This is a genomic window from Nocardiopsis tropica, assembly GCF_042660575.1.
Classification (GTDB): Bacteria; Actinomycetota; Actinomycetes; order Streptosporangiales; family Streptosporangiaceae; genus Nocardiopsis; species Nocardiopsis tropica.
This window is the reverse complement of the sequence record NZ_JBHSUF010000008.1, coordinates 56,209-113,879: the sequence shown is the minus strand read 5'-3', so window position 1 is coordinate 113,879 and position 57,671 is coordinate 56,209. Positions and strand designations below refer to the sequence as shown.

At 73.8% G+C, this 57,671-nt stretch carries 41 protein-coding genes and 1 riboswitch (2 of these 42 only partly in view); of the genes, 8 read left to right on the top strand and 33 right to left on the bottom strand.

Annotation, left to right across the window (positions count from 1 at the left end; all coding sequences use genetic code 11):
- The 3 genes in view from ACFQBR_RS14600 to ACFQBR_RS14590 are tightly spaced (each overlapping or abutting the next) and all read right to left on the bottom strand, a layout consistent with a single transcriptional unit that may run on beyond the window.
- Nucleotides 1–898 carry the 5' portion of an ATP-binding protein gene (locus ACFQBR_RS14600; protein WP_267947120.1) on the bottom strand. The gene continues 212 nt to the left of window position 1, outside the view, so only the first 898 of its 1,110 coding nucleotides appear in the window; the start codon lies at nt 896–898; its stop codon lies off the left edge, out of view.
- Nucleotides 899–2,431: a DUF5691 domain-containing protein gene (locus ACFQBR_RS14595; RefSeq protein ID WP_344179551.1), complete on the bottom strand. Its 1,533-nt coding sequence runs from the start codon at nt 2,429–2,431 to the stop codon at nt 899–901.
- Entirely contained in the window at nt 2,428–3,693 is a 1,266-nt protein-coding gene (locus ACFQBR_RS14590; RefSeq protein WP_352982389.1) for an SWIM zinc finger family protein, read from the bottom strand. Before ACFQBR_RS14590 ends, ACFQBR_RS14595 begins: the two co-directional genes overlap by 4 nt.
- Nucleotides 3,694–4,247: 554 nt before the next feature.
- Here ACFQBR_RS14590 and ACFQBR_RS14585 point away from each other — a divergent pair.
- On the top strand, nt 4,248–5,666 hold the full coding sequence (locus tag ACFQBR_RS14585) for a cytochrome P450 family protein (RefSeq protein ID WP_267947122.1): 1,419 nt from the start codon (nt 4,248–4,250) through the stop codon (nt 5,664–5,666).
- Between the two features lie 150 nt (nt 5,667–5,816).
- On the opposite strand, the gene ACFQBR_RS14580 is transcribed toward ACFQBR_RS14585, so the two are convergent.
- Both ACFQBR_RS14580 and ACFQBR_RS14575 read right to left on the bottom strand, forming a co-directional pair.
- On the bottom strand, nt 5,817–6,797 hold the full coding sequence (locus ACFQBR_RS14580; RefSeq protein ID WP_344179549.1) for a TIGR03557 family F420-dependent LLM class oxidoreductase: 981 nt from the start codon (nt 6,795–6,797) through the stop codon (nt 5,817–5,819).
- 22 nt (nt 6,798–6,819) lie between these two features.
- Entirely contained in the window at nt 6,820–8,907 is a 2,088-nt protein-coding gene (locus ACFQBR_RS14575; protein ID WP_344179547.1) for a catalase, read from the bottom strand.
- A gap of 229 nt (nt 8,908–9,136) precedes the next feature.
- Here ACFQBR_RS14575 and ACFQBR_RS14570 point away from each other — a divergent pair, with 229 nt between their 5' ends.
- Complete coding sequence (locus ACFQBR_RS14570) at nt 9,137–9,991, top strand: SDR family oxidoreductase (RefSeq protein WP_267947125.1); 855 nt, start codon at nt 9,137–9,139, stop codon at nt 9,989–9,991.
- A gap of 96 nt (nt 9,992–10,087) precedes the next feature.
- Here ACFQBR_RS14570 and ACFQBR_RS14565 read toward each other — a convergent pair whose 3' ends face one another.
- Both ACFQBR_RS14565 and ACFQBR_RS14560 read right to left on the bottom strand, forming a co-directional pair.
- Complete coding sequence (locus ACFQBR_RS14565; RefSeq protein ID WP_344179545.1) at nt 10,088–11,896, bottom strand: thiamine pyrophosphate-requiring protein; 1,809 nt, start codon at nt 11,894–11,896, stop codon at nt 10,088–10,090.
- Between the two features lie 82 nt (nt 11,897–11,978).
- On the bottom strand, nt 11,979–12,422 hold the full coding sequence (locus ACFQBR_RS14560; RefSeq protein WP_267950563.1) for a ChaB family protein: 444 nt from the start codon (nt 12,420–12,422) through the stop codon (nt 11,979–11,981).
- A gap of 392 nt (nt 12,423–12,814) precedes the next feature.
- Between ACFQBR_RS14560 and ACFQBR_RS14555 the strand changes: the two genes are divergently transcribed.
- Nucleotides 12,815–13,741: an alpha/beta hydrolase family protein gene (locus tag ACFQBR_RS14555; protein WP_344179612.1), complete on the top strand. Its 927-nt coding sequence runs from the start codon at nt 12,815–12,817 to the stop codon at nt 13,739–13,741.
- A gap of 102 nt (nt 13,742–13,843) precedes the next feature.
- On the opposite strand, the gene ACFQBR_RS14550 is transcribed toward ACFQBR_RS14555, so the two are convergent.
- From ACFQBR_RS14550 to ACFQBR_RS14525, 6 genes are all read right to left on the bottom strand, one after another.
- Nucleotides 13,844–15,163 carry an ABC transporter substrate-binding protein gene (locus ACFQBR_RS14550; protein ID WP_267947127.1) on the bottom strand — a complete coding sequence of 440 codons (1,320 nt, stop codon included), beginning with the start codon at nt 15,161–15,163 and terminating at the stop codon, nt 13,844–13,846.
- A 31-nt stretch (nt 15,164–15,194) separates the two neighbouring features.
- Nucleotides 15,195–16,289 (bottom strand): branched-chain amino acid ABC transporter permease, encoded by a 1,095-nt coding sequence (locus tag ACFQBR_RS14545; RefSeq protein WP_267947128.1) that lies wholly within the window; start codon nt 16,287–16,289, stop codon nt 15,195–15,197.
- 2 nt (nt 16,290–16,291) lie between these two features.
- Nucleotides 16,292–17,143 carry a branched-chain amino acid ABC transporter permease gene (locus tag ACFQBR_RS14540; protein ID WP_267947129.1) on the bottom strand — a complete coding sequence of 284 codons (852 nt, stop codon included), beginning with the start codon at nt 17,141–17,143 and terminating at the stop codon, nt 16,292–16,294.
- An 11-nt stretch (nt 17,144–17,154) separates the two neighbouring features.
- Nucleotides 17,155–17,874, bottom strand: a complete 720-nt coding sequence (locus ACFQBR_RS14535; RefSeq protein WP_344179539.1) for an ABC transporter ATP-binding protein — start codon at nt 17,872–17,874, stop codon at nt 17,155–17,157.
- Nucleotides 17,871–18,683, bottom strand: a complete 813-nt coding sequence (locus ACFQBR_RS14530; RefSeq protein WP_267947131.1) for an ABC transporter ATP-binding protein — start codon at nt 18,681–18,683, stop codon at nt 17,871–17,873. The genes ACFQBR_RS14535 and ACFQBR_RS14530 overlap by 4 nt, the downstream gene beginning before the upstream one ends.
- A 94-nt stretch (nt 18,684–18,777) precedes the next feature.
- A complete protein-coding gene (locus ACFQBR_RS14525; protein ID WP_344179536.1) occupies nt 18,778–21,600 on the bottom strand; it encodes an AAA family ATPase in 2,823 nt (940 codons plus the stop codon).
- 418 nt (nt 21,601–22,018) lie between these two features.
- Here ACFQBR_RS14525 and ACFQBR_RS14520 point away from each other — a divergent pair, with 418 nt between their 5' ends.
- Nucleotides 22,019–23,182: a carboxylate-amine ligase gene (locus tag ACFQBR_RS14520; protein WP_344179533.1), complete on the top strand. Its 1,164-nt coding sequence runs from the start codon at nt 22,019–22,021 to the stop codon at nt 23,180–23,182.
- 40 nt (nt 23,183–23,222) lie between these two features.
- On the opposite strand, the gene ACFQBR_RS14515 is transcribed toward ACFQBR_RS14520, so the two are convergent.
- The 8 genes from ACFQBR_RS14515 to ACFQBR_RS14480 form a co-directional block, all read right to left on the bottom strand.
- On the bottom strand, nt 23,223–24,230 hold the full coding sequence (locus ACFQBR_RS14515) for a carbohydrate kinase family protein (RefSeq protein WP_344179530.1): 1,008 nt from the start codon (nt 24,228–24,230) through the stop codon (nt 23,223–23,225).
- Nucleotides 24,227–25,537: an AGE family epimerase/isomerase gene (locus ACFQBR_RS14510; protein ID WP_267947135.1), complete on the bottom strand. Its 1,311-nt coding sequence runs from the start codon at nt 25,535–25,537 to the stop codon at nt 24,227–24,229. Before ACFQBR_RS14510 ends, ACFQBR_RS14515 begins: the two co-directional genes overlap by 4 nt.
- 306 nt (nt 25,538–25,843) lie before the next feature.
- The gene (locus ACFQBR_RS14505) at nt 25,844–26,692 is read right to left on the bottom strand and encodes an alpha/beta fold hydrolase (protein WP_344179528.1); all 849 of its coding nucleotides are present in this window, start codon (nt 26,690–26,692) and stop codon (nt 25,844–25,846) included.
- A gap of 162 nt (nt 26,693–26,854) precedes the next feature.
- The gene (locus ACFQBR_RS14500; protein WP_344179525.1) at nt 26,855–28,195 is read right to left on the bottom strand and encodes an acyltransferase family protein; all 1,341 of its coding nucleotides are present in this window, start codon (nt 28,193–28,195) and stop codon (nt 26,855–26,857) included.
- A 628-nt stretch (nt 28,196–28,823) separates the two neighbouring features.
- Nucleotides 28,824–29,660 (bottom strand): ammonia-dependent NAD(+) synthetase, encoded by an 837-nt coding sequence (gene nadE / locus ACFQBR_RS14495; protein ID WP_344179523.1) that lies wholly within the window; start codon nt 29,658–29,660, stop codon nt 28,824–28,826.
- A 174-nt stretch (nt 29,661–29,834) separates the two neighbouring features.
- A complete protein-coding gene (locus ACFQBR_RS14490; RefSeq protein WP_267947139.1) occupies nt 29,835–30,419 on the bottom strand; it encodes a putative glycolipid-binding domain-containing protein in 585 nt (194 codons plus the stop codon).
- Nucleotides 30,420–30,524: 105 nt separating this feature from the next.
- Complete coding sequence (gene putP / locus ACFQBR_RS14485; RefSeq protein WP_344179610.1) at nt 30,525–32,093, bottom strand: sodium/proline symporter PutP; 1,569 nt, start codon at nt 32,091–32,093, stop codon at nt 30,525–30,527.
- A gap of 348 nt (nt 32,094–32,441) precedes the next feature.
- The gene (locus tag ACFQBR_RS14480; RefSeq protein ID WP_267947141.1) at nt 32,442–33,170 is read right to left on the bottom strand and encodes a FadR/GntR family transcriptional regulator; all 729 of its coding nucleotides are present in this window, start codon (nt 33,168–33,170) and stop codon (nt 32,442–32,444) included.
- Between the two features lie 258 nt (nt 33,171–33,428).
- Between ACFQBR_RS14480 and ACFQBR_RS14475 the strand changes: the two genes are divergently transcribed.
- Nucleotides 33,429–35,381 (top strand): S1 family peptidase, encoded by a 1,953-nt coding sequence (locus ACFQBR_RS14475; RefSeq protein WP_344179520.1) that lies wholly within the window; start codon nt 33,429–33,431, stop codon nt 35,379–35,381.
- Between the two features lie 286 nt (nt 35,382–35,667).
- Nucleotides 35,668–39,549, top strand: a complete 3,882-nt coding sequence (gene fxsT, locus ACFQBR_RS14470) for an FxSxx-COOH system tetratricopeptide repeat protein (RefSeq protein WP_344179518.1) — start codon at nt 35,668–35,670, stop codon at nt 39,547–39,549.
- Between the two features lie 43 nt (nt 39,550–39,592).
- On the opposite strand, the gene ACFQBR_RS14465 is transcribed toward fxsT, so the two are convergent.
- Nucleotides 39,593–39,808: a DUF397 domain-containing protein gene (locus ACFQBR_RS14465; RefSeq protein WP_344179516.1), complete on the bottom strand. Its 216-nt coding sequence runs from the start codon at nt 39,806–39,808 to the stop codon at nt 39,593–39,595.
- A gap of 143 nt (nt 39,809–39,951) precedes the next feature.
- On the opposite strand from ACFQBR_RS14465, the gene ACFQBR_RS14460 reads away from it, so the two are divergent.
- Nucleotides 39,952–40,272: a CU044_2847 family protein gene (locus ACFQBR_RS14460; RefSeq protein ID WP_267947144.1), complete on the top strand. Its 321-nt coding sequence runs from the start codon at nt 39,952–39,954 to the stop codon at nt 40,270–40,272.
- Between the two features lie 162 nt (nt 40,273–40,434).
- On the opposite strand, the gene ACFQBR_RS14455 is transcribed toward ACFQBR_RS14460, so the two are convergent.
- The 5 genes from ACFQBR_RS14455 to ACFQBR_RS14435 all read right to left on the bottom strand — a co-directional run bounded on the left by ACFQBR_RS14455 (nt 40,435) and on the right by ACFQBR_RS14435 (nt 50,240).
- A complete protein-coding gene (locus tag ACFQBR_RS14455; RefSeq protein ID WP_267947145.1) occupies nt 40,435–41,517 on the bottom strand; it encodes a ribonucleotide-diphosphate reductase subunit beta in 1,083 nt (360 codons plus the stop codon).
- 135 nt (nt 41,518–41,652) lie between these two features.
- Nucleotides 41,653–44,190, bottom strand: coding sequence for a ribonucleoside-diphosphate reductase subunit alpha (locus ACFQBR_RS14450; RefSeq protein ID WP_344179511.1), 2,538 nt, complete (start codon nt 44,188–44,190; stop codon nt 41,653–41,655).
- Nucleotides 44,191–44,347: 157 nt separating this feature from the next.
- Nucleotides 44,348–44,538, bottom strand: a riboswitch (cobalamin riboswitch).
- A 425-nt stretch (nt 44,539–44,963) separates the two neighbouring features.
- A complete protein-coding gene (locus ACFQBR_RS14445; RefSeq protein ID WP_267947147.1) occupies nt 44,964–45,536 on the bottom strand; it encodes a hypothetical protein in 573 nt (190 codons plus the stop codon).
- 27 nt (nt 45,537–45,563) lie between these two features.
- Nucleotides 45,564–47,225, bottom strand: coding sequence for an NYN domain-containing protein (locus ACFQBR_RS14440; protein WP_344179508.1), 1,662 nt, complete (start codon nt 47,223–47,225; stop codon nt 45,564–45,566).
- Nucleotides 47,226–47,423: 198 nt separating this feature from the next.
- Entirely contained in the window at nt 47,424–50,240 is a 2,817-nt protein-coding gene (locus ACFQBR_RS14435; protein WP_378553574.1) for a sigma-70 family RNA polymerase sigma factor, read from the bottom strand.
- A 272-nt stretch (nt 50,241–50,512) separates the two neighbouring features.
- On the opposite strand from ACFQBR_RS14435, the gene ACFQBR_RS14430 reads away from it, so the two are divergent.
- On the top strand, nt 50,513–51,256 hold the full coding sequence (locus tag ACFQBR_RS14430; protein ID WP_344185644.1) for a hypothetical protein: 744 nt from the start codon (nt 50,513–50,515) through the stop codon (nt 51,254–51,256).
- Nucleotides 51,257–51,535: 279 nt separating this feature from the next.
- Here ACFQBR_RS14430 and ACFQBR_RS14425 read toward each other — a convergent pair whose 3' ends face one another.
- From ACFQBR_RS14425 to ACFQBR_RS14400, 6 genes are all read right to left on the bottom strand, one after another.
- Complete coding sequence (locus ACFQBR_RS14425) at nt 51,536–52,705, bottom strand: hypothetical protein (protein ID WP_344185645.1); 1,170 nt, start codon at nt 52,703–52,705, stop codon at nt 51,536–51,538.
- Nucleotides 52,706–53,809: 1,104 nt separating this feature from the next.
- Nucleotides 53,810–54,754 carry an ATPase gene (locus ACFQBR_RS14420; protein WP_267947152.1) on the bottom strand — a complete coding sequence of 315 codons (945 nt, stop codon included), beginning with the start codon at nt 54,752–54,754 and terminating at the stop codon, nt 53,810–53,812.
- Between the two features lie 10 nt (nt 54,755–54,764).
- Nucleotides 54,765–56,090: a type VII secretion integral membrane protein EccD gene (gene eccD, locus ACFQBR_RS14415; protein WP_344185647.1), complete on the bottom strand. Its 1,326-nt coding sequence runs from the start codon at nt 56,088–56,090 to the stop codon at nt 54,765–54,767.
- An 87-nt stretch (nt 56,091–56,177) separates the two neighbouring features.
- The gene (locus tag ACFQBR_RS14410; RefSeq protein ID WP_267947154.1) at nt 56,178–57,155 is read right to left on the bottom strand and encodes a TNT domain-containing protein; all 978 of its coding nucleotides are present in this window, start codon (nt 57,153–57,155) and stop codon (nt 56,178–56,180) included.
- A gap of 49 nt (nt 57,156–57,204) precedes the next feature.
- On the bottom strand, nt 57,205–57,501 hold the full coding sequence (locus ACFQBR_RS14405) for a pore-forming ESAT-6 family protein (protein WP_267947155.1): 297 nt from the start codon (nt 57,499–57,501) through the stop codon (nt 57,205–57,207).
- Nucleotides 57,502–57,520: 19 nt separating this feature from the next.
- A protein-coding gene (locus ACFQBR_RS14400; RefSeq protein ID WP_267947156.1) for a hypothetical protein crosses the window boundary here: on the bottom strand, nt 57,521–57,671 show its 3' end. 179 nt of this gene lie beyond the right edge of the window; 151 of the gene's 330 nt are visible here — the last part of the coding sequence; its start codon lies beyond the right edge, outside the window; the stop codon is at nt 57,521–57,523.

Sequence of the window (57,671 nt, the reverse complement as noted above, 5' to 3'; positions counted from 1 at the left end):
CCTCGGCCGTGCTCAGGGTGCCGCTGGGCGACTTGACCTTGGTGCCGTTGTCCTCGGTGACCCCGGAGCGCAGTTCGCGGAAGACCGTGACGACCCGCTGGATCTCGGTGAGGCTGGTGGGGACCTCGGGCAGCTCCAGCGAGCGTCCCAGCTGCTCCACGCGCTGGGTCACGATGCGGATCTCGTCCTCCGCGCTGTCCGGGACGGGCAGCACCACCGTGTTGAACCGGCGGCGCAGCGCGCTCGACAGGTCGTTGACGCCGCGGTCGCGGTCGTTGGCGGTGGCGATGATGTTGAACCCGCGCCGGGCCTGCACCTCGATGCCGAGTTCGGCGACCGGCAGGGCCTTCTCGGACAGCACGGTGATGAGGCCGTCCTGGACGTCGGAGGGCATGCGGGTGAGCTCCTCGATGCGCCCGATGGAGCCGCGCGCCATCGCGGTCATCACGGGACTGGGCACGAGGGCGGCCTCGGAGGGCCCCTCCGCGAGGAGCCGCGCGTAGTTCCAGCCGTAGCGGACGGCCTCCTCGGAGGTCCCGGCGGTGCCCTGGACCAGGAGGGTGGAGTCGCCGGAGACGGCGGCGGCCAGGTGCTCGGACAGCCACGTCTTGGCGGTTCCGGGGACGCCGAGGAGGAGCAGCGCGCGGTCGGTGGCCAGGGTGGCGACGGCGACCTCCACGACCCGGCGGGCGCCGATGTACTTGGGGGTGATCTCGGTACCGTCGTCGAGGGTGGCGCCCAGCAGGTACTGGGTGACCGCCCACGGGGACAGGCGCCAGCCCGGGGGGCGCCGGCGGTCGTCGGCCTTGGCCAGCGCCTCCAGTTCGGCGGCGTAGGTCTGCTCGGCGTGCGGGCGGATGGCCTGGGCCGCGTCGGTGCTGATGGCGGAGGTGGTCAACTAGAGCTCCTTGTGCATGTCGAGCCGGAATCGGAGGGTGTCCCGAAGCCGGAGGTAGGCGTCCGCGGTGTCGTCGAACGGGGGTTCGGTGCTCAGGCCGGCGAGGTGCTCGGGGGGCATGTGCTCGGCCGCGGCCTCGCAGACCTCCCGGTAGCCGAAGGAGTCGCGTCCGCGTCCGGGCCGGTGCAGGCGCCGGACGACCTGCTCGGACAGGGCCGCGGTCCAGGGACCGCGGGTGGCGCGCAGCATCTCGCCCCAGCGCTCCAGCCCCACCCCGGGGTTGAGGACGCCCTGCACGTGCGCGCAGCGCTCCTCGACCGGCAGCAGGTCCAGGAGCTTCTCCAGCTGGAACGCCCCGCGGGTGTGGGCGTGGGAGCGGTGGGAGACGCGGGGGCCGATCGCCTCCAGGACGGCCCTCGCCCACGCGGTGTCCTCCTGGACGACGACCGCGTTGACGAAGGCGTCGCGCAGTTCGGCGTCGCCGGAGTCGGTGGCGGCGTCCAGGACCCCGGAGGGGCCGGTGCCGAGCAGGTCGGGCCACACGTCCAGCGGGGCGTGGGTGACGAGCGCCCAGAGGCGTTCGGACCGCTCGTTCTTGCCCTCGGGCTGCTTCTGGGGCGCCGCGAGCGCGAGGTCGCGGTGGATGTCGTCGCGCCGGGTGTGGACGGTCTCCACCCGCAGCCCGCCGTTGTCGCCCGCCGACGCGTACTCGCGGACGTGGCCGCGCAGGCGGTGCGCGTGGGCGCTGTCGGGCAGCCGGGTGAGGAGTGACAGGGCCAGGCCCCGCACGTTGGCGCCCCGGTCGTCCAGGGCGTGTTCGAGGAACTCCTCGTCGGCGGGGCCCAGCCCGGTCGCGAGTGCCTCCAGGAGCCGGCGGCGGAGCTCGGCCTTGGCCAGGTCGGGCCAGACGCCCCGGAGGAGCTCGCGGGCCGCGTCGGGGTCGGTGGTCCTCAGTGCGGCGAGGGCGCGTCGCCTCCGGGCGGGGCTCCCCTGCTCCCACTCGTGCCGGTCGAACCGGTCGCCCGGGACGGATTCGCCCAGCATGTACTCCCAACCGGGGTTGAACCGGGCCAGCCAGTGGCCGCGTCCGCCGACGGCCGCCGCGAGCGCGGGGCGCAGCCGGCTGTCGCGCGCCCCCTGGTCGAGGAGGGCGGGGACGCTGGAGTGGGCGGCCCGCCTCCCTCCGGCGGCGGCGAGTCCGAGCCACTCGGGCAGGAGGGGGAGGCGTCCGGCGAGGATGCCCTCCAGCCGGCGCGTGGCGGCCTGCCCCACCTCGGGGCGTTCGTCGGGGGCGTCGGGCGCGACGGGCGTCGCCTCGGCGGGTGTGTACCCGGCGGTGCGGCGGACGGCGGCCAGGGCGGCCCTGTCCAGGAGGGTCTCGGCTCCCTCGGCGGCGGGGGTGGAGGGCAGGTCGGGGGTGTCGGGCACGGCCCGGCGGGAGGTGCCCACGAGGGCGGCGGAGACCAGGCGGTCCCAGGAGTCGACGGCGGTGAGGGGGGCCAGGGGGTCGAGGGGTTCGGTCGTGCCGGTCACAGGGAGACCGCCTTTCCGTTCCGGTCCCACACGGTGAGGGGTGTGAGCCCGTGGGAGGGCGACCACTCGGCGGCGACGGTGGCCGGATGGCCGCCGGTGACCGCGAGGAGGCGCCAGGGGTCGGGGGAGGCCAGGGGGAGGGCGGCGCCGGTCGGGTCGGCGAGGTGCCACCGGTCGCCGCCCCCGGCCGGGAGTGCGGGGGCGGCCCGGTCGAGCACGACCGGCCAGGCGTCCTGCCAGGGGTCCTCGGCCAGGACCGCGGCGAAGGCGTCGAGGGCCTCGGCGACGGTGCCGCCCCCGGGCTCCGGCGCCGGGCCGGTGTCACCGTCGCCCAGGGGGACGACGCGGTGGCCGTCGGGGTAGAACGCGAACTCGGCGGCGACCTCGGTGCCGACCCGGAAGGCGGTGGCGGGCGCCTCCCCGGCGCGGCCGAAGGTCAGGGACAGGGCGGTGCGCCCGGTCCCGGCTCCCCGCAGCCACACCCGGCGTGCGCGCATGTCGTTCTCGGGGGTGGCGACGTCGCGCCATCCCAGGACCCGCCACGTGTCGCGGACCCGCTCGCCGCCCGCGAGGACGTCCTCGGCGCGGGTGGTGATCCCGACCCTGGCGCGGACCGCCCCGCGGGTGCGCTCCCCGAGGGCGTCCCCTGCCCGGTGGCCGACGACCAGCAGGTGGAGCAGGCCGAGCTGTTCGAGCACGCGCTCGGGCCAGTGGTCCCCCCTGGCGGCGGAGGGCAGCTGGGAGACGAGGGTGGAGGCTCCGCGCGCCTTGGCGTCCGTGAGGCGCCTGGCCATGCGGTCCCAGTGGTCGTAGCCCTGCTTGGGCACCTCGGCCAGGCCCGCGTCGACCTGGTCGTAGAGCCAGGTCCGGAGTTCCTCCAGTCCGGCGCCGACGGCCTCCTCCCGCTTCTGGAGGGTCTGCGCCGCCTTGGCGGGGTCGGCGGGCGCCGCGGGGGTCCCGTTCTCGGCCCGGGCCCGGCGGGCCGCGCGGCCGTTGAGCCAGGAGCCCACCCATTCGGGTTTCTCGGCCCGGACCGCCACGTCGTCCTGCGCCCACAGCGCGAGCAGGGCCAGGACGTGCTTGCAGGGGATCTTGCGGCTGGGACAGCTGCACTTGAAGGCGGGGCCGCCGTCACCGTCCAGGTGGACGGCGGCGAGGTAGGGCTTGGAACCGCTGCCCTTGCACTCGCCCCACACGGCGGAGGCGCCGCCGGAGGGGGCGGCGACCACTCCGCGCTCCGGCCAGGACCCGCCCTTGGCCACCTTGATCGCGGCCTTCTGGGAGGAGGGGTCCGGAGCCAGAGCCCATACGTCGTCGGTACTCCATCGATCGCTCACATGGAGAACACTACGGAACGACAGTGACAAATCGGGGTGTTCCGACAGCCCCTCGCACGACCTTTCCCGGGGGCGCCGGCCGGACATCCGGAACTGTCCGGGCCCCGTGGAAGGATGGGGCAGCGGACCGGCCCGCCCACGGCCACGAACCCCCCGCGTGCCACCGAAAACGCATTAACGGCATATAAAATACATTTGTTCTCTCTGGCCGTTTTATCCTGGTGCCGAAAGTCCTGATCCGCGCATTTTTCTGAGGGTGTTGAAAACAGATCTATTACCCTCCTAGAATGCCACGACCAGGATCTCAGCCCCCGGTCGCCACGCCTCCGGGGAATGCGGTCCCGGAACCCGGCCACGGCCCGCCCTTCCCGCCTGCGGCCGAGACCGTCCCCGCTCCCCCTCCCCCGACACCAAAGAAACACAACGTCTCCTCGAAGGGAGGGAAGCGGCTCCCGTGACCCCCGGGTACCGCGACCCCGATGACGACCACCCGACCCGGCGACGAAACCGCCCCGCCCGGAGCCCCCGGCTCCATGCCCCCCCGGGGGTGCCCGGCCGATATCACCCGCCTGTACGGGACCACACCCGACACCGGGCGCGACGCGCTCTGGGCCGCGCTGCGCGAACGGCACGGCCCCGTCGCACCCGTCGAACTGGAGACCGGGGTACGGGCCTGGCTGCTCCTCGGCTACCACGAGAACCTCACCGTCCTCCAGAACCCGCACATGTTCTCCCGGGACACCCGCCGGTGGCGCGAGGTGGCCGAGGGCCGCGTCGACCTCGCCTCGGCCCGGCCCGCCCTGTCCTGGCGCCCCAACGTCCTCTACGCCGACGGGGCCGAGCACACGCGGCTCCGCGGAGCCGTCGTGGAAGCCCTGGCCAGGGTGGACATGGCCGCCACCTCGCGCATGGTCCGGCAGCTCTGCGAGGAACTGATCGACGCCTTCGTGGCCGAGGGCAGAGCCGATCTCGTCGCCCAGTACGCCAACCCGCTGCCCGTGCTGGTGATCAACCGGCTGTACGGGCTCTCCGACAGCTACGGGCACATGCTCGGCGACCTCACGGCCCTCATCTTCGACGAGGACGCCAAGCGGGGCGAGGACGCCATCGGCCGCGTCCACCAGTACTTCTCCGGGCTGGTCGACCGCAAGCGCGAGCACCCCGGACCGGACCTGGTGTCGTGGATCCTGGAGCACCCCTCGGGCCTGAGCGGGCACGAGGTCGCCCACCAGGCGGCCCTCATCAACAACGCCAGCCACCAGCCCACGACGCACCTCATCGGCAACACGCTGCGCACACTGCTCACGGAGGACCGCATCCGCGGGGCGTACACCGACGCCCGGCTGCCGGTCCAGGAACTGCTGGACCACGTCATGTGGACGGACACGCCCTTCCAGATCCTCCCCGCCCGCTTCGCCCTCCAGGACATGCGCATCGGCAACGCCGAGGTCCGGGCGGGCGACGCCCTGCTGATCGGGTTCGACGCCGCCCACCGCGACCCCGCGGTGCGGCGGGGCGAGGACGACGGCACGGGGGTGGCGAGCGGCAGCCGCGCGCACCTGATGTTCGGCGCGGGTGCGCACGCCTGCCCGGCGCGCGAGATGGCCAAGATGATCGCGGCGACGGCCGTCACCATCCTGCACGAGAGGCTGACGGGCATGCGCCTGGCGGTCGACCCGGAGGAGTTGCGCTGGACGCCCTCGCCGTTCCTGCGCGGACTGCGCGAGCTGCCTGTCGTCTTCGTCCCGGGCGAGCCCTCCGCCCCGGATCCGGCCGCCGGGGACGAGTCGGCGTCCCGGCACCGGGACGGCCGGCGGTCGTCCGCCGGGGAGGAGGACGGGCAGGAGGGCGACCTGCTCGACCGGCTCCTCCTCTGGTGGCGGGGCCTGCGCGGGTAGGCGCGGCGCCCTCCGGGCCCCTCGTGCGCGGCCGGGCACCTTCCGGGCGCGGGGCGCGTCGGCCCCTCCCCCGGAGCGGGCCGACGCGGGACGCACGGCGGCCCCGGGGAGGCCCGCACCCCCGGGGCCGCCGGAGCCCGGCCGCGCGGCTCACGCCGCCGGGCCGGCCCGACCGCACATCCGCCGGATCGGCCCGGCCAGCTCCTCCTCGAAGAAGGTGAAGAACCCCTCCGTGTCCGGCCCCGCGTTGACCAGGCACAGGTGGTCGAAACCGGCCTCGGCGAACTGGCGCACGGCCTCCAGGTGGCGCTCCGGGTCCGGCCCGTAGCCGAACGCGTCGCGCATCGCCTCCCGGTCGATCAGGGCGGTGGCCGCCTCGAAGTTCACCGGGTTGGGCAGCTCGGCCTGCACCTTCCACCCCAGCAGGCCGAAGCGGAAGACCTCGCGCGCCGAGTCCAGCGCCTCGCCCTCGTCGGCGGCCCAGGACAGCGGCACCTCGCCGTAGCGCGGGCCGACGCCGCCGCTCTCGCCGTACGCCCGGGTGAGCGCCTTGTCGGGCTCGGTGCAGAACAGCCCGTCGCCGAGCTCCGAGGCGAGCAGGGCGGCCTGCTCGCCCCCGGCCGCCACGATGATCGGCGGCGGCTCGTCGGGGAGGTCGAACACACGGGCGTCCTCCAGGACCAGGTGCTTCCCCTCGTAGGAGTGGTAGCCGCCGGACCAGAGCAGCCGGATGATGTCGATCGCCTCGCGCAGCATCCGGTGGCGCGTGGTGACGTTGGGCCAGCCCCGGCCGACGACGTGCTCGTTGAGGCGCTCCCCCGAGCCCAGCCCGAGGCTGAACCGCCCCTCGGACAGGAGGGCGGTGGTGGCGGCGGCCTGCGCGACGATCGCCGGGTGCACCCGCAGGATCGGGCAGGTGACCCCGGTGGCCAGGCCGATGGTCTCGGTCCGCTCCGCGATGGCGGCCAGCATCGACCACACGAAACCCGAGTGGCCGTGGCTGTACAGCCACGGGTGGAAGTGGTCGCTGACCTCGACGAAGTCGAAACCGGCCTGTTCCGCGCGGACCGCCTGCTCCACGATCTCGCGGGGCCCGAAGCCCTCGGCGAACAGCTTGAAGCCCACCTTCATGGTGTCGTCGTCCCTCCCCTCGTCAGGCCGGCACCGCCGCGGTCGGCCGGTCCCAGATCCGGTGTCCCCCGACCAGCCGCGCGAACTCCGCGACGCAGTCGTCGCCCGCCGTCTCCGACACGACGACCCCCAGCTCGGTGCGCGTGCCCCCGGCGGGTGCGAAGGTCCCCTCCGGGACCGGCAGGGACGCGAGGAGACGCGTGCCCTCGCCCACCGCCGCCACCGCCTTGTGGTGCTTGTACGCCTCCAGGACGAAGTGGACGGCCACGCCGTCCTGCGCCAGGGACTCGGCGGAGGAGGGCCCTCCCGGCACCACGACCGCGTCGTACAGGACGGAGGACACGGTCGTGTAGGCGCGGTCCACGGTGACGGGGTCCCCGGCGCCGGCGCGCACCGCGCCGTCCGTCGCGGCGAGGAGCTCCACCACCGCGCCCTCGGAGACGAGGCCGTCCCGGAACGCGTGGACGGCGGCGGCGTCCACGCCGTCGGCGACGAGCACCGCGATCTGGCGGCCCGTCAGCGAGCCGAAGGCGGTGTTGGCCATGCTGACGGCCGGTGAGGAGCGTCCGTGGTTGGGCGTCCCCTCCGTCTCGGGGGGCTCCACCCCGATCCCCTCGGCCACACGGACCGACAGCTCGTGGTCGACGTGGTTGAGGTTGGCGACCACACGCTGGCGCACCGCGAGCTCCTCGCACTTGCCCAGCTCGAAGCGGAACCCCGCGACCAGGTGCTCGCGCTCCCAGTCGGCGAGGCTGTTGTAGAACAGCGTCGCCTGGGAGTAGTGGTCGGCGAAGCTCTCGCTCCGCACCCGGATCTTCCCGCCCTCGACCTTCTCCGCGTAGTGGCGGTAGACGCCCTCGTCGGCCAGCGCGGGGCAGCCGCCCCCCAGCGAGTTCGGGTAGTAGGAGGTCTGCCCCCGGTGCACCCGGTGCTGCGCGAAGCCGTCGCGCTGGTTGTTGCTCACCGGCGCCACCGGCCGGTTGACGGGGATCTGCTGGAAGTTGGAGCCGCCCAGGCGCAGCAGCTGGGTGTCGAGGTAGGAGAAGTTGCGGGCCTGGAGCAGCGGGTCGTTGGTGAAGTCGATCCCCGGCACCACGTTGGCCGTGTGGAAGGCGACCTGCTCGGTCTCGGCGAAGAAGTTGTCCGGGTTGCGGTCCAGGACCATCCTCCCGATGGGCCGGACCGGCACCTCCTCCTCCGGGATGATCTTGGTGGCGTCCAGCAGGTCGAAGTCGAAGGCGTGCTCGTCCTCCTCCGCCACGAGCTGCACGCCCAGCTCCCACTCGGGGTACTGGCCGCGCTCGATGGCCTCCCACAGGTCGCGCCGGTTGAAGTCGGGGTCCTTGCCCTGGATGCGCTGCGCCTCGTCCCAGACGAGGGAGTGCGTGCCGAGCAGCGGCTTCCAGTGGAACTTGACGAAGGTGCCCCTCCCCTCGGCGCTGACGAACCGGAAGGTGTGCACGCCGAACCCCTGCATGGTCCGGTAGCTGCGCGGGATCGCCCGGTCCGACATCAGCCACATCATCATGTGGGTGGTCTCGGGCTGGAGGCCGACGAAGTCCCACAGGGTGTCGTGCGCGGACTGCGCCTGCGGGATCTCGTTGTGGGGTTCGGGCTTGACCGCGTGGACGAAGTCGGGGAACTTGATGCCGTCCTGGATGAAGAAGACCGGCATGTTGTTGCCGACGAGGTCGTAGTTCCCCTGCTCGGTGTAGAACTTCACGGCGAACCCGCGCACGTCCCGCACCGTGTCGGCCGAGCCCCGCGACCCGGCGACCGTGGAGAAGCGCACGAAGACCGGTGTGGTCACGTCCGGACCGCTCAGGAAGTGGGCCGCGGTGAGGTCGGAGAGCCCCTCGTAGGGCTGGAAGCGGCCGTAGGCCCCCGCCCCGCGCGCGTGGACGACGCGTTCGGGGATGCGCTCGTGGTCGAAGTGGGTGATCTTCTCGCGGGCGTGGAAGTCCTCCAGGAGCGTGGGGCCGCGTGCGCCGGCCCTGAGCGAGTTGTCCGTGTCGCCCACCCGCACGCCGGTCTCCGTGGTCAGCGGTTGCGCGGAATCGGTCCTCACCGAATCGAGCTGACGGTCCTTCTCGGTGCGTGCGTCGTCCATGGAAGTCCTCCGTTGGTGAGACCTCAGGTGCTGACATGAGGGGTTTCTCCACTCACGGTGACCGGGCCGCTCCACCCCCAAACATGGTTGTCCCGCTTTTGGAGGGGAGTTCACCGCCCCGCGCGGACGTGTCCGCGGATGCCCGAACCGGGGAACGGGTTCCGCGTTGGAGGGGCGCGGAGCCGGGTAGGGGGAGCCCCACGCGAGGCGCCAGAGAGAGGAGAAGCCCATGTCCGAGACCCCACCTCCCGCGCAGAGCCAGCCGTACCCGGGGCGTACCGAGCCGATGGATCCGCAGCCCAGGGACGAGATGAGGGACTACGAGGGGCGCGGTCTGCTGGAGGGCAAGCGCGCCCTGATCACGGGGGGCGATTCCGGGATCGGCCGTGCCGTGGCCGTGGCGTTCGCCAAGGAGGGGGCCGACGTCGTCTTCGGCTACCTCAGTGAGGACGCCGACGCCCAGCACACCGTGGGCCTGGTCCAGGAGCAGGGCCGCAAGGCCGTGGGGATCCGCGGCGACCTGGCCGACGAGTCGTTCTGCTCCCACCTGGTCGGCCGCGCGGTCGAGGAACTCGGCGGGATCGACGTCCTCGTGGAGCACGCCGCCACCCAGTCGCCGGTCGAGCAGTTCACCGACCTGACCACGGAGCAGCTGCGCCGCACGTTCGACGTCAACGTGATGGGGGTGTTCTGGACCGTCCGCGAGGCGCTGGAGCACATCCCCGACGGCGGCTCGATCATCATCACCGGGTCGATCAACGGTCTGCGCGGCAACGACTCGCTCATCGACTACGCGGCGAGCAAGTCCGCGGTGATGAACCTGTCGCTCTCGCTCTCGCAGGTGCTCCGCGACCGCGGCATCCGGGTGAACTGCGTCGCTCCCGGCCCCGTCTGGACGCCGCTCATCCCGGCCACGCTCGGGGAGAAGGGCGCCGAGGGGTTCGGCGAGCAGGCGCCGATGGGGCGGGCCGCCGAACCCGACGAGATCGCCCCGTCGTACGTGTTCTTCGCCAGCGACCGCCTGTCGTCGTACTACTCGGGCGAGACCCTGGCCCCCACCGGAGGGGAGATCCAGGCCGGCTGAGCCCGGGTCCGACGGACGCGGGGCGGGGACCGTGCGGTCCCCGCCCCCGCCCGTGCGGTCCCGGGCCCCGTCCCGGCCGCGCGCCGCGGCCCCCGTTCAGTCGCGGCCCGGCAGGAACTCCCGTGCCTTGGCGGCGAACCCCCGGCGCACGACGTCCGCCGCGTCCGGGTCGCCCGACACGAGCGCCCTCGCGGTGTCGACGAGCTGGTCCCACTCCACCTCCGGCGGGATGGGCGGGACGTTGCCGTCGCAGCGGACGTCGATCAGCACCGGCCCGTCGGCGGCGAGCGCCCGGCGCCAGGCCGGCGCCACCTGGTCCGGCCGGTCGACGCCGATACCGGTCATCCCGACGGACTCGGCGAAGTCCGCGTAGGACATGTCCGGCAGGTCCTGGGAGAAAGGTGTCCTGGGAGAGCCCCCCATGGCCCGCAGCTCCCAGGTGACCTGGTTGAGGTCGTTGTTGTGGAGCACGCAGACCACCAGGCGGGGGTCCTCCCACAGGTGCTGGTACCGGCGTGCGGTGAGCAGTTCCATGAGCCCGTTCATCTGCATGGCCCCGTCCCCGACCAGGGCGACGGCGGGCCGGTCCGGGGCGGCGAACTTGGCCCCGATCGCGTAGGGCACCGCGCAGCCCATGGTGGCGAGCGTTCCCGAGAGGGAACCGCGCATACCGTGCCGCAGGCGGACGAAGCGCGCGTACCAGTTGGTCGCCGACCCGGAGTCCGCGGTCACCACGGCGTTGTCGGGCAGCAGCGGGGAGAGTTCGTGGAAGACCAGCATCGGGTTGACCGGGTCGGCCTCCAGCCGCGCCTGGCTGTCCAGGACACGCCACCACCGGGCGACGTTGTCCTCCACGGTCTCCCGCCACCGGCGCCGCGCGCGGTCGCGCCCGGCGTCGGGGGAGAGCCGGTCGCTCAGCGCGCGCAGGGTGGCGGCGGCGTCGCCCACCAGGTTGACCTCGGTCGGGTAGCGCATGCCGATGAACTTCGGATCGATGTCGATCTGGACCGCGCGCCGCCCGAAGGGCGGCAGGAACTGGGTGTAGGGCAGGTTGGACCCGATGATGACCAGGGTGTCGCAGTCGCGCATCAGCTCCCACGACGGCCGGGTGCCCAGGAGCCCGATGGACCCCGTGACGAAGGGCAGCGTGTCGTCCAGCACGTCCTTGCCCAGGAGGGCCTTGGCGATCCCCGCCCCGGTGAGGTCCGCCAGGTGCAGGACCTCGTCGACGGCGCCGCGGGCGCCCTGGCCCACCAGGAGGGCCACGCGCTCACCGGCCTCGACGACCTCGGCCGCGCGGTCCATCTCGGACTCGGGCGGCAGCACCGTGCCCCGTCCGGCGTCCGGGTCGGGCCTGCTGGAGGGCACTTCCTTGAACTCGTGCCCGGGCGGGGAGTAGTCCGCCTCCTGCACGTCGGCGGGGACGATGACGGCCGTGGGGGTCCTCTCCGCGAGCGCGGTGCGGATCGCGCGGTCCAGCACGTTGGGCAGCTGCTCGGGCACCGTCACCGTCTGGACGTAGGCCCCGGCGACGTCCTTGAACAGGCTGTGGAGGTCCACCTCCTGCTGGTAGCTGCCGCCCATGGCGCTGCGCGCCGTCTGCCCCACGATCGCCACGACGGGCACGTGGTCGAGCTTGGCGTCGTAGAGCCCGTTGAGCAGGTGGACCGCCCCCGGCCCCCCGGTCGCCAGGCAGACCCCGAACCTGCCGCCGAACTTGGCGTAGCCCACCGCCTCGAAGGCGGACATCTCCTCGTGCCGGCTCTGCACGAACCGCGGCGCGCCCTCCGTGCGCCCCATCTGCGCCACGAGTCCGTTGATGCCGTCACCGGGATAGCCGAAGATCTCGGTGACGCCCCAGTCGGACAGGCGGCGCAGCAGGTGGTCGGCGACGTTCTGGGCCATCTCGCCTCCAGGTGTGGCCCGCGGGCGCGCGGCGCGCACGGCCGCCCGCCCGCGGTGCGGGTGGTACGGGTGGTGCGGTGTGTCAGGAGGAGCGTCGGGACTTCGAGGACCCGCTCTTCCCGGAGCCCGAGGTCCGCCGGTTGCTCTCCTTGCGGAGCGCCTCGACGAGCTGGGGCTTGGTCATGGACGAGCGGCCCTGGATGCCCAGCTCCTTGGCCCGGCCGTAGAGGTGGTCCTTCGTGGCGTTGGCGTCCACCCCGCCGGCGGTGGGCAGGTCCTTGCCGCCCCTGTTGCGCCCGGCCTTCGGGTTGGCGGCCTGTGCGTCGGAGGGTCCCGACCTCTGCTTGGGCACCCAGTGGTCGCCCTGCTTCTCGAACTTGTGCTTGAGCGCCGCGATCGCCACCCGGTGGGCGCGCTCCCCTTCGCCGTACTCCTCCACCGCGGAGTCGTGCGCCTTGATCCAGGTGTCCTGGGCCTTCTTCGGTGACCGCTTCAGGGTCGCCGGGAGTTCCTTCGCACCAGGCACTGTCCTCACTCCCCGATCCTCGTTGGTTCTCGGTGCCCACCGCCCTGCCCGGGACGCGGTCGTGCAAAACACCGGGGACCGCCCCCGGCGGCGGCCGTGCGCGCCCCGGAAACGGGCGCCCCCCGCCCGACCTGCCCCGACCCAGGCACTGGTGATCCAACGGATGCACGTTCACACTGTCGACTTCATAGTGAATTAACGGAGAAACATTTCCCCGGAACCAGGTCCCATTCGATTTCCCGACCCCCTATCGGGTTTCGTAGAGGGCGCGGTAGGAGCTGGCCGGACCCCCCGTCCGAGCACATCTCCTTTCCTGATGGTTCTCCGATCCGCGTCCGCCCCAGGACTCGCGGATTCCCGCTGCACGAGAAAAGGAAAACGACGTGCTGACAATGAATCCCCCCTCCCCCGAACTCCGGGAGGACTCCGGCCGTCCGCGCTCCCGGACGGCCCGGTTCGCCGCCCGGTCGGCGATGGCCCTCGCACTGGTCGCGGGCCTCTCCGGCGGTCTCGCCTCCCCCGCCCAGGCCGCCAGTGAGTACGAGCGCGGCCCGGACCCCACCGAGCGGAGCGTCACCGCCGTCCGGGGCCACTTCGACACCGACACCGACACCGTGTCCTCCCTGGTGAGCGGTTTCGGCGGTGGCACGATCTACTACCCGACCGACACCAGCGAGGGCACGTTCGGCGGCGTGGTCATCGCCCCGGGCTACACCGCCGGGCAGTCCTCGATGTCCTGGTACGGGCACCGGATCGCCTCCCAGGGGTTCGTGGTGTTCACCATCGACACCACGACCCGCTACGACCAGCCCGACAGCCGGGGCCGCCAGCTGGACGCGGCCCTGGACTACCTGGTCGAGGACAGCGACGTGGCCGACCGCGTGGACGGCGACCGCCTGGCGGTGATGGGCCACTCCATGGGCGGCGGCGGCACGCTCGCGGTCGCCGACGACCGACCCGAACTGCGTGCGGCGATCCCGCTGACCCCCTGGCACACCCAGAAGAGCTGGTCCGGCATGGAGGTCCCGACGCTGGTCATCGGCGCCGAGAACGACAGCGTCGCTTCGGTGCGGACCCACTCCATCCCGTTCTACGAGAGCCTGCCCGGCAACCTGGACAGGGCCTACCTGGAGCTGCGGGGCGCCTCCCACTTCGCGCCCAACGTCTCCAACACCGCGATCGCGAAGTACAGCATCTCCTGGCTGAAGCGGTTCGTGGACGAGGACGAGCGGTACGAGCAGTTCCTGTGCCCGGCGCCCGACACCGGGTTCGGCACGGACTTCTCCGACTACCGGGACTCCTGCCCGCACGGGTCCTGACCCGGGCCGGGCCCCGCGGCCCGGACGGCGGAGAGCACGCAGGCGGTGGCCCGGAGGGACTTCCCTCCGGGCCACCGCCCTGTCCTACCGGCCCGACCCCGGTCAGTCGTGGAAGTCCAGCTCCTCCGGGGGCAGCCGCTCGAAGTCGGTCTCCTCGATGCCGCCGCCCTCACGGTCGGTCACGCGGGGGCCCTGGACCATCTCGATGGTGCCGCCGGCCCGGTACTGGACGACGTACACGCCCTGGTGTCCGCCGTGGTCGCCACCGCTGGAGGAGAAGGGCAGGAGGCCCGGCCCCTGCCACTCCTGGGCCTCCATCGCGTCGACGAGCGACTGGCGGGTGAGGTCCTGGCCGGCCGACCTGAGGACCTGGGCCACCATGACGGCCTGGGTCATGCCGAACACGTGGGTGTTGGTGACGGTCTCGCCCTCGCCGTACTCCCCGTAGACCTCCAGGAAGAACTGGGCCCACTCGTCCTCCTGGTCCTCGACACGCGGCATGTAGCTGGTGACGAGGGCGCCGTCCAGGAACGCGTCGGCAGGGACGTCCTCGGCGTCCGTGTCCTGGGTGAACTCGGCGAGCAGGCCCTGGAGGGTCGCGGTGTCCCCGCCGATGCTGGAGATGACCCACTGCGGCTCGTAGCCGATGCTCGCCGCCTCCAGCATGGCGAGGGCGACGAACGCCGGGATGCAGGAGCAGACGACCACCTCGGCCTCGGTGCGCTCGAACTCGGCGACCTGGGCGCTGAGGTCGGACACCTCGGACTCGTAGTGCTCGCGGGCGACGACCTCGTCGGCGAGGTACTGGTCCAGGCCCGCCTGGGAGTCCTCCCCGATGTCGTCGTTCTGGTACAGGTAGCCGACGTTCTGGCCGGAGAAGTTCTCGCTGATGTACTGGCCCTGGATCTTCGCCTCCTTCGTGTAGTCGGTCTGCCAGCCGTACGTGAGCGGGTGCTCCTCGGTGTTGTTCCAGGCCAGGGCTCCGGACGACGGGAAGATGTCGGGGACGCCCTCGTCGTTGAGGTAGTCGATGACGCCGCCGTGCGTGGGCGTGCCCAGCCCGCCCACCATCGCGAAGATCTCGTCCTCCAGGACCAGCTGGCGGGTGACGTCGATGGTCTGCGCCGGGTCGTAGGCGTCGTCCTCCACCCGGTAGTCGATCTGGCGCCCGTGGATGCCGCCCTGGGCGTTGACGTAGTCGAACACGGCCCTCGCCCCCTGGGAGACCGCCAGGTATCCGGGGGCGGCGGGTCCGGTCAGGGGCTGGTGGGAGCCGAGGACGATGCTGTCGTCGGTGACGCCGGTCGACACGTCCAGGTCGACCTCGCCGCCGTCGGCGACCTCGCCCGCGCCCGTGCAGGCGGTCGCCATGACCGTCAGCGCGAGGGCGGCGGCGAGTACGCCCGGTGTTCCTCTTCGCATGGTGGTTCTCCTTCGATGGGGGGTGGAGGGATCAGCGGGTCGTGGGGGGCCGCAGCCGGGCGCCCAGGCGTGTGAGCGCGCCGTGGAGCCCCAGGGGCCAGAAGCGCAGGACGAGGATGAGGACGATCCCGAAGAACACGACCGGGAGGTTGTTCTCGACGTTCCTGCCGAGTTCGAGGGAGCGGGCCAGGTCGGTGGCCCAGATCTGGAGGTAGACGACGGTGACCGCCGCCCAGAGCGCGCCCCACAGGCTGCCGATGCCGCCGAACACCAGGGCGGCGAGCAGGGTCAGGGAGAGCACGAGGGTGAAGCTGCTGGGGGTGGCGGTGCCGAGCACGTAGGCCTGCAGCCCTCCGCCGAGGCCCCCCGCGGCGGAGGCGATGACGAACGCGACCACCTTGGTCTTCCCGACGGGGACGCCCGCCATGGCGGCGGCCGTCTCGTCGTCGCGCAGGGAGCGCATGCGGCGGCCCAGGCGGCCGGAGGAGATGGTGGCGAGCACGGCGAGGCCGATGACGACGGTGGTCCACACGACGAGCGCCTTCCACTCGCTGTCGGTGAAGACCCCCTGGAGGAACGGGGGCGCCCCGGCGGTGCGGATGTTGAGCCCGTTGCTGCCGCCGAGGAACTCGTGGTAGCGGTGGGTCAGCCCGGGCAGCCCGACCGCCAGGATCAGGGTGGCCCCGGCGAGGTAGGGGCCGTGGAGGCGGGCGGTGGCCGCGCCGACCGCGATGCCCGCGACCGCCGACACGGCGACGATGATCAGCAGGTTCGCGGCGATGGGCAGCATCGGCTGGTGGAGGACGAGCAGCGTCATCGTGTAGGCGCCGATCATCATGAACGCCCCGTGGCCGAGCGACACCTGGCCGCTGCCCCCGACGAGCAGCTGCAGGCCCGCGACGGCGAGCATGGTGTAGCCGACGGCGGCCAGGCGCAGCGCGGTGAGGTCCCCGGTGACGAGCAGCAGGCCCGTCACCGCGGCGAGGCCGAGCGCCGCGAACAGGAGGTGGCGCAGCGGCGAGGGCAGTGTCCGCCGACTCCGGCCGCGGGGCGTGTCGGGGCTTCCCGCGGCGTGGGCGCCGGGGCCGGTGGCGCGTTCCGCGCTCTTTCCGGTGGGCGAGGACATGGCTACACCTTCCGCGCGGTCGGACGGGACAGGATGCCGTCGGGACGCACGCTCAGGACGACGACGACGATGGCGAGGGCCGTGAGGGTGGCCAGCTCGGGGCCGGCGTACCCGGACACGTAGGACATGCCGAGGCCGATGAGCAGCCCGCCGACGACGGCGCCGAACGGGTTGTCCAGGCCGCCGATGACGGCGGCGGTGATGCCGTAGACGAACACGACGTCGAACACGTTCGGGGAGATGAACGGGGGTCCGGCGAGCATGCCCGCGAGGGCCCCGATGCAGGAGGCGATGGCCCACCCCGCGGTGAGCATCAGGCCGACCCGCACTCCGCTGAGCCGGGCGGCCTCGGGGTGGAAGGCGGCGGCCCGCATGCGCAGGCCGAGCGGGGTGAACCGGTAGAGGGCGAACAGCAGGAGGGCGACGGCGCCGACGGACACGAGGGCGAACACGCTGGACGGGGCGAAGCGGCCCACGTAGCTGAACGCGTACCGGAACCCGTGCTGCTCGTTGCCCCAGACCATGCCCACCAGGCCCTGGACGACCAGGAGGAGTCCGAGGGTGACGATGATGGCGTTGAGCTGGGAGACGCGGGCGATGGGCCTGATGACGAACCGCTCGACCGCCGCCCCGGCGACCAGCCCGGCCGTCAGCGCGGCCGCGAACCCGAGCCAGTAGGAGCCGGTGATCCCGGTGACGGTGTAGGCGGTGTAGACCGCGACCAGGGCGAGCGCGGGCTGGGCGAAGTTCACCAGGCGCGTGGCCTGGTAGATGATCACGAGGGACAGCGCCAGTGCCGCGTAGGCCGCCCCGGTCGCCAACCCGTTGAGGGTCAGGTTGATGAAGTGGGTCATGGGGGTGCTCCTCAGAAGCCCAGGTAGGCGTGGCGCGTGCGGTCGTCGGAGAGCAGTTCGGAGGAGGCGCCCTCGGCGACGACCCGCCCCTGGTTGAGCACGAACCCGGTGTCGGTGACCGCCAGCGCCCCGGCGGCGTTCTGCTCGACGAGGACGACGGTGAGCCCGGTGCGGTCCCGGAGGTCGCGCAGGAGGCCGAAGATCTGCCGCGTGACCAGGGGCGCCAGCCCGAGCGAGGGCTCGTCCAGGAGCAGGATCCGCGGCCTGCCCATGAGGGCGCGGCCGATGGCGAGCATCTGGCGCTCGCCGCCGGAGAGGGTGCTCGCGGTCTTGCCGCGCCGTTCGGCCAGGGGCGGGAAGAGCTCCATGACCTCGGTGAACGTGCTCCTGTCCCGGCGGTCGGACCGCCACAGCCCGCCCAGGCGCAGGTTCTCCTCGACGGTGAGCTCGGCGATGACGCCGCCCCCCTCGGGGACGTGGGCGAGGCCGCGGGTGATGGCCTTCTCCGCGGGGAGCCGGGTGATGTCGTCCCCGTCGAGGAGGACCCGGCCGGAGGAGGAGGGGTGGAGGCCGGTGATGGTCCGCAGCAGCGTGGTCTTGCCCGCGCCGTTGGCGCCGAGCACGGCGCAGATGCCGCCGGCGGGGATGGCGAGGGAGACGCCGTCGAGGGCCCGGACGGCGCCGTAGGAGGCGCTGAGCCCCTCGACGGTGAGAAGGGGTGCCGCGGTCATCGGGGGGCTCCGTTCGTGTGGCCGGGGGCGGCGTCGTCGGAGGCGCCGAGGTAGGCCCGGGTGACGAGGGGGTCGGCCTGGACCTCCTCCGGCGTCCCCGTGGAGATGACCCGGCCGAAGTCGAGGACGACGATGCGGTCGCAGACGCGCATGACCAGGTCCATGTGGTGTTCGACCAGGACCACGGCCATGTCCCGGCTGAAGCCGCGGATCTGCTCGGCGAGGGCGTCGATCTGCGTCCCGGACAGCCCGCTGGCGGGTTCGTCCAGGAGGAGGAGTTCGGGTTCGCCGACGCAGGCGCGGGCCAGGGCGACCTGCTTCTGCAGGCCGTAGGGGAGGGTGCCGGGGAGCCGGTGCGCGTGCTCGGCGATCCCGAACCCCTCCAGGGCGGCGAGGGCGCGGGCGCGCAGCTCCCTCTCGTCGCGGTGGTGCCGTCCGAGACCGCTGATCAGGGAGAACGCCCCTCCGGCGGCGAGGCGGTCGGCTCCGGCGACGACGTTGTCCAGGACCGTCATCATCGGGAAGAGGTTGAGGCCCTGGAAGGTGCGGGCGATGCCGGCGCGGGCGAGGTGGTGGGGCCTGCGGCCGGGCGGCGGTGCCCCCTTCCAGGTGATGGTGCCGGCGGTGGGCCGCAGCACGCCGGAGAGGACGTTGAACAGGGTGGTCTTGCCCGCGCCGTTGGGGCCGATGAGGCCGACGACGGACCCCGGCGCGACCTGGAGCCCGACGTCGTCGAGTGCGGTGAGGCCTCCGAAGCGCACGGTCACCCCGTCCGCTCTCAGGAGATGGTCCGCTGCGGTCGTTGTCATGGCTGCCTTTCTCGCGGTTGCCGACCGAAAACCCGTACCGACCAGTTGGTATGGCAGGGGTGTCCGGCGGCCCGGGGGCCGTCGGACCGGAGGGTCAGTTGAACAGGCGGGCCAGGTCCACGCGGGACCTGATGTTGAGCTTGCGGAAGATGCCGCGCAGGTGGTGCTCGACCGTGCGCGGGCTGATGAACATGTGCGCGGCCACCTCGCGGTTGGTGGCCCCCTCGGCGACGAGGCGGGCGATCTGCTGCTGTTGCGCGGTCAGCTCGCCGGCCGCGTGCGGCCCGGGGTCGGGTCCGGACGCGGCGGTGCCGATGGCGCGCAGCTCGGCACGGGTCTGCCGTACCCACAGCCTCGCGCCGAAGCGCTCGAAGGTCTCCACCGCGTTGTTCAGGTGCTCGCGGGCCCGGCCGGGCAGGCGCGCCCTGCGGAGGAAGGCGCCGAACAGCAGCTGGGTGCGGGCGTGCTCGACGTCGTCGTCCCCGCACGCCCGGTGCAGGGCCAGGGCGTTCTCGAAGTGGTCGGCCGCCTCGTCGCCCGTGGCCAGGAGCCCGGAACCGCGCGCGGCCAGGGCCAGCGCGCTCGGGCTCCCCACCGACTCGGCCCAGCGCCGGTACCCGGCCAGGGACGTGCGGGCCCACTCCGTCTCACCCATCCTGACCGCGGCCTCCACGAAGTGCGGGGCGGTCAGCAGCCGCATGGTGGGGTGGCCGTGGCCGGGGGCGGAGTGCACGAGGGAGCGCAGCCGGAAGAACGCCTCCGCCGCGTTGCCCCGGGACAGCTCCAGTACGGCGAGCGCCCACGCCGCCAGGGCCGCCGCCAGCCCGAGGCTGTTCTCGCCCGCCTGGGAGGCGACCGCGCGGGCGCGGATCCGGCAGGTGTCCACGTCGCCCTGGATGGCCGCGATCATGGCCAGCGACGCCAGGTGCTGGGTGGCCCAGATGGTCTGCCCGCTCTCGCGGGACACCCTGAGGCCGGTGAGCGCGGTACCGGCCGCGGACGGGAACCGGCCGCTCCAGAACTCGGAGAAGACCAGGAACCCCAGAGCGGCCGGGAGGGTGGCCTGTTCGCCGCGCGCCCGGCCGACCTCCGCCGCCCGGGAGGTCGCCGCGCGCACGAAGGGCGCGTCGGCCAGCCGCAGCCCGGTGATGCCCGCCCAGATCAGCTCGGAGGGCTTGGCGATCTCCGCCAGCCCGGTGGCCTCGCGCAGCAGGGGCGTGGACCCCGGGTAGTCGCCCCGGAAGGAGATCACGCACCCCTCCAGGAAGGCCGACAGCAGGCGCATCGGCGCCGGGTCGTCGGTGCGGACCAGGGAGACCGCCAGCTCGGCGGCGCGGGCGTGGCGTCCGGCGTCGCCGGCCAGGGAGGCGGAGTCGGCGGAGCGGACCAGCGCCCGCAGGGCCAGGAAGCGGTCGTGCGGGATGAGCTCGCGCCCGACGGTGTACAGCCGCTCGGCCACGTCGAGGGCGTTCTCGCCGCGCATGGCGATCTGGGCGTCGATGAAGTCGACGGTGACGCGGCGCCGGTCGGAGACCGCGAGGGGGCGCGCCTGCGACAGCAGGCGGGTGGCGCGTTCGGTGCGGCCCGCCATGTAGGCCTCGTAGGAGGCGGTGGTCAGGCGGCAGGCGCGCTCGTCGGAGTCCGGTGACAGCCAGGCGGCGCGCTCGAACGCGTGGGAGGCGGCGAGGCGGCCCTCCAGGCGCTTGGCCCGGCGGGCGGCGGCGGACACCGCCTCGAACAGGTCCGCGTCGGGGGCGCTCGTACCCGCGGCGGCGTGCAGGGAGAACTCCACGGGTGCCCGCTCCGGGTCCACCGCCCCGGCCAGCGCCCGGTGGGCGTCGCGCAACCGCCCGGCGGGGGTGTCCTGGGCGATCGCCTCGCGGGTCAGGGGGTCCGTGAAGACGACGGCGTCGCCCTCCACCCGGACCAGGCCCCGCTCCTCCGCGGGTTCGAGGTCGGTGATGCTCGTGTCGGCCCCGCCGGAGGCGGTGAGCAGCAGGTGAACGCGGGGCGCGGCGCTGAGCGCGGCGAGCAGGAGGAGGTGGCGGGCCCGCTCGGGCAGGTCGCGGTAGGGGGCGAGGAAGTCGCCGCGCAGGCGGCCGGGCAGGCGGGGCGGGTCGGGCAGCGGCTCCTCGCCGAGGAGCTGCGCCGGGGCCAGTCCGCGCAGGTAGCCGAGGGCGGCGGCCGGGTTGCCGTGGGCGGCGCGGACGAGGGAGGAGCGGACGGCGGAGGCGAGGGTGACGGGAGCGCTGTCGGTGAGGATGTCGTGCACCGCCCGCTCCTCCAGAGGGGCGAGGAGGAGTTCGGCGATGCCGGGCACGAGCGCGTCGGGGGTGGGCTCGCCCATGGTCTCGGGCAGGCGCGCCCCGGCGGGCTTGCCGTGTCCCTCGCGCGCGGTGAACAGGGCGGCGACCGGGGTGCCGCCGAGCCGGCGGGCCGTGAAGGACAGCGCCTCCAGCGAGGGGGCGTCCAGCCGGTCGGCGTCGTCCACGCAGACCAGCAGCGGCCGACCGCGCCCGGCGGCCGTGCGGGACAGGAGTTCGGGCAGCGCCGTGTAGAGGGCGAGCCGGTCGGCGTCGGCCACCGCGCCGCGGGTGAGGGCCTCCCGGAGGAGCGGGCGCCAGGGCTCGGGGAGCCCGTCGACCTCGGCGCCGAGGGGGCGGAGCAGGCGTTGGAGTCCGGAGAAGGGGAGGCCCGCCTCGTCGGAGATACCCCCCGCGTGGAGCACGGTGAAACCACCGGCGGCGCCGCGGGCGTGGTCGAGGAGGGCCGTCTTCCCCCTGCCCGGACCGCCGGAGACGAGGAGGGCCGTGCCCCGTCCGGACCTGGCGCCGCCCAGGGCGTCGGCGAGGGCCCGCGTCTCCGTGTCACGGCCACGGAGGCGGGTGTTCGGGGGTTCGGGTTCGCTGCCTTCCACGTGCTCACATTCGCACAGCGGCCCCCCGTCACGGCAGGTGCGAAGGTCCACACTGGTCGTTTCACCGATGCCCGCACCGAGTCGCACGCGGCGGCTCCCGCGGGCCCGGGACGCCTCCCGCGGGGAACCGGGGGGCGGGTGTTCCCGGGGGTGCCCCAGCACCCACCTGCGTTTCCACACCCCCGGGAGAGTGATGTCTCTCACTCCGTACGGCGGTCCGGAGCCCCGTCGGGGATTCACCGACTCCAGGGGCGGTTATAAATCCGTAACGCGCGCGCAACGCCACACCCGCGATCCCGACAAAGAGGACAAACGAATCAACGGATAGCTCTTTGTCTTCTTCGGGACACTGTCGCGGCCGCCCTGCACGGGATATCCAGTCCGGGACACCCCCGGACAGCAGGAGGGACCGACGCCCATGGAGAACCGCTCCACGACAGCACACGGCCAGTGGTTACCGGCATCCACCCACACACGCACCACCGCGAGAAGTCCCACGTTCGGTGTCGAGGAGGAGTTCTTCGTCGTCGATCCGCGCACCCGCCGGATCCTCTCCCGGGCGCCCGAGCTCCTGTCCCGCACCCGCATGCCGGACGAACGCCTGTCCGGGGAGTTCAGCCGCGTCCAGGTCGAGGCCAACAGCCCCGTGTGCGAGACCGCCGACGACGCCCTGCGGTTCCTCCGCGCGGCCCGCGGCGAACTGGCGCGCTCCGCCGACGAGGCCGGGCTCGCCGTGGCGGCCACGGGCACCGCCGTCATCGGCGACACCTCGGCCGCCCTCGTGAGCGACGGCCCCCGCTACGCCGACATCGCCGCGCACGCGGGAGCACTGCGCACCTCCCACATCGTGTGCGGTTGCCACGTGCACGTGGGCATCCCCGACCGCGAGACCGCCGTGGCGGTGAGCGACCACCTGCGGCGCTGGCTCCCCTTCCTGGTGGCGCTGTCCGCGAACTCGCCCTTCCACGCGGGGGTCGACACCGGCTACGCGAGCTGGCGGTCCATCACCTGGAACCGGCTGCCCTCCGCCGGGCCGCCCCCCATGCTGCGCTCACTGGCCGAGCACGAGCGGGCGGTGCGGGCGCTGTCCTCCGCCGGAGCGATCCTGGACAGGCACATGGTCTACTGGGACGTCCGCCTGTCCGACCACCTGCCCACCCTGGAGATCCGGGTGGGGGACGTGGCCGCGACCGCCGAGGAGGCGCTGCTGTTCGCCGTCCTCGCCCGCGGCCTGGCCACCCGCGCGCTCGCCGACGTCCACCACGGCAGGCCCGCGCCGGAGATCACCGACCAGACCCTGCGCGCCGCCATGTGGCGCGCCGCCCGGGACGGCCTGGAGGGCAGCGTCCCCGACCCGCTCACCGGCGAGTGCCTGCCGGGGGCCTACGCCCTCGAACGGCTGTGGAACGCGGCGCTCCCCGGCCTGGGCGCCAACGGCGACGCCGACCTGGTGTCGGCGCTGCTCGACCGGGCCCGGGAGGCCGGGACGGGGGCGGCCCGCCAGCGCTCCGCGTACGCCCGGCGGGGGTACCTCACCGACGTGGTCGACCACGTCGTCCGCGGGACGCGCGAGGGCCTCTGACCCCGGCGCGGGGCCGCCGGACGTCCGGCGGCCCCGCTGTTCAGACGGCGTCCCCCGCGTGGTCCGCCAGGTCCGCGAGGACCGGCGGGTCGGCGCCCTCACGGGTCACCGTGACCGCGGCGGCGGACGCCGCGAACCGCAGCATCTCCTCCAGGTCCCCCCGGGTCGTCCCCGCGAGACGGGCCCGGGGGCCGTCGCCCAGCAGGTCGCGGCGGTCCAGCCAGGTCAGCAGCGCTCCCATGAACGAGTCGCCCGCGCCGACCGTGTCCACCACCTCGACCTCGGGCGCCTCGACCGACGCCTCCACACCGTGGGAGACCGCGAGGGCCCCCTCCCCGCCGAGGGTCGCCACGACCAGCGACGGGCCGAGGGCGGCGAGGGCGAGGGCCGCCCGCGACGGCGACAGGTCCGGGTACAGGAACGCCAGGTCCTCGTCGCTGGCCTTGACCACGTGCGCCTGCGCGCAGTGCCGCAGGGCCAGGGCGCGCGCGGTCGCCGGGTCGCCGATGACGTCCGGCCGGATGTTGGGGTCCAGGGTGAGCGTCACCCGCCCCCTCCCGTGCTCGCGGCGCAGCAGCGACTCGATCCGGGAGGCCCCCGGCTCGCGGAACAGGGCGATCGACGCGGCGTGCAGGGCGCGCACCTGCGGCTCCAGCTCCTCCGGGAGTTCGCCCGCGCGCCAGTGCCAGTCGGCGGCGTCGTCCATGCGGAAGTCGTAGCGGGCCGACCCGTCCGGACCGAGCGAGGCGAGGGCCAGGGCCGACGGCTCCTCCGCCGCCAGGAGGCCGGCGGGGTCCAGGCCCTCGCCGAGCAGCCGCTCACGGATCATCGCGCCGAAGCCGTCCGAGCCGATCCGGGCGAGCAGGCGGGTCGGGGTGCCGAGCCGGGCCGCCGCGACGGCCGTGTTGGCGGGCCCCCCTCCCGGGGAGGCACGCAGCACGCCGGCGCCGTGGCCGGTGGGCAGCAGGTCCATGACGTTCTCACCGATCACGACGAGGCGCGCGGGTGCGCCCGACGCCCTCGTGCCGTCCGTGCTTCGCGCGGTCACTCGTCTCCTCCGGGGGCCGGGGCGGACGTCGCGGGGAGCGCGTCCGCGAGGGAGGTCGACAACCCGATCTGGGGCAGAAGGGTCGCCTGGTAGGCGTGGTAGACGTCGGGCTTGCCCGCCCAGACGCTTCCCGCCGGCCGGTTGGCCGGATCGAGTTCGTGGTGCCAGCTGCCGTGCTCGCCGTCCAGGTGGAACCTGGCTGCGTAGTCCCACCAGCGGTCGTAGAGGAGGGTGTACTCGCCGTCGCCCGTGTGCCGGGCCAGCGCCCAGGCGGCCATCGTCGCCTCGGCCACCACCCAGTGCATGCGCTCGCGCACGACCGGGCCGTCCTGCCAGTCGAGGGTGTAGACGAAACCGTCCTCGCCGTCGACCCCCCACCCGCGCCGGACCGCGTGGGAGAACAGGCTCCGGGCGTCGGGGGTCAGCCAGTCGGGGACGTCCTCGCCCGCCCGGGTGAGCGCGATCTCCAGGTGGACCAGCAGCCGCGCCCATTCGAGCAGGTGGCCGGTGGTGCTCCCGAAGGGGCGGAAGGGGTGGTCCGGCCGGTCCCGGTTGTAGTCCGGGACGGGCTCCCAGCCGGGGGTGAAGTGCTCGGGCAGGCGCCAGTCGTGGGCGGCGGCCACACCGTGGACCAGCCGCTCCGCGACGGCGAGCGCGCGCCGCGTCCAGAGGGTGTCGCCGGTGGCGTCGGCGGCGGCGAGGAACGCCTCGACGCAGTGCATGTTGCTGTTGGCGCCCCGGTACTCCTCGGTGGCCTTCCACCCGGCGTCCCAGCTCTCCCGGACGGCCCCCGCCGACTCCTCCCAGAAGCGGGCGTCCATGACCCGCAGCGCCTCGTCGAGCAGGTCGCGGGCGCCGGGGCGGCCCGCGGCGGTGGCGGTGGAGGCCGCCAGGACCACGAACGCGTGCTCGTAGGCGGACTTGCGCGGGAGGTCGGCCCCCGGCTCCCCGCCCTCTGCGTGGGAGCGCTCCCGGGACGCGTCCCCGGCAGGGCGCCCCTCCGGAACCCGGTCGAACCACCCGCCCAGCTCCCCGTCGCGCAGCGGCCCGTTCGCGAGTGCGGCCACCCCGTGGTCGGCGAGCCGGCCGGCGTCCGCGTCACCGCGGAGGTGGGCCAGGGAGAACACGTGCGTCATCCGCGCGGTGATCCAGGTGGCGACCGGCCGGTCCCGCTCCACCCCGCCGCGCGCGTCCAACCAGCCGAAGCCGTCGGGCACCGCGGAGCCCGCGGCGAAGGCGCACAGCCTCCGCTCCTCCTCCCGCAGCCACTCGGGATGCCCCGGGGCACGGTGTGTCGATGCTGTCAATCCACTGCCTCCTCGTCGGTACGCCGGACCACGCTATCCCGCGAGGTCGACGCGGCGGTAGCCCAGGGCCCGGCGAACCGGGCCCGGTCGCGCGCCCCCGGGACGGCCCCAGCGCGAACGCGCGCGGAGCGCCGGGCCCCGGTACCCCCGGGGTCCGGTGTGCCGGGGACGGACCGGACGGGCGGGACTCCGGGCGCTCCGTCCGGACGGGCGGGATCCCCCGGGCGGCTGCCGCCGGGGCCGGACGGACGGGCGGCGCGGACGGCGGATCCGGCTCCCGGGACCGCCCTCCGCCGGGGGCTCCGCTCACCGGTCGGCGGACGGCGGAAGGGCTCGCCCGCGGGCGGCCCGCCGACCCCCCAGGTCGGCCGAGCGGCAGGTCCAGCGGATGTGCTCGGCGACCGTGACGGGGTCGTCGGCCATGGGGATGTGCCCGCTGCCGATCAGGGAGACCATGCGCGCGTTCGGCACCCGCTCGTGGGCGTGCACCGCGCTGGACGGCAGCAGGGTCCGGTCGCGGTCCCCCCAGGCGATGGTCACGGGACAGTCGATGGGCCGCGCCGCGAAGTGGTACTCGGCGATGCGCGGGACCATCCGCACGTAGGGGGCTCCCGGTTCGAGCCCCTGCACACTGAAGCGGGTGGCCTTGGCCTCGGGCGAGGAGGGGTCGCCCCGCAGGGCGATCCGCGCGGCGGCCCGGGCGGGCGCGGTGTTGGCGAGGCGCTCCTTGACCGGCGTCGGGATCCGGGTCGCCAGGTCGGCGGCGACGCCTACCGCGCGCATCCCCCACCGGGCGAGGCTGTCCGAGAACCCTGCCGGGGAGAACACCGTCACCGACCCCGCCAGCCCACGGGCCCCCAGTTCCAGGGCGATCGATCCCCCGAGGGAGTTCCCGGCCAGGTGCGGGCGCTCCCAACCGTGCAGTTCGCACAGGGCGCGGACGTCCTCGGTCATGCTCAGGACGTCGTAGGGCTCGTCGGCCCCCGGCGCGGGGGTCGAGCCGAAGCCGGGCAGGTCCACACAGATGACCTGGTAGTCCCGGGCGAGCCGGGTCATGACGACCTTCCAGCTCTGGCGCCGGTCGCCCAGGCCGTGGAGCAGAACCAGCGGGCGACCGCGCCCGCGCCGTTCGAAGGCGATGCGTGTCGGGTCCATGCTGTCCGGTCTACCCGCTCCGGCGCGTCGCCACCACCGGGCCCGGGCGGGGCGCCGAACGGTCGGGTGGGCGGGGAACGGGACCGGACCCGCGTCCCCGTCGACGACGGCGGCCCCGGTCCCCGCGCGGGGACCGGGGCCGCACCGGAGGGGCGCAGGACGTCAGACCCGTACGGGCGCCCGCGTCAGCATCAGGCCCGACAGGACCGCCAGCAGCCCGAGCAGGGGCACCAGTCCCACGCCCAGGCCCGACACCGTCAGTATCAGCATCCCGCCGCCGATCAGCGCGGCCGCGACCAGGACCCGCAGCATGCCGGGGGATCCGCTCAGCGCCTTCGGCGGGTTCTCGAACCGCACCGCCCAGTGCGCCAGCGGCGCGATCATCGGCAGCAGGACCGCCAGGCCCAGCACGCCCCACAGCAGCCACGTGCCCGTCAGCGGCGCCGGGGTGTCGATCCCCAGGCCGAACACCAGGACCCCCGCGACCACGCTGACCGGGATCATGTGCCACAGGTAGACCGTCATCAGCTGCGGGCAGACCCGGTCCAGCATCCGCGCGGGCCCGGGGCGGTCCGACCACGCGCTGATCCTCTCCCGCAGCAGCACCGCGACGCCGATCTGGAGGACGCCCAGGGAGCCGAGCACCAGGGTCGGCGGGGACACGTTCGAGGTCTCGGCGGCGAACACGCCCGTCATGTTCACCGAGTACGGCCCGAACAGCACCAGGGCCAGCGCGGCGACGCCGCCGCCCACGGCCATCATCGCCGCGTAGCGGAGGCGGATCGCCCCCGTCGCGTAGCGGAAGCCGAGCTGGTGGATGCCCAGCCACACGAACGCGATGTTCAGGTACCCGACCCAGTCCGCACCGGTCCCGTACCGGACGGCGTCGACGGCGACCGCGCCGGCGAGCAGCGCCGCCGGCACCCACCACCCGAACCTCTCCTGCGCGGCGAACAGCACCGGGGTCGCCACCACGACCAGCACGTACACCGCCAGGAACCACAGGACCATGCCCGCCGCGCCCGAGCCCACCAGGACCGACTCCGCGGGGGCGCCGCTCAGCACCAGCAGGTGGGAGGCGGTGATCCACACGATCGCGAGCGGCACCACGGGCCAGGCGAGGCGGCGCAGTCTGCGCGCGTACCAGGTCGAGGCCGGGACCCCCTTGTCCGAGGCCGAGCGCCAGCTGATGAGGTTCGCGGCCCCGCCGACGAAGAAGATCAGCGGCATGACCTGGACGACCCACGTGAGGGCGAAGCCGCCCTCGGTCTCCAGGACGCTTCCCGCCTCCAGGACGCCCTGGTCCTGGGCCAGGACCGGGAGCCACCAGTGCTGCATGACCACGAGGGCCATGACGAGGAGCCTGATGACGTCGAGAAACCTGTCACGCCCCGCTCCGGGCCGGGGGACCCGCTGGTCGGCGGCGGGTGAGGCCGCGTGGACGGTGCCGGGCGGGGGCGCGGACAGCAAGCCCCCGCCCTCGTTCTCGACGGTCACGGTCATGTCGCTCCTAGGTCTTCCCGTGCACGGACCCCCTGGGCACAGCGTGTTCCCAGTGGTCGGAGTCGACCGGGATCAGGGGGTGGCAACGCGTTCTCCAACGCGCCCTACGGCGGGCCCGCGTCGGTGTCGGCAGATCGGTGACGCGCGTTGTTACGACCTTAGGCGGAACAGGCGGGTGGTCGCGATGGATCTGACGCCCCTTTTGAACCGGCGGTTCGCACTCCCCGAAAAGGTGGTGCCCGCACCACCGCGCGGGAGCACCCGGCAGGGTAGTGGAGCCCGGACGGCAGGGACCGCGTCCGGCGGCCGCTCGCGGCGATCGGCGCGGGCGCCGAGACCACCGGGAGCACCCGCGGCCCGCGCCCCGGGCGTACCGACCCGAGAGGCCGGGGGCACGGGAAGCGGGAGGGCCGGCGAGGGCGGTGTGGAACCGGTGGTGGTTCTCGTGGTGCGGCCACCCCGTGAACGCCTCAGCGTGTCCGGCCCCGCTGGTGCGGGGGCGGGCGTCGGCGTGGGCGGCGTGGGGCGTCGAGGGCCTTCCGGCCCGGTCGTGGACGTGGCCGTCCACACCGGTGCCGGAGGCCCTCTTCGCCTGTGACGGAGGGGTGGGTGTCACCGACCTCCGTGGTCAGCGCCCCTGGGGAGCGGTGGGCAGCGCGCGCTTGTGCGCGGTGGCGCGGTACCGGTCGACCAGCGTGGTCTCCACGTGCTCGGGCACCGGCAGCCCCTCCAGGAAGTCGTCGATCTGGTCGTAGGTCAGACCGAGCGCCTCCTCGTCCGGCTTCTGCGGCGACAGGGTCTCCAGGTCGGCGGTGGGGACCTTCGACACCAGGTCGTCCGGGGCGCCGAGCTCCGCGGCGACCGCGCGCACCCGGCGCTTGGTCAGACCGGTCAGCGGGACGACGTCCACGCCGCCGTCGCCGTACTTGGTGAAGAACCCCGTGACGGCCTCGGCCGCGTGGTCGGTGCCGATCACCAGGCCGCGCAGGCCGCCGGCGACGGCGTACTGGGCGATCATCCTCTGCCTGGCCTTGACGTTGCCCAGGACGAAGTCCTCGGAGGCCTCGGTGTAGGCGAGCCCGGACTCGGCGAGGGAGGCCGCCATGGCGTCGCTGGCGGGTTTGACGTCCACGGTGAGGCAGCGGTCCGGCGCGGTGAGGTCGACGGCGCGCGCGGCGTCCTCCTCGTCCTTCTGCGCGCCGTAGGGGAGGCGCATGGCGACGTACTCGGCGGTGTGCCCGGCCTCCCGCGCACGGTCCACGGCCAGGCGGCACAGAAGACCGGCCGTCAGCGAGTCGACGCCGCCGCTGATGCCCAGGACGAGGGCGGTGGCGCCGGTGGTGGCCAGCAGTTCGGAGAGGAAGGTCACGCGCCGTTCGATCTCGGCGCGCACGTCGAAGTCCTCGGGCACGTCCAGGTCGAGGATGATCTCGCGGCGGGCCCGGCTCAGCTCGGTGTCGGTCACAGCTCTCCCCCGTGGGTCTCGTGCGTGTTCCCGCCGATTATCGCGCGCGGGGCGGCGGGCCGCGCAGCCGGGGCCTCGCCGACCGCGGAAGGAACCGGCCCCGGGCCGCCGCGATCGCGGCGGCGCCCGCGGCGGAGGACCGGGGCGGGGAGGGCCTGCGGGAGCCGCGCGGGCTCAGTCGTCCGCGCGCAGCCGCCGGGCGAAGCGCTCGTAGTCGACCACCACGCCGTGCCCGTCCACCGAGAGGCGGTACTCGCCGTGCAGGGGGTCCCGGTAGGTGTAGCGCTCCAGTCCCCCCTCGGCCGCGTGGCGCGTGTAGCGCTGCCGGACCCGGCGCACACGCAGGGAGGGGATGTCGATCCAGACGACCTGGATGTCCCGGTACTCGCCGGGCCGCAGGCCCAGCCTGCGGATCGGGAGGGTGTTGGTCAGCGGTGTGGCGGCGACGTCCACGTCCAGGCAGCCGACCAGGCCGGGGAGGGGGTTCCCCTTGTCGTCGAACCAGTGGCCGCCCTGGGCGGCGAGGGCGACCGCGGCCGTGCCCCGGCTGCTCACGACCTCGGTGCGCACCTCCCGGGTCGCCCAGGCGAGGTCGGTGCGGACGGTGAAGCGGGTGAAGAACCGCTCCTCGCCCTCGACCACGGTCTCCCCCGCCTCCAGGCGGTAGCCGTCGGGCTCGGGGAGGAGTGTGCCCAGGCCGAGCCCCTCGGGGACGTCGGTCCGAGCCCATGCGGCTGGATGTTCCGTCGGTGACGACATGTCACCGTTCTACCGCTCTCCGGGTCCGGTGCGCCAGGCAGGGCGGGCCCGCGCCCCCGGAGAGGGCCCTCCGCGCCGGGGTGCGGCCCCGGCGCGGAGGGGGGGTCAGACCCCGGCGGCCTTCTCGGCCCCGGGTCCGGACCCGGCCGCGCGGAGTTCGGCCTCGACCCGGTCGAAGTCCTCCTCCATCTGCGTGCTGACCTTCGCCAGTCCGTTGAACACGAAGATCGCGACGAGGCTGAGGGCGACGGCGGGAACCATCGCGTACAGGCCGATGCCGAGGTAGGCGGTGTCGACGACGTCCCAGAGGATCGCGGTGACGCCGCCCGCGATCATCCCCGCGAGCGCCCCGGCCCAGGTCATCCTCTTCCAGAAAACGGAGAGCACGAGGATCGGTCCGAAGCCGGCGCCGAAACCGGCCCACGCGTAGCCGACCAGGTCCATCACCGACTGGTTGCCCCACAGCGCGATCGCCGCGGCGGCCAGGGCGACGACCACGACGGTGACGCGGCTGATCCACAGCAGCGCCCTCGGGTCGGCGTCCCTGTTCACGAAGGCCTTGTAGCCGTCCTCGGTGAGCGCGGACGCCGCGACCAGCAGCTGCGAGTCGGCCGTGCTCATGACGGCGGCGAGGATGGCGGCGAGCAGGAGTCCGGCGACCAGCGGGTGGCTCAGCGACTCGATGAGGAGCGGGAAGACCTGCTCGGGGTTGCCGAGGGGGGTGTCGAAGTAGGCGATGCCGATGAAGCCGATCGCCACGGCCATGGCCATGGCGCTGACCGCCCAGGTGACGCTGATGACGGCGGCCTTCGGGATGTCCCTGACCGACCGGATGCCCATGTAGCGGGAGAGGATGTGGGGCTGTCCGAAGTAGCCCAGGCCCCAGGCGAGCCCGGAGAGGATGACGACCCAGCCGAGGGTCTCCGTGGAGGCCCACCGGCCGAGGTCGGCGTCGAGGGAGACCCCGCCGACGGCGGACAGGAGGCCGTCGCTCCTGGCGGACACGCCTTCGGCCAGGCCGCCGAGACCGCCGAGCGCGGTGACCGCCATGACGGGGACCACCAGCAGCGCCAGCCACATCATCGCGGCCTGCACGACGTCGGTGTAGGAGACCGCGAGGAAGCCGCCGAGGACGGTGTAGAGCACCACGATGCCGACGCCGATGGCGATGGCGGGGGCCGGGGAGAGGCCGAAGACCTGGTCGAACAGGGCCGCCATGGCGACCAGGCCGGAGGCGACGTAGAAGAAGTAGAAGACGATGATGAGGATCGCCGAGACCCCGCGCAGCAGGCGGGTGGGGTCGTTGAAGCGGTTCTCCAGGAACGAGGAGAGCGTCAGCGAGTCGGAGTCGCCGCCCGCGCGGGCGTCGGTGACCCGCTCCGTGTACACCCGGAGCCGGGGGGCGAGGAGGATCCAGCTCCCCGCGAAACCGCAGGCCAGGCCCACGGCGATCCACGCCTCCCCCAGGCCGGAGACGTAGATGGCGCCCGGCAGGCCGAGCAGCAGCCATCCGCTGAAGTCGCTGGCGTTGGCGCTCAGGGCGGCCACCCAGCTGTTGAGCTGGCGGCCCCCGAGCACGAAGTCGGACTGCGAGACGGTCCGCTTGTAGGCCCAGAGGCCGATGGCGACCATGCCGGCGAGGTAGACCGCGAAGGTTCCGATCGACCAGAGCATCGATTCGCTCAAGACCGGCTCCTCCCTTCCCTTGCGCGCGCAACTGATGCCCTTACGCGCTGTTTACGGACATTGCTCGCGATCACTACCCCTTGTTCCACGGGTCACAACGGTTGTGCGGTGAACCACACCGCTTCGAGACCGCGCCGAGTCCTCGGGGGGTGCCGTTTGTCCGTGCGGCCATGCGGGACGCCCGCGGTTTGTCCGATCGGACAGGAGGAGCGCGAGCCACCGTGGGGCGGCGGGGCCGCTCGCGGCCCGAGGGGGCGGCGGGGCGCCGACCGGGGCGTCGCGGAGGACGCTGTCGGCCTCCGCGGACCCGTGGGGGGCCGGGGCCGCCCGGCAGGTTCAGCCGAACCGCGTGCGGAGCCCCGACTCCACGGCGGCGAGGTGCTCGCCCAGGGCGCGCCGGGCCGCCTCCGGGTCGCGGGTGCGGACGGCGCGCGCGATCTCCCCGTGCTGGGCGTTGCTGAGCGCGATCCCCTCCTCTGTGGGCGGGGCCGTGTCCATGAGCCCGTTGACCCGCATCCGCACGTCCGTCAGGACGGCGGTGAGCTCCTCGGAACCGGTCAGGCGGGCCAGGGTGACGTGCAGGACGGTGTCGAGGCGGCGGTAGGCGGCCCGGTCGGCCCGCTCCGCGGCGGCGAGGCCGACCGACAGCAGGCGCTCCTGCTCGGCGGTCAGGCCGGTCTCGGCGAGCCGGACCACGACCCCGGTCTCCACCACCCGGCGGAGGGCGAGCAGGTCGTCCAGCCCGGCGCCCGTGGCCGCGAGGCCGCGCAGGGCCTGACCGGGCGTGGGGCGGGGCGGGACACCGCGGACGAACGTTCCGCCGCTGCGCCCCCTGCGCGCCTCGACGTACCCCCGGTCCTGGAGCAGGCGCAGGGCCTCGCGCAGGGTGACGCGGCCGACGCCCAGCCTGGCGGCGAGGTCGCGCTCGGCGGGGAAGCGGGCTCCGGCGGGGACCACGCCGAGCCGGATCGCGCACAGCAGCCGGTCGACGGTGGCCTCCAGGGCTCTGCCCGACGGCACCGGGCGGAAGACCGCCTCGGCCGCGGGATCGGTGGGAGGGTCCACACGGTCAGCTTAGGCTTGCCCCCGGTCCTTCAGGGTCCGCGACCACCGGGGGGCGCCGCCCGCGGCGCCGGCCGCTCTCCGGCAGCCGTGCCGGGTCCGGCCCGCGCCCCTGCTCGCGGGGCGCCTCCCCGCGGGCGGTCGTCCGCGTGTCCGGCCCGCCGGCGGGGCCCGGCGCCGGGCCTTCGCCCCCTGGTTCACAGTCGCCCCTCGGGGGAACGGTTCCGGGCACAACGGAATTCGAGAGAGGTCCCCCCGACAGTGGACACCCCCCTTTCACCCCGCGGCCTCCAGCCGAACGAACCGGCCTGGCAGATGCGGGTGCTCTACGAGGACGAGGACGAGGACGAGGCCGTGGGCGGCGCCGTCCTGCTGTCCCCCGGCCTGCTGGTGACGTGCGCGCACGTCGTCAACACGGCGCTCGGCCGCGACGGGGACCCGGAGGACCACCCGGGAGCGGGCACCACGGTGCGCCTGCGCTCGTTCGACGGGCGGGTGTGGGAGGCGGAGGTCGCGACCGACCTGTGGGCGGCGGGGCCGCAGAGCCGCGACCTGGCCCTGCTGCGCCTGAGCGGCCCGGGGCTGCCGGACACCGACTTCCCGGTCCTCAGCGGCTGCGGGGGCCTGGAGCCGGGGCAGGCCCTGTACACGACGGGGTACCCGGCGGACATGCGGTCGCTCCAGGCCTCGGTGACCTACCACGGCAGGGGCGGACCCAACGGCGTCACGCACCAGGTCGAGACGCCTCCCTCGCGGTCGTCCCGGATCACCGGCGGGTTCAGCGGGTGCGCCGTACGGACCGAGACCGGTGAGCTGGTGGGACTCGTGCAGATGAACCACCACTACGAGTGGGGGCGTCCCGGCGAGCCCTCGGGGATCGCCTTCATCCTGCCCGTGGAGGAGATCGCGGGCGAGCGGGCCGGGGGCGAGACCGTCTCGGCCCAGCGCCTCGCGGACGAGTCGCTGTGCGGGAGGCGGACCTACGACCGCCTGCACGACCTCCTGGACTCGATCCCCCTGGAGGCGGTCCCGCCGGAGAGGCTGCTGGAGCCCCGGGAGATGCGCCGGGTCAGGCAGCAGGGGGCCGCCACCACCGCCTGGCGGATCCTCACCGCGCTGTGGGACCTGGTGCCGGGGGCGGGGAGACCGCCGTTACGGGTGGCCTGGGTCCACCACGTCTACCGGGAGGTCTCCCCTCACAGGCCGGTCCCGCCGATGGTCTGGCAGTGGATCCGGGACGAGGCCTCCGTCCTGGGCCGTGAGTGGGCGGAGGCCCTGGCCGCGGACCGGGGCGAGCGCCTGCGCGGGCCCGAGGAGCCCTCCCCCGCGGAGCGCCCCGCCCCCGAGCCCGTCCCCGACGAGCCCGACACGATGGTGTTCTTCGACCTGGAGCCGGTGACCGGCGGCTTCAAGCTCTCGCACGGCTTCGCCCGGCGGGGCGAGGCGGACGGCCGTCCGCTGCACCAGGACACGAGGCTGGTCAGCGAGCCGGAGATCTGCGACGAGATCGGCGACCTCATGAGCGACGTGGTCATGCGCAGGCTGGTCACCCCGAACGAGGAGTCCCTGCGGCTGCGCGTCTTCCTCCCGAGGAACCTTCTGTACCTGCGCCTGGGACAGGCCACCGGCACCAGCGAGGTGCAGTTCCCCTCCCGGCTGGCGTCGAGGTACGAGATCGTCTACCACATACGCGAGCGGCACGTGGACCCGAGCTACCTGGGGACCCCTCCCGGCCGGTGGCTCCTGCGCTCGGAGAAGCAGCGGGAGGAGGCCCTGGTGGAGGACCGCAACGTCCTCCTCACGTGGGAGAAGAAGGTGAGCGAGGTCGCGGACGCCCTGTCGAGGTCGCACCTGACCGTGTGCGCCGTGGACTCCGAGACCGGCGACGCCGAACACGTCTACGACTCCGCCGTCAACATGGGGGTCCCCACCATCGTCAAGGGCCCCAAGAAGGCCGTGTTCGACTTCGTGAACGAGCTGCTCGAACGGGAGCCCCGGTCCCGGGTGAGGATCACCGCCCTCCCCCGGCTCCTCCGCGACAAGTCGCAGGACTACCCCGACTTCCGCGACGTCTCCCTGTTCCAGGACGACTACGGGGACGTGCTCGCGCGGGCCGTCCTCGACGGGGGTTCGGCGCTCCCCCGGGCGGGAGGGGGCGGGACGGGCGCGGTGCCGTCCCCGCGGGCGGCGGCCTCCCGTGACGTGCCGGACTGACCGAGCCGGGGAGAGCCGCCGTGCCGACCATTCCACTCCATCCTTTATGCCCGTGCCGTTCGGCCGAAATCGTCTGGAAGCGGAGGCGATACCGACCCGTGAACCCTCCCGAACACGCACATCGGGGGTCCGTTCCGATTTCCCGGGCGATCGGGACGCGCCGCACGGCACCGCCCCCGACGACGGCGTGGCAGAATCGGAGGAAGGACATTTCCAGGAGGAGTTCAGAAGAGGGGCCCGCCGACCCCTCCTTTGAAGTTCCCCACAAGGGGAAAAAGACGACATAATGGACGATTTGTCCCACAGGTACCAGAACGCACTCAGCACTCTGACAGGTGGCTCGTCCCGCCCGGTCGTTCTCGTCGACTCGTCCCCCCTCATGGAGCTGCACCGCGACAGCGTGGCCGCGCTGGTCGAGGGCGCCGGGCGGGCCGGGTGCACGGTCGTCCGCTTCCACCCCGGCAACCCCACGCACACCAGGGGTGAACACGATCCACCGTGGCCCCTGGAGTCCCACCTCCCCCCGGACGCCGCGGTCGCCGTCCTCGTCACCGACACGCAGGACCGCGGGTGGCGCGGCCCGAGGCTGCGCTCCTGGGCCGCCTCGCTCGCCTCCCGCCTGCCGACCGTCCTCCTCCACCTCCTGGACCGCTCCGTCTGGTCCGGGGGGCCGCTCGCGCCCGGGCCGATGCGCATGACCGGGCCGTCCCCCGTCCCGCCCTCCTCCTGGGAGTTCACGGGGGCGGCGGCCGGCGCCGGGGACGGCGGCCTCCCCGCGGACGCCGCCGTGCTCCCCGTGCTGGAGTTCGGCCCGGACGCCCTCACCGCGTGGAGCGCGGTCGTGAGCGGCGGGGCCGGCGCCTGGGAGGCCGACGCGGCCGTGCTCCCCGCCGACGGCGCCCGGCCCCCGGGCTCCGCCCCCTGGGACCCCGATCCCGTGTCGCGCTTCCTCTCCCACGCCTCGCGCGGAGCACGCGACCTCGCCGTGCGGCTGGCCCAGGCCCCGGTCAACCTCAGGGTGGCCGAGCTGATCCAGAGCAACATCCCGCACGCGCCCCGCGACCCGCGCGCGGCCGTCACCGAGATCGCCGAGGTGTTCGGCAGCGAGCTGATGGACCCGGCCGTGCCCCTGGGGGACCTCGACGACCCCGCCGCCGCGGCCCTGGAGTTCCTTCCGGGGGTCCGCAGGGACCTCCTGGGCGGCTTCGGCGACCTCAGCGTGATGCGGTCGGTGTTCTACTCCCTCGGGATCGAGTTCAAGGACGCGGCCAGGCTCTACCAGTGGCTGTCCCGGATCGAGACCGGCGCCCCCCAGGACCCCCCGCTCGACGGCGAGGAGGACCTGGCCCGCGCCGTGCTGCCCGCGCTCTCCGAGATGCCGGGCGAGTACCGCAGGTTCGCGGACCAGCTCCGCGTCGCCCTGGGGGAGGAGCCCGCCCGCGAGGCCGCTCCGACGGGCGCCCCGGCGGCCCGCAGCACACCCCCGGACGGGGCGCGCTCCCCCGGCGGCCCCGCCCCCCGGCACGGGGACGCGCCCCGCCCCCGGACCACCGCCCCCCGAGAGGAACCGAGCCCGACCGTGACCGACCCCCACACCCCCGCGACGGAGTCCGCCGGCTCGGAGCCCCTGGCCCTGGGCAGTCCGAGGCTGCGCCGTTCGCGGCAGAAGCCGCTCGCCAAGCTCCGCGGCGTCCCGCCGCACAACCTGAACTTCACCGGGCGGGAGAAGATCCTCGAACACGTCCACGACCTGTTGGAGGACTCCGTCGGCGGGGTCTACCTGCTGGCGGGCGGCGGCGGCATCGGCAAGACCCAGATCGCCACCGAGTACGTGCACCGGCACCGGGACGAGTACGACCTGATCTGGTGGTTCGCCGCCAACAGCGCCTCGGACGTCCAGCAGTCCTACCTGCGCCTGGCCCGGTACCTGGGCCTGGGCGACGACACCGGGAACCTGGAGCAGGTCGCCCAGCAGGTACGGGAGGTCCTGGAGGGCGACCCCGGGGTGGGGCGCTGGCTCCTCGTCTTCGACGACGTCTCCGAGCTCGACCAGCTGGGGGAGGAGGTCCTCCCCTCGAACGGCCCCGGGGACGTCATCATCACCTCCCGCGACCAGAGCTGGATCCCCAGCGGGCGGAGCGAGGGCTCGATCGTCCCCAGCCTGAGCGCGCGGGAGAGCGTCGCCCTGCTCCGCAAGGTCTGCCCCCACGGCCTGGACGACGACGCGACGGCCCTGCGCATCGCCGAGCGGCTGGAGCACCTCCCCCTCGCGCTCGCGCAGGTCGGCGCCTACCTGCGCGACTCCCTGATGAGCGTGGAGGAGTTCCTCCACCTGCTCCAGGACAAGTTCGACGAACTCGTCACCCACGTGGAGCCGGAGGACCTGTACCCCCTGCCCCTGGCGGCGGCCTGGAACATGCAGCTCGACGACCTCCGGCGCGGCACGGGGCCCGACCGCGCCCTCAAGCGGATGGTCAGGGAGTTCGTCCAGCTCTGCTCGTTCTTCGCCCCGCGCTCCCTCTCGCGCACCCTGTTCCACCGCGCCCGCGGGCTGAGCCCCAACCCGGACCTGTCACAGATCCTCGGCAACGAGATGGTCCTGACGAGGGTCCTGCGCTACGTGAGCAGGCACAGCCTCGCCGAGTTCGACCGGACCAACCACACGTTCCAGCTGCACGTCACCTTCCAGACCGTCGTGCAGAGCACCCTCGGCGACGAGGAGCGGGTGCGCTACCGCGACCTGGCCCACCGGCTGCTGGCGCAGAGCGACCCCCTCGGCCCCGAGCTCCCGCAGAACTGGCCCGAGTACCAGCTGCTGTACACCCACGTGGACGCCTCCGAGGCGTGGCGCAGCCACGACCCGCAGGTCCGCGGCCTCGTGGGCAACGTGATCGTCTACCTGGTGGAGACCGGGAACGGCGACGCCGCGCTCGCCCTGGCGGACCGGGCCATCGAGGCCTGGTACGACGACACCGCGCAGAGGTTCCAGATCCAGCTGCTGCGCACCAGGATCCTCCGGATCCGCGGCGACAACGAGATCGCCCTCGCCGAAGCGGAGCGGATGTACGCGGAGCAGGCCCAGCTGGAGGGCCCGGAGAGCGAGGAGGCCCTGGAGGCCCACCGGGCGCGAGCCATCGCGCTCAGCAACCTCGGGCACTACGCCAGGGCCCTGGCCATGTTCGAGGACATCCACCGGACGAGGACCATGCTCTTCGCCGAGGACGACGAGAACACCCTGGTCATCGCCCACGACATCGGCGGCTGCCTGCGCCGCCTCGGCCGCTTCCGGCAGGCCCTGGAGCTGGACCGGCGCACCCTCGAACAGCGCAAGTACGTGTTCGGGCCGGACGGCATCCCGACGCTGCGGACGCGGTTGTCGATCGGCCTCGGCCTCATGGCCCTCGGGTACCTGGAGGAGGCCCGGGAGACGCTGGTGGACTGCCGGAGGCGGTTCGAGGTCACCGAGGCCAACGCCAGCACCCACACCTCGGACATCCCGGTCTTCCTCTCCGTCATCCACCGCCGGCTCGGCGACCACACCCTGGCGCTGGAGCTGACCGAGCAGGCGCGCGAGGTCAACGTCGCGCGCTACGGGCCGCACGCCCCGCCGACGCTGCACCTCAACAGCATCCACATGGTGAACCTGGCCTTCGCCAACCGCCTGGAGGAGGCCCGCCGGCTGGTCGAGGACCTCCTGGCGCACATGGACGACAGGTTCCCCTCACGCCACCTCTTCCCCTGGGCCTCCAGGGCCAACGCGGCGATCGTGTTCCGCGTGCTGGGCGAGTACGAGCGGGCGCACGAGCTGGACCGCACCGCCATGGCGGAGATCCGCGAGCGCTTCCCCGACGCGGACGTCACCCTCACCGCCGTCGAGGTCAACCTGGGCAACGACCTGTTCGCCCTGGGGAGGCTCAAGGAGGCCCGCGCCCAGGACGCCGCGAGCGTGGAGCTGTGCCGGGAGACCCTGGGAGAGCACCACGTCTTCCTGACCACGGCCCGGCGCAACCTGCTGATCAGCCGGCGGGCGCTGGGCGAGGACGTCGGGGAGGAGTGGGAGGCGCTGCGCGAGCACTACACCTCGCGGTTCGGGCCCGAGCACCGCTTCGTGACCACGATGGCGTCCTTCACCCGGCTGGACACCGACATCTTCCCCGTCAGGGACTGAGGAGGGGGCGGTCCCGGCACACGCCCGGGGCCGCGGAGGCCGCTCAGCGCACGGACGAGACCAGGGACAGCCACTCGCGGGACCGGAACCGCAGGACGTCCCCTCCGGGGCGGTGGGAGTCGCGGAGGCACACGCGGCCCGGCTCGCCGAGGGAGGCCTCGCAGCAGTCGGCTCCGGATCCCGACCTCGACGACTTGCGCCATCCGGTGCCGTCACGCCCGTCCCGCCAGGTGGCACTTGAGCCGTTTCGCCCGGTCATAACTGGTACGTCCCACCGTTTCCTCCGCGCGGACGGCAGCGGAATATCATCGTTGCCGGACATCTCCCCCTATTTTACTTTCTGTGGACATCAAGAGGAATGGCAAGCCCCTTCGGAGAATGCGTGAGGCCAATGTGAACAAAGTGATCGACTTCGTCACCGACGACGGCACCGTGATCAGCATCGAGTCCGCCCCCGTCCGCAAGGAGGGGGCCGCCCCCGTCTCACGGACCCCGGGAAAGGCCACCGGGGACAAAAGGCTCGACTCCGTCCTGCTCCGCATCAGGAAGATCGCCGAGGCCGTGTCGGCGCAACTGGAGGAGCTCTCCTCCTCCTCGCTGGCGCCCTCGGAGACGGAGGTCGAATTCGGTGTGACCGTGAGCGCCGAGGCGGACGTCGTGGTGGTCAAGGGGACCGGCGAGGCCACCTTCAACGTCCGGATGACCTGGACCGCCAAGGGCTGAGGGCCGGGTCCCGGCGCCTCCGGCCGGGGCCCGGGACACACCCCCCGCACGCGAAAGCGGCCCGGATCGCGCGCCTCGATCCGGGCCGCCCCGGGGGGAGGCCTTGTCCGCCTCCCGGGAGGAGAACCCCGTCCGGCCCGCCTCACGCGGGCCGGGACACCGTCAGTCCCAGTCCAGGCCGCTGCCGGTCTGGTACTCGATGACGCGGGTCTCGAAGAAGTTCTTCTCCTTCTGGAGGTCCATCATCTCGCTCATCCACGGGAACGGGTTCTCCGTCTCCCCGAAGATGGGGGCCAGGCCGATCTGCTCGGCGCGGCGGTCGGTGATGAAGTGCATGTACTTCTCGCACAGCTCCGAGTTGAGGCCGAGCACGCCGCGCGGCATGGTCTCGCGGCCGTACGCCACCTCCAGCTCGCACGCCTCCGCCAGCATCCGCCGGACCTCGCCCTGGAACTCCTCGCTCCACAGGTGCGGGTTCTCGATCTTGATCTGGTTGATCACGTCGATGCCGAAGTTCAGGTGGATCGACTCGTCGCGCAGGATGTACTGGTACTGCTCCGCGATGCCGATCATCTTGTTGCGGCGGCCCAGCGACAGGATCTGCGCGAAGCCGGTGTAGAACCACATGCCCTCGAAGATCACGTAGAACGCCACCAGGTCGCGCAGGAACGCCTGGTCGGCCTCCGGCGTGCCGGTGCGGAACTCCGGGTTCTCCAGGTTCTGGGTGTACTTGAGCGCCCAGGCGTCCTTCGCCGTGATCGACGGGACCTCCCGGTACATGTTGAAGAGCTCGCCCTCGTCCAGGCCCAGGCTCTCGCAGATGTACTGGAAGGTGTGGGTGTGCACCGCCTCCTCGAAGGCCTGGCGCAGCAGGTACTGGCGGCACTCCGGGTTGGTGAGCTGGCGGTACACGGCCAGGACGATGTTGTTGGCCACCAGCGACTCGGCGGTCGCGAAGAAGCCGAGGTTGCGCTTGAGCATCAGGCGCTCGTCCTCGGTCAGCCCGTCCTTGGACTTCCACAGCGCGATGTCGGCCTGCATGGCGACCTCGGTGGGCATCCAGTGGTTGTTGCAGCCCGCGAGGTACTTCTCCCACGCCCACGTGTACTTGAGCGGGAGCAGCTGGTTGACGTCGGCGCGGGCGTTGATCATCGCCTTGTCGTCGACGTTGACGCGCTCGGCGTCGCGCTCGATCTCACCGAGGCCGCTGGTGGCGCCGGCGTTGTTCTCGGAGACTGCGGTCATGCTGGGGTTCTTCCGTTCTCCGGCCGGGCCGGAAAGTCGTTGTCGGGAGCGGGACGCGGCGTCGCCGCGGGCACGGTCCGGCGGGGCGGCCGGACCGGCCCGGGGCCGCCGGCGGGCGGCCCCGGGTCTCACGCCCTACTGGCAGGCCTCGCACTCGGGGTCGTCGATGGAGCAGGCCTGGCCGTCGACGATCTCGAACTCGTCCTCGACCTCGGTGTTCACGGCGGCGGGCGCCGCGACCGGCTCGGGGACGGGGACGGGGGCGGGCGCCGGGGCGCTCGGGGTCGCGGCGACCGAGTTGAGGCGGCCGTCGGTGCCCTTGAGCGTGCTCTTCTCCACGTGCGTGGCGCTCTGCGAACGCAGGTAGTAGGTGGTCTTGAGACCGGAGCGCCACGCGCGGCGGTACAGGGTGTCGAGCTTCCTGCCGCTCGGGGCCGCCATGTACAGGTTCAGGGACTGGGCCTGGTCGATCCACTTCTGGCGGCGCGATCCCGCGTCCACCAGCCACTCGGGGTCGACCTCGAACGCGGTCGCGTACAGCGCCTTGAGGTCGTCCGGGACGCGGTCGATGGCGCCGAGGCTGCCGTCGTGCATCTTCAGCGCCGAGACCATGTCGTCGTCCCACAGGCCGCGCGCCTTGAGGTCCCGGACCAGGTACGGGTTGACGACGGTGAAGTCGCCGGACATGTTCGACTTGACGTACAGGTTCCGGTAGAGCGGCTCGATCGACTGGCCGACACCGGTGATGTTGGCGATGGTCGCGGTGGGCGCGATCGCCATCACGTTGGAGTTGCGCATCCCGGTGGACCTCACGCGCTCGCGCAGCGAGTCCCAGTCGAGGGTCTCGCCCCGGTCCATGTCCAGGTCGCCGCCGCGGGAGTCGGCGAGGAGCCGCAGCGAGTCGATCGGCAGGACGCCCCGGCTCCACAGCGAGCCCTCGAAGGACTCGTAGGCGCCGCGCTCGGAGGCCAGCTCCATGGACGCCTCGATGGCGTAGTAGCTGATCAGCTCCATGCTCTCGTCGGCGAACGTCACCGCGCCCTCGGAGGCGAACGGGGTGCGCAGCTTGAACAGGGCGTCCTGGAAGCCCATCAGGCCGAGGCCCACGGGGCGGTGGCGCATGTTCGCGCGGCGCGCCTCGGGGATCGTGTAGAAGTTCACGTCGATGACGTTGTCGAGCATGCGCACGGCGGTGCGGACGGTGCGGCGCAGGCGCTCGGCGTCCAGGCCGTCGGGGCCCACGTGCTGGGCCAGGTTGACCGAGCCCAGGTTGCAGACGGCGACCTCGTCGGCGCTGGTGTTCAGCGTGATCTCGGTGCACAGGTTGGAGGAGTGCACGACGCCGACGTGCTGCTGCGGCGAGCGCAGGTTGGACGGGTCCTTGAAGGTGATCCAGGGGTGCCCGGTCTCGAACAGCATGGTCAGCATGCGACGCCAGAGGTCGACCGCGGGGATCTTCTTGGCGACCTTGATCCGGCCCTCCTCGGCGGCGGCCTCGTACTTCTCGTAGGCCTCGGCGAAGTCGGTGCCGTACTTGTCGTGCAGGTCGGGGACCTCGTCCGGCGAGAACAGGGTCCAGCTGCCGCCCTGCTCCACACGCTGCATGAACAGGTCCGGAACCCAGTTCGCGGTGTTCATGTCGTGGGTGCGGCGGCGGTCGTCGCCGGTGTTCTTGCGGAGGTCGAGGAACTCCTCGATGTCGATGTGCCAGGTCTCCAGGTAGGCGCACACGGCGCCCTTGCGCTTGCCGCCCTGGTTGACCGCGACGGCGGTGTCGTTGGCGATCTTCAGGAACGGGACGACGCCCTGGCTCTTGCCGTTGGTGCCGCGGATGTGCGAGCCGAGGCCGCGCACCGGGGTCCAGTCGTTGCCGAGCCCGCCCGAGTACTTGGACAGCATCGCGTTGTTGCTGATGCCGTGGAAGATGGCCTGGAGGTCGTCGCCGACGGTGGTGAGGAAGCAGGAGGACAGCTGCGCGCGCACCGTGCCGGCGTTGAACAGGGTGGGCGTGGAGGCCATGAAGTCGAACGAGGACAGCAGCTCGTAGAACTCGATGGCGCGGGCCTCGCGGTCGTCCTCGTTGAGGGCCAGCCCCATGGCGACGCGCATGAAGAACGCCTGCGGCAGCTCGTAGCGGACCTCGTCGCTGTGCAGGAAGTAGCGGTCGTAGAGGGTCTGGATGCCGAGGAAGGTGAACTGCTCGTCGCGCTCGGGGCGCAGGGCGGCGCCCAGGCGCTCCAGGTCGAACCCGGCGAGCGCCGGGTCGAGCTGGCCCAGGTCGATGCCGCGGCTGACGTAGGCGGCCAGGTAGGCGGCGTAGCGCTCGCCCATCTCGGACTGCCCGGCGGCGTCGGGGGCGCCGCTGATGAAGGTGAGGGCCTCGCGGCGCAGCTTGTCCAGCAGCAGGCGGGCGGCCACGAACGAGTAGTCCGGGTCGACCTCCACGAAGCTGCGGGCGGCCATGACCAGGGCGAGCTCGACCTCGGAGTCGGGGATGCCGGGGTAGAAGCCGCGGCGGGCCTCGGTGAGGACCTTCTCCGCCGAAACACCGGTGAGCCTCGCACAGGCCTCGGTCACGACGTGCTCGATCCGGTCGACGGCGGCGGGGGGCGCGCCCTCGTTGGTCGGCTCGGGCCGAACGGATACGGGCACGGCCTCGACGTCAAGGGTCATACAGCGGCTCCAACCTCGGTAGAAGAGTCCCGGCGGGGAGGGGACACGATGGGCAAGGTGCGCGGCACGCACCGGGGGACCGACGCACCGGGTGCGTGCGGTCGTCCGACCGGTGGGTCGCGGCGGCTCACCCTCGAAGCCCCGTCGTCGGCGCACGTTCACGTGCGCACCGGTGGCAGGTCTTCGGGCTCGTGGGCGGCCTACGCACCGTCGCTTCCCGGGGCCTTCGGGGGTCCCCAGTGCCTGTGACGGCTTCGTTCCCACTTACCGCTGCGGGGCAGCCCCGGCTTCGCACCGGGTTCCCTCTTGCCTCACCCCGAGGGGTGAACCACCAGCGGGACAGATACTACATCTAGGGGGCCCTGCGTTGGAACACCGCAAGATGATGGCGTGTCATCGATTTCTCGGATTCTTCGACGATCGTCGAACACACGCGTGGGCCGTGGTATGAGAGGGCCTCGGGCACCCGGTTCAGGGGGATGTCGCGCCTCGTCGGGGCAGCTGGGAGGCGACCGGACACAGCCTAGATCGTCGCCGGGGCTCCCCGGGACCGGGAGCGCCCCCCGAGGGGCGGCCGAACGCCCGGAACGCCGCTTCCGAGGCGGTTCGGGCGGCGCCCGGCGAACCGGTGCCGCTGACCACACGGCCGTGTCCGCGGCGGCCGGCCCCGGACCGGAGCGGCCGGGCGGAGATCCGTGCCTCCACCGCCCCGGGCGTGTCGGCGGCGCGCCCGCACGTCGGAAAGCTCACTCCGCCGGGCCGGACGGCCGGGGTCACTCCTCGTCGAGTCTGCGGTCCAGCCGGTCCTCGGACAGCCCCAGGTCGGTGCGGATGCGGAACCGGATGCGCAGGAGCTCCACCAGGAGGTCGCGGACGTAGGGCGAGGAGGCCCGGTCGAGGAACCGGTGCGCGCCGACCGTCGCCCACCGCTCGGCGCCCTCCAGGTCGTCGTGCGCGTACAGTGCCTCCGCGACGTGGATGAAGGTCTGGAGTCCGGGCGGATCCTCGCCCTCCAGGCGTTTGAGGTGGGCGTAGGCCTGGTCGACCTCGTCCAGTTGCAGGAGTGCCCCGGCGCTGAGCGCGCGGGCGTCGATCACCGTGGCCCCGCCGTCGTCGATCGCCCTCTGGTAGGCCGAGCAGGCGCGCTCGAACTCCTGGGCGATCTCCCACTGCTCCCCCGCGCGCACGAACAGCTCCGCGCGCGAGACCTCGCTCCCCGCGTCGACCCGGTTGGCCAGGTCCAGGAGTTGGGCGGCGACCCGTCCGTGCTCACCGGACCGGACAGCGTGGAATTCCCAACGGTCGAGTTCTGCCGTCGTCACGTGGGTCAACCGCATCGCCCCCATCCCCTACTCGCACTCCCGCGCGCCCTGTCAGGACCTGGCCCGCTCCAGGGCCTGCCAGAACCCCTGGCGCAGTCCGTCACGGACCTCGTCACGCAACAGGTGGTCGATCGGCAGCGAGGAGCCCTGGAGCAGGCGCGCCTCCAGGTCGGAGGGCATCCTGGGCCTGCGGGCGAGTACGGCCTCCACCCACAGGGCGGGCGCCTCGCGAGCGATCGACTCCGCGAAGTCGTTCCCTTCCTTGTGCGCGACATGCACCGCTTCGTCAACGGTATGCGCGGCGGGACGTGTCTGCTGTGGATATCCAGGACTGGGACGGGATTCCTGGTAGCCGCCGGCGCTGAACCGGCTGGCGGGTTCGGGACCAGTAGGTGGCGGCCCCCCGTAGGGGGAGGCTGCCCCACCGCGGTGAGCGGTGTCAGTTTCCGTACTGGTCCCATAGGTAGGGTTTGCGTCGGCCGCTCCCCCGAATCCGGAGCCGTCCCCACCCCCGTAGCGCGGGTCCTGCCGTGGGTCCTGGGGTGGGGCGCTTCTCGGAGGTGGCGCGTGGCCGGGTTGGCCGTCCGACGCGAAGGAGCGCTGCGGCCCCGTCCCCGCGGCGAAGGACTGCTGGGGTCCCGTGCCGTTGAAGGAGGGCTGCGCTCCGGTCATCGGCCCCGATCCGGAGGCCGGCCTCCCGGGCATGCCGTAGCCGCTGGGGTCCGCGCCGCGCATCGACGGGTGCCCGTCGGTGACGGGATAGCCCTGCTGCCCGTTGTGGGCGGGGTGGCCCCCGGTCACCGAGTGGCCGGGGTAGGAGCCGCCGCCCGTGCCGGGCGGGGTCTGCCCGCCGGACGGGAATCCGTTGGCGTCGATGCCGCCCGGCTGCTGGCCGCCGTCGCCCCCCGGTCCGACGAGGTGGTCCCCGCCGCGCTGCTGCGCGAGGGACCTCCGCATGGCGCGCAGCTGGTCCATGGCGCTGCCCTGGGGGACGGGCTGGCCCCCGGTCCCCGCGAACATCGCCTCCAGGCCGCCGCTGGAGGATCCCACCGGGTCGACCCGGGCGCCGCCGGGCTGGGCCGCGACGGGCTGCCGCGGCGTCTCGGGCGCGGAACGGGCCCGGCCGTTGGCGAACGGCGTCGTGGTCTTGGCCGCGGTCTCCTGGGAGGAGCCGCTGCTGGAGAGGAGGTTGACGTGCGGGCGCAGGTGGCCCGCCCCGATCTCGATGAGGTCGTCGCACTCCCGGCGCAGGGCCCGGGAGATGGTCCAGTTGCCCTCGACGGACACGTGCACGACGGTGACGCGCACGCCCATGTCCTGGACGTCGGCGACGACGGAAGCCATGTCCTCGTCACCGCTGACCAGGACGGCGTCGCACAGGACGCCGGTGCGTGCCAGCGTGGTGATGTCGCGCTGGACATAACTCTCCACGCCCTCGCGGCGGCCGGGCCGTATCCTCGCGGCACGGAACTTGACGCCGGGGATGTCGGCGATGCCGTCCTGCTCCTGGGAGCGCCGCTCGTCGGCGACGGCCTCGTACCAGTAGCAACGCAGCAGCGGAAGACCGGTGCGGTCCCGTGCGACCTCGTTGAGGAACTGGACGAGTCCGGAGTAGTCCCAGGAGACGGAGTCCCGGTTGCGGGTTCCGTGCACGGCCATCGCGCCGTCCGCGAGAAGGTATCCCGCGTCAACGAACAACGCGCAGCGGTCCACGTGACACCGCCCCCTTCCCTTTTGACTCTGGGGCCATATCCATGACCGGGGCACAGCCTAGCCAAGTCTGTCTGGTTTTGCGTGCCCTCTTTGAATACGGAAAGTTATGGACCCACTACACACAGGCGAGATCCCGTTGAGGGGCGAGCTTTTCCAGCCGCCCGGGCCTGCCGGGAAACCCGTCGCGAATACCGGACTTCAGGTACGCATCGGGGCGGTCAGCGCCACGACGCCGACCAGCACCGCGTCCTGTTCGGAGAGGATTCGGATATCCGTTTCCCTGCCGAGTACTGGGTCGAATCGTACGACGTCGGTACCGAAGGTGAAGGGGTCCCCCACGGCCCCGCGCGCGGAACTCGCGAAGGCGTTGTCCTCCTCCCCGTACCCGCCGCTCGGGGCGACCGCGCGGCCGTCCACCGTCACCCGGTCCCCCCGCAGGTCGGCGTCGCCCTCCCAGGCCACCACGTCCACGTGGGAGGGCACCGCGGCGGGGAGCAGACCCGACACCGGGAACGACATCCCCGTGCGGCTCCGGAAGACCGCCCCGGTGTCGTCGAGCACCATCGCCTGGTTGTAGGAGCCGATGCCCGGGTCCTCCAGGACCACCACCAGGCTCCACCCGGCGTAGACGCCCCGGCCCTCCCGGGCCGGCACGTCGCCCACCCACCACTCGCCGCCGCCCTGGGCCCTCACCAGGTCGGTGACCTCGGCGAACGCCTGGTAGGCGGGGTATCCGGGCAGGTCCGCGACCTTCGTGTCGGTGGCGGCCACGGTCCGGTAGGACGTCATGCCCGGCCCCCTGACCCGGGCCGCGGGGGCGTCGGGGGCGCCCGCGGCCGAGAAGTACAGCCCCGCCCAGCGGACCGCGCCGCCCTCGGGGAGGTCCCAGGTCGCGGCGCTCGCCGAGGTGGTGGCGTCCGGATCGCCCTCGAGGGGAGCCATCACCCAGTTGTCGTTGTCGCGGTGCTCCCCCTCCCTCAGGCGGGCGTCGGCACAGGGGCCGTCCGGCGCCTCCGGCCCGGCCCCGGAGGACGGGTCCGGACCCGGTTCCGGTTCCGGGACGGGCCCGGGGCCGCCGTCCGGGTCCTCCGGGTCCGCGTCCTCCGGATTCGGGTCCTCCGGGTCCGTGGGCGACACGCCGTCCGGCAGGGCTCCGGCTCCGCCAGGAACGCCGCCGCCCTCTCCCTCCGCATCGTCCTCGGGGATCTCCTCCTCCCCCCGGGGCCCCTCTTCCCCCGGGGACGCCTCCGTGCCGGGCTCCGCGGGCAGCGGCCCCCGCGGTGCGCGGGCCAGGTCCGCGTCGGCCTCCGGAGCGGTGCGCCCGTCGGCGCCCGGGGTCCCCCCCGTCCCGGGGCCGGCGCCGGGGACGCCGGGGTTCCCGGGCCGCCAGGGCCACGGCCACGGCCAGTGCCCCCCGTGGTCCCGCTCCGGCTCGACACAGGTCATCAGCGCGTTGCCGACGCTCTCGGTCCGCACCCGCCCGGCCGTCGCGTAGCGCGCGGCCACCCCCTCGGAGGAGACCCCGCGCTCCCCGGTCGCACTGGCGGCCACGCCTCCGGAGGACACCGTCACGGACGCGGGCACGCCGACGTCGGCCCCGGCGTCCACGCGCACGTCCAGGAACTGGGTGCTGTTCTGCCCGGACGCCATCCGCGGGTGCGCGCAGCGGCCGCCGCCGCTGCCCGACGAGCAGCTCCAGTCGCCGTTCCCGGTCGCCATGGGGACGGAGCTGCCGGCGCCGCCGGAGGAGACCATCTCGACCCCCGGCGGCAGCGTGATCACCGCGATGACGTCCTCGACCGTGGACGCGCCGATGTTGCGGACGTCCAGGACCACGATCCCCTCGCTGCCCGGGAGGAGCGCGCCGACGGGGTCGATGCCCGCCGCGAACAGCGGTTCGGGGGCGTCCTCGGCCACCTCCTCCTCGGGGACGTCCGCCGGGGGCACGGCCGGCTCCGCCGGGGACTCCGGGGGCGCGGGCCGGTCCGGGGCCGCCGTCCCCCCCGGCGCGGCGGGGGGCGGGGCGTCCGCGGTCGGGGCGGCGGGGGGCGGGCCCGGAGGCGTGTCGGGGGCGGCCGGGTCCCCCGGCGCGGGCGCGGGAACGGGTTCCTCCTGCGGGGCCGCCACCGGGGGCGGGTCCTCGGGACCCATCGGAACCTCCCCGCCGGTCAGGGCGAGCGCGACCGCGACCGCCATGCCCGCGGCGGCGGCGCCGCCGGCCGCCGCCTGCTGCTGGCGGCGCGACATCCGGCCCCACCAGGCTCCCGTGGCCGCACCGCCCGGGGTGAGGGCGAGGTAGCCCGCCGCCCCGGAGCCGACCACCAGCGGGAGGACGACCCCGCGCAGGCCGACGTTGACGTCCATCAGCTCCGCGTACACCTCACGGCAGTCCGCGCAGCCGTCCATGTGCGTGTCGACCTTGGCGGTGTCCCGTTTGGACAGGCCGCCCCGGACATAACCGCCGAGGAGCCCCAGGGTCGGGCGGCACGCCTCCGCGGCCGCGCCGCCGGCCAGGTGCATCTGGAGGTAGGCCTGCCGGAGCCCCTCCCGGGCCCGGTAGGCGAGGGCGGCGACCCCGTTCGGGTTCATGCCGAGCAGGGGCGCGGCCTCGGCCGGCTTGGTGCCCTCGATCTCGGTGTGCCAGAGGACGGCCTGCCACCGCTCCGGCAGGGAGAGGAAGGCACGGGCGATCAGTGATCTCTCCAGCCCCTCCAGCGCCGGATCCACGAACGGCTGGCCCGGGACGAGGCTCTCCATGTCGTCCGTGACGACCTGGCGCTTCTCCCCCCGCCCCCGGTCGTACGCGGCGTTGCGCACCGCGGTGAGCAGGTAGGGACGGAAGGAGTCCTCGGGGCCCTTGCCCCTCCGGATGACGCTGAGCACCCGGGTGAACGCCTCGGCGACGGCGTCCTCCGCCTCGGCCTCCCCGCGCAACAGCTGCCTGGCCAGTCCGCGCGCCGACGCCGCGTGCCGCTCGTACAGAGTCGCGTAGGCGGCGGTGTCGCCGCCACGCACCCGCCTGATGATCTCAGCGTCACCGACGAGTGTCTCTGTGTGATTTCTGTCGGCGTCGGACACCGAACGTCCTCTCATCTGATCCCGCCACAAGCCAGGAAGAACGCTGGTTCGGCGTCGGAAGAACACGTACTCGAAAAAATATCCCGCATCCGCGTCATGGCCGCCACCGATCCCGGTAATCAGGGTGAGGGCGAGCGGCGGGGACCCGGTGCGGGGGCACGGGCCCCCGCCGCTCACCCGGGCGGACCGAGGATCAGGAGCCACACACCATGGGTGATGCCGAAACGGGAACCGGGACGTGGGACCGCGGTGTCGGCACCCGGCGCCTGCGCGCCCCGTGGGGGCGCCGGAGCCGGGAGGCGGGCTGGGAGCCGCCGGACGACTGGTGGACCCCCGCCGTCGACGCCGTGTGCGAGGCCTTCGCCACCGGGACGGACCTGGCCGGGCCGTGCGCCCGGCTGGGCGAGGCCCGCGCACGCTCCGGGGTGGGGATCGGCCAGAGCCTGGACGACCTCGCGGCGTTCACGGCGCTGGCGGGGTGGCGGAGCCCGCCGATCGAACTGGTGCGCGCCATGGCCGAGGGGTGGGCCGACGCGGGACGGGGGCGGGAGACCTGTCAGGACCCGCTGACCGGTCTGGCCACCCAGGAGTACCTGCGGACCAGGCTCGGCGAGCTGTACCGGGGAGCGGACGGCGGCCCGTCCCCCGCCTCGGGCCACCGGCTGGCGGTCGTGTCGCTGGACCCCGGGATCGACCCGTGGCGACGCGCCGCCCGGCTGATCGTCCTCGGTTACGAGCTGTCCCGGTTCTTCACCCGGGGCGAGTCCGTGTGCCTGATCGGCCGGGGCCGGATCGGGGTCGTCGCGGCCGAGGCCGACGACCTGGACCCGCGGTTGGACGAGCTGCGCCGGGGCATCGGCTGGGAGCACGGCGCCGGCGTGTGGTCGGTGGCACTGCCGCCCACGCACCGGGAGGCACTGGCGCTGGTCGAGGGTCTGGGGAGGCCCGGATGACCGGGTGACGCCGTCCGGCGCCGTGCGGCCCCCGAGCGGAGGGCCCGGCGCCGGACGGTGGCCGGACGGGGCGCGGATTCGCCGAGGGGACGAACGCGACCGGCCGGCCGCCCGCCGGGCGACGGTCCCGGGTTCCCCGGTACACGGGAGAGCCGGCCGGGACCGCTCGGCGGAAGGGGGATCGCCGTGTTCCGGCGTCCCCGGGGGCGCGTCCGCAAGGGGAGGCGGACGCGCCCCCTCGCCGTGGGCGTCCTGCCCCGCGCCCGTCCGGCACCGCGCTCACCCGAGGTTGAGGCGTCCCCCCGTCGCACCGAAGACCGCGCGCTTCCAGGCGGACGCGGGAACGGGCCTCACGGCGGCGATCCGCTGCTCGAACCCACCGGGGACGGGGACGTGCCCGTCGCTCGCGGCCACGGCCGCCATCGCGGCCACCTCGGTCACCGTGGGCCCCACGGCGCCCGCCGTGCCCGCCGCCTCGATCCAGGACTCGAGGCCCGTGGGACCGGCCGCCGCGGGCTGCTCGGACCCGGCCGCCGGGCCCGGACGGGCCTCCTCCGGGAGGACGTCCGCGGGACGGGCCTCCGGCGGCCCCTCCTGTGCGGGTGCCTCGGCGACCGTGGACCACACGGACCGTTCGGGCGTCGCGGGTTCGTGCGCCTGCTCGAACCCCGCCAGCCCCTCGAACCGCTCGGAGGGATCGGGGCGTTCGAGCGGTTCGGACCGCCAGCCCTCCGTGTAGGGGGCGGCCGGGATGTCCAGGAAGCCGGTCACCTCCAGGGGGCCGGCGGCCCCCGGACGGACCTCGGTCACGGGGAACGGCGGAGCGGGGTCGAAGGACTCGGGGACGGCCGGGACCGCGGGAGCCGCCGGGTCCGCGGTCGGAGCCTGGACGGGGGCCGCCACGGCGGATCCGTCACCGGTGCCCTCCGGAGCGCGGGCGGCCTCCGCGGCGGCACCGGCCCCGCCTGCGGGGGCCGGGGCCGAGGGCTCCTCCGGAGCGGCGGAGGCGGGACCGGCGGCCTCTCCGGGGCCGTCGGTCCGCGCCGGGGCGGAAAAGGGTCCGTCCTCGCCGAGCAGGGAGGCGCCCCGGTACAGGAGGGTCTCCTCCGCGGGCACCGGGCCTGCGGGGGCGGGGGGCGCGTCGGAGGACGGCTCGGTCCGCGCCCGCGGACCGCGTTCCGGGGACGCCGTGCCGGGGCCGGAGGGGGTTCCGGCGGGCTCCTCGTCCTTCTCCTTGCGGGCACGGCGGTCGGCTCCGAGGATGAGGAAGACGTCCGTCTCCTCCGCGTCGGGGTCGGTCCCCTCCGAGTCCTCGCCGACGACGGTCGGCGGGTCGGCGGGGCGCGGCGGCCCGACCTCGCGGGGCGCGCGGGAGCCTCCGGCGTCGGGCCGGGGAGCCGGCGCCTCCGCGGGTTCCCGCGTGCCGAACCAGGCGCGGGCCGGGGGCACCTCCTGGCGGCCCCCAGGGGGTGCGTGCCGGGGCGGCTCCGGGGTCTGGGCAGGCGGGGCCTGGACCGGGGCCGACGCGTGGTGCGCGGGACCGCCCGGGGCCGGGCCCCGGTGGGGCTGCGGCCACATCGGCGGTTGGGGACCCGAGGGGGCCTGCGGACCGGGATACGGCGACTGCGGACCCGAGAGCGGTCGCTCCACCGGCCGCTGCGGTCCCGAGGGCACCCCCGCACCGGGATACGGCGACTGCGGCCCCGAGGTCGGACGCTCCCGGGCCGGGGGCTGAGGACCCGACGGCATCCCCGTCCCGGGATACGGCCGCTGCGGACCCGAGGGCGCCCCCGCACCGGGATACGGCGACTGCGGCCCTGAAGGGGCCTGCGGACCGGGATACGGCCGCTGCGGACCCGACGTCGGCCGACCCGCCGGCTGCTGGGGCCCGGACTGCGGGCGCACCGGCTGCCGGGGGCCGGACGGCGGCTGCTGCGGCCCCGGGGGCGGGCCCTCCCAGGGGCGCTGCGGACCGGAACCGGGCCCCGGAACCGCGTCGGGCCGCGGCCCGGGCCCCTGCGGGGGCGCGGGCGGCGGCTGCGCCGGAGGGGTGGGTATCGGGGCGCCCGACAGGAACGCCTCGGCCATCGAGTCCTGGGCGAAGGCCCGCGGCTGCTGCGGCGGGGCCGGAGGGACCTGCGGGCCGGAGGGGCCCGCCCACGGCGTCCGGTTGGGACCGGTGGGCTCGTGGGGACGCGGCGCCTCCACCGCGTAGGGGGTCGGGGGGAACGGCCCCGGCGGCGGGTACACGCCTCCGTGCGGCGGGTCCTGTCCGGGTTCCTCGGGGAACCACGGAGCGGGCCGGGGCGGCTGCGCACCGCCGCCGCCCTGCTGCCCGGCCCCTTCCTGCGGGGGCGGCGCGGCGGCGCCCGCGGGCGCGTCCCCCCGGGAGGGGGCGCCGTGCGGCGGGGCGTCCCGGTCGGGGTGGTGCGGCGGGGCGTCCGGGGGGCCGTCCGCTCCTTCGTGCGGTGCCGGACGCGGGTCGTCCCGGCCCGGATTCCCCCGGGGAGGGGTGTCCTGTCCGGGATCGGACCCGTGGTGCTGGTTCACGGCCTACTCCCCTTCCGTGCGTGCGCGGGCGGGCGCGGCCCCGTCGACGGCGCGGCCCAGGGCCTCGGCGGCGACGAGCTGGACCGTCCGGTGGGTGGCCTCGCCGATCAGCCGCGGGAGCACCGCCGCTCCCTGCGCGAGGTGCCGGTCGTGCGGCACGACCACCACGGCGGCGCCGCTCTCGGCGATGATCCCGGTCGTGCGCGCCACGTCGAACGCCGGGTCCTCGCGCCTGCGCTCGTCGAAGACGACCACCACGGTGCGCCCCACCTCGTCCGGCCTGGTCGCGGCCAGCGAGTCGAGTTCGCGTCCGACCCTCAGCGCGGACTCGCGCGTGGCCCGGACCACCCGCACCCGGGAGTGGGCGCCCGCGCCGACGGCCGCCGGGAAGGCGCCGTCGGCACGGCCCGCCACGAGTGTCACCCCGAAGAACCGGGAGATCGGCAGGAGCCCCGAGGAGTAGGCGTCCGCCCGGTCCGGCGCTGCGCCCACCGTCCACAGGTTCTCGCCGACCTCGCCGAGGCTGGCGCACACCGACTCGAAGGTGGCGGGGTCGACCCCCTCCAGGTCTCCCGGCTCGCCCGCTCCCAGGCGGTCGGCCATGGACGGCGCCCGCCCGGTGGCGTCCACCGCCAGCACCCGGTCGTGGCGGAAGTGGGCCAGCGCGCGGGCGACGAGGGCGGTGACCACCGCCGCGTCCGCGCCCGTCCCAAGGTCGTCGACGAGGATACGGCGCCCCGTCGAGGTGGCGCGCTGCAACCTCCGTCCCAGCTCGATGGCCTCCGCGACCTCGTCCACCGGCCGGAACGGCCGCAGGACCGTGCGTCCGATCCTGCGCACCAGGCCGTCGGCGGGCACGGGCCGGGCCGGGGCCGCGCGCCCCGCGCCGGCCGCCGGAACGGGGGGCGCGGCGGGGTTCCCCGCGAGGTGGGTCTGTGAAGCGTTCATCGTCCCCCGCTCAGAAGGTCGTGAGGAGTCGCTGGTAGGTGCCGAACGCGCCGATCGCCAACGGCACCAGGACGACGACGGCGATCGCCTCGAACCTGCTCGTGACCCCGCGGAGTCTGGCGCGAACGTGCTCGGGCTGCTCGACGGACAGGACCACGGCCGGAATCGCCGCGACCGCGACCGCGATGCCCAGCGCGGGCCACACGCCCCACGGCACGGCGTCGGCCCACGCGAACAGGAAACTCACCAGTACCACCAGGCTCGCGCCGATGAGCGCCGACTTCTGGGCCACCAGGGGGAACAGCCGGGCACGGCTGGCCACCACCAGCGCCAGGACCACCGACAGCCCGGCCGTCCACCAGTCGAAGCGGGTGGCCAGGCCGATGCCCGCCGTCGCCGTGGCCGCCGCGACCGAGACGGTGGCGATCACCAGGCTCCGGTGGGCCCCGGCCACCGAGGTGAGGACGTCGCCGCGCGCCACCGCGTCACCGGAGCTGCGCCGGTCGTCCAGCACGGCGAGCCCGGAGAACGTCAGCGCCAGCCGCAGGAGCAGGCTCAGCAGGACCACGCAGGCCACAGTCATGATCGCGGCGACCTGGTGGGCGGGCAGCCCGAACGCGGCCCCCGCCGACCACACGGCGGCCAGGGCGAGCCCGACCCCGCCGCCGGTCAGCCCGCCGCGGCCCAGGGAGGAGGTGAGTCCGAGGAGCAGGACCAGACCCGCCAGCAGGGCGGCGCCGCCGCCCCAGCGGGCCCACTCGGGCCACCCGAACGCGTCGCAGGCCAGCCACAGGGCCAGGCCGCCGACCGCCGCGCCGCTGATCGCCAGCGCCGTGCCCAGGGGTTCGCGCCACGTGGGGCCGACCGCCGCGCCGACCGCGACGAGGAGGGCGGCGACCACGGCCAGCCCGGTGATGCCGCCGGCCCCGGAGAAGTACCCCTGGAGCACCCATCCCGCCCCGAGGGAGAGGACGACCAGCGCCAGCGTCGCGGTCCACCGGGCCGCCTCGGGGCTCCAGCGCCCCTGGTGGCCGTCCAGTGCCATGGACACCGCCTCGGGGACCTCGTGCACCACGGGCGCGGGCACCGGCTCCTCCGCCCGGACGAGCCGCAGCACCGCCCCGTCCGCGACCTGCCGGTCGGCGAGGGTGGTGTCGCCGTCCAGGACGATCCCGGAGGCGGTGACGAGGTGGCGCAGCTTCGCGGGGTTCTCCACCTGGTCGCCGAGGAGGTCGAGGACTTCCGGCATGAGCGCGCCCACCGGTTCGCCGGCGGGTAGGACGGCGTCGACCCTGCGCTCCTCACCGACGAGCGTCACCCGGCTCCAAGCGGTCATTGCCTTCCAATCCTGCTCTCGCGTCTCGGGTGGCGGTCCGCCACCGTTTTCGGGCCCGGGTCCGGGGAGGGCCCGGGCCTTCCGGGGTCAGGCGGGTACGTCGTCCACGGCGATGCGTTCGAGGTAGCCGTTGCCGACCAGCCAGCGGACCGTGGGCGCGGGGGGGACCTCGGAGAAACCGGCCGTGTCGAGCGTGAAGCGGATCCCGCCGCCGGGCAGGCCCTCGTGCGCCGGCGCGGCGGTGGCGCTCACCTGGAAGGGGTGGATGACCCGGTAGCGGTGGTACAGCTCCCCGCCGTCCGCACCGGTGCGGGCGTACCCGGGCAGGCCGCGCTCCTCGAACGGCGTCCCGTCGGGGAACAGGTACCGCCCGCTCTCCTGGCCGAAGGCGTCGACCACGTCGCCGACCTCCAGGCCGTGCAGGTAGGAGCCGCCGCTGCGCTCCTCCAGGCTCTCGCGGACCTCGGTGACCAGCTCCGCCGTGGCCTCCGCCGTCTCGGCCTCCTCCGCCTGCGTGAGGGGGGCGGGATCGGGCTCGGTGGTGGCCAGCTCCTGGTAGAGCCAGCGCGCCGCCTGGTCCTCGGTCGTGAACTCCATGCCGGGACGGCCCTGGTCGAAGTCGATGACGGCCGCGGCCAGGTAGCCCTCCTCGTCCTGGGTGATCACGTAGTAGCTGTCGACGGTCTCGGGCTCGGGGCGGGGGTCCCCGGGGAGCACGTACAGGCTCCGGGGGACCCCGGCGGCGTCCAGCTCCTCCCGGGCCCGGTCGAGGGTGACCTGGGCGCCGACCCAGTCGCCGGGGACGGGCGGGACGGCGTTGTTCGCCGGGCCGGACGCCTCCTGCTCCTGCTCGACCCTCTGGGTGCTGAGCTGGGTGCTGACGAACGACCAGCCGACGGTGCCGCCGCAGATGACGGCGGCGAGGCAGGCACTGATCGCCACCTTGCCGAAGTTCTCGTCCAGCCGGCGCCGGGTGCGCTGCCCCCCGAAGAGGACCGCCTCCCGGAGGCGCTGTCGGCGTACGGCGACGGACTCCAGCAGCTGACTGTCGTAGTCGCGTGCCAACCGTGCCCCCCGTTGCCTCTCGTGTGATTCCCGCCCCGCCCGGGACCGGTCAGATGTTCTGCACCGCGGCGTTGGCGCGGCTCAGGGTCTCCTGTGCGGTGCCGTCGTTGGTCTCCAGCGTGGTGCGCACCAGCCGGATGATCTCACGGACCTCGTTGCCGGCGTTGTGCCACTTGAGTTCCTTGGCGCTGTACTCCTCGGAGACCCCGGTGGCCTCGAACTCGGCCATGGCCGCGCTGACGTCGGTGTCGCGCTCGCCGATCAGCGTTTCGAGCCGGTTGGTGATGGTGGTGATGTTGGTCTGGGCCTCCTGGGAGGCTCCGATGTCGTAGGCGTTGTTGCTCATGCGGACTCCTCGGGGACGGTCAGCGGAACTTGGCTGCGTCGAAGTTGGCCGCGCCCATGTTCTGGTTGGCGTCGTCGGCCATGGTGTCGGCACCGGTGGTGAAGGCCGTGTTCATGCCGCCCTGCCCCTCCTGGATGGAGCCGAGGCCGGCGCGCAGGTCGGCGGTGATG

What these genes read in the sequence shown, in the direction of transcription:
- ACFQBR_RS14585 (WP_267947122.1), top strand. Translation starts at nt 4,248, where the DNA reads ATGACGACCACCCGACCCGGCGACGAAACCGCCCCGCCCGGAGCCCCC.
- ACFQBR_RS14580 (WP_344179549.1), bottom strand. Translation starts at nt 6,797, where the DNA reads ATGAAGGTGGGCTTCAAGCTGTTCGCCGAGGGCTTCGGGCCCCGCGAG.
- ACFQBR_RS14575 (WP_344179547.1), bottom strand. Translation starts at nt 8,907, where the DNA reads ATGGACGACGCACGCACCGAGAAGGACCGTCAGCTCGATTCGGTGAGG.
- ACFQBR_RS14570 (WP_267947125.1), top strand. Translation starts at nt 9,137, where the DNA reads ATGTCCGAGACCCCACCTCCCGCGCAGAGCCAGCCGTACCCGGGGCGT.
- ACFQBR_RS14565 (WP_344179545.1), bottom strand. Translation starts at nt 11,896, where the DNA reads ATGGCCCAGAACGTCGCCGACCACCTGCTGCGCCGCCTGTCCGACTGG.
- ACFQBR_RS14555 (WP_344179612.1), top strand. Translation starts at nt 12,815, where the DNA reads ATGAATCCCCCCTCCCCCGAACTCCGGGAGGACTCCGGCCGTCCGCGC.
- ACFQBR_RS14550 (WP_267947127.1), bottom strand. Translation starts at nt 15,163, where the DNA reads ATGCGAAGAGGAACACCGGGCGTACTCGCCGCCGCCCTCGCGCTGACG.
- ACFQBR_RS14545 (WP_267947128.1), bottom strand. Translation starts at nt 16,289, where the DNA reads ATGTCCTCGCCCACCGGAAAGAGCGCGGAACGCGCCACCGGCCCCGGC.
- ACFQBR_RS14540 (WP_267947129.1), bottom strand. Translation starts at nt 17,143, where the DNA reads ATGACCCACTTCATCAACCTGACCCTCAACGGGTTGGCGACCGGGGCG.
- ACFQBR_RS14535 (WP_344179539.1), bottom strand. Translation starts at nt 17,874, where the DNA reads ATGACCGCGGCACCCCTTCTCACCGTCGAGGGGCTCAGCGCCTCCTAC.
- ACFQBR_RS14530 (WP_267947131.1), bottom strand. Translation starts at nt 18,683, where the DNA reads ATGACAACGACCGCAGCGGACCATCTCCTGAGAGCGGACGGGGTGACC.
- ACFQBR_RS14520 (WP_344179533.1), top strand. Translation starts at nt 22,019, where the DNA reads ATGGAGAACCGCTCCACGACAGCACACGGCCAGTGGTTACCGGCATCC.
- ACFQBR_RS14505 (WP_344179528.1), bottom strand. Translation starts at nt 26,692, where the DNA reads ATGGACCCGACACGCATCGCCTTCGAACGGCGCGGGCGCGGTCGCCCG.
- ACFQBR_RS14500 (WP_344179525.1), bottom strand. Translation starts at nt 28,195, where the DNA reads ATGACCGTGACCGTCGAGAACGAGGGCGGGGGCTTGCTGTCCGCGCCC.
- ACFQBR_RS14490 (WP_267947139.1), bottom strand. Translation starts at nt 30,419, where the DNA reads ATGTCGTCACCGACGGAACATCCAGCCGCATGGGCTCGGACCGACGTC.
- putP (WP_344179610.1), bottom strand. Translation starts at nt 32,093, where the DNA reads ATGCTCTGGTCGATCGGAACCTTCGCGGTCTACCTCGCCGGCATGGTC.
- fxsT (WP_344179518.1), top strand. Translation starts at nt 35,668, where the DNA reads ATGGACGATTTGTCCCACAGGTACCAGAACGCACTCAGCACTCTGACA.
- ACFQBR_RS14465 (WP_344179516.1), bottom strand. Translation starts at nt 39,808, where the DNA reads ATGACCGGGCGAAACGGCTCAAGTGCCACCTGGCGGGACGGGCGTGAC.
- ACFQBR_RS14455 (WP_267947145.1), bottom strand. Translation starts at nt 41,517, where the DNA reads ATGACCGCAGTCTCCGAGAACAACGCCGGCGCCACCAGCGGCCTCGGT.
- ACFQBR_RS14450 (WP_344179511.1), bottom strand. Translation starts at nt 44,190, where the DNA reads ATGACCCTTGACGTCGAGGCCGTGCCCGTATCCGTTCGGCCCGAGCCG.
- ACFQBR_RS14445 (WP_267947147.1), bottom strand. Translation starts at nt 45,536, where the DNA reads ATGGGGGCGATGCGGTTGACCCACGTGACGACGGCAGAACTCGACCGT.
- ACFQBR_RS14430 (WP_344185644.1), top strand. Translation starts at nt 50,513, where the DNA reads ATGGGTGATGCCGAAACGGGAACCGGGACGTGGGACCGCGGTGTCGGC.
- ACFQBR_RS14420 (WP_267947152.1), bottom strand. Translation starts at nt 54,754, where the DNA reads ATGAACGCTTCACAGACCCACCTCGCGGGGAACCCCGCCGCGCCCCCC.
- eccD (WP_344185647.1), bottom strand. Translation starts at nt 56,090, where the DNA reads ATGACCGCTTGGAGCCGGGTGACGCTCGTCGGTGAGGAGCGCAGGGTC.
- ACFQBR_RS14405 (WP_267947155.1), bottom strand. Translation starts at nt 57,501, where the DNA reads ATGAGCAACAACGCCTACGACATCGGAGCCTCCCAGGAGGCCCAGACC.